Raw genomic sequence first — 54,840 nt, forward strand, 5'->3', positions numbered from 1 at the left:
ACGCCGGAACTCGGGAGGGTGAGGTGCGGGCACGAAGGACATCCTTCCTGATGATCAAGGGTGACCTCAGGCCAAGTGTCCGGAGAACAGGGGGAAGCTCACTATGACGCTCATCGGTCACGCCTCGACACCAGGTACCCAGGGTCTGCCGCGAAGTCCGGTGTGACAGGCGTGTCGTGATCGTGAAGTAAGTGAGGTCTCCGGTAGAGGGTTCATCAACGTAGAACCTGAACACCAGAGACCTCGTGGCCACCCCAGCGGTGACGAGGCGGCTTGACCTGACCGATGAGCAGTAGGCGCGGCTGGAACCGCTGTTACCTGCCCACGCGATCGGGTCGGCCGTCGGCGTGGACGAAACGGCAGCGGCATAAACCTTCGTTCGTCACCTGTAATCCGTAGTTCGAAGATCAGCCACGTTCCTCGGTGAGCCAGGGTGAGGAACGAACCCTGGATCGTCGATCGCCCCCGAGCACGTACGGCGGCCGGCCATGCAGTGGCGATCGTAGGGCTGTATCTGTGCGGCGGCGTGGCAACCCCGGTCGGAGCGTTCGGTTTGTACGGCGGGGCGGTGTGCGGTGGCCGGCCCGGTGTCCCGCCGCCGTTCGGGACCGGCCCCCAGGCCGCACGCCCGGACGGCGGGCGGGCGGAGAGCCGGGGGTACGGCGGCGCGCCGCGCCGCCGCTTGATCTCCCATGAGTGCAACTCGGCAGCTTGAGCCTGCGGCGTCCTCAGCGGTCTGATGCGAAATATCAGGCCCAGATGATCGAGGGCCTGGCCGTGATACGCCTTTCGCCGTTCAAGCTGTTCGCCGTATCGCTGAAGGCGCGTGGACGGTGCTGGCCGCGACCGGCCGAAGAGCCGCAGCGCGGCCAGCGACCGCCCGACACGCGGCGTGCCGCCGCAGGCGGCACGCCCTTGACCTTGTGGAGAAGTTTGTCGCCGCGACTACTTGCGGTGGCCAGAACTTCCCTGGGCATCACCCATGATCAGCTCGCCGATCCGGACCAACCGAGCGACGTACGTTCGGCCTTCACGACGTCGTAGACGCGGAAGGAGCGCCCGCAGATCACGAGCGGTCTCCTTCACAGCTCGAAGCTGATCAGCGTCCAACACGCCCCGACGGCTTCCGACGTAGCTGGCCAGAGGGCCTGCCATGCAGAAGTCCAGATACGCGACCGGTAGCTCGTAGATGTCCACACCGCGCAGGTCGTCGGGGAACGGCAGGTCTGCGTGCTCCGCCCAGAGCACACAGACCTCGTCGAAGACCGCCTTGTTCACTCGCCGGCAGGCGCGATGCCCACCGGGCAAGCGACCCCGGTCCCTCCAATCCCGCAGTAGCCGTTTTTGTTGCGGTGGAGGTACTGCTGGTGGTAGTCCTCGGCGTAGTAGAAAGGTGGGGCTTGGGTGACTTCGGTGGTTATGGTGCCGTAGCCGGCCTGGGTGAGGACCTGCTGGTACGCCTCCCGCGACGCCTCCGCCGCCTTCTCCTGCTCCGGCGAGTGGTGATAGATCGCCGACCGGTACTGCGTGCCGCTGTCGTTGCCCTGGCGCATGCCCTGGGTCGGGTCATGGGCCTCCCAGAAGACCTTCAGCAGCTCCTCGTACGACACCTGAGCCGGGTCGAACACGACCCGTACGACCTCGGTGTGCCCGGTGAGGCCGCTGCAGACCTCCTCGTACGTCGGGTTGGGGGTGTACCCGCCCTGGTACCCGACGGCGGTCGTCACGACCCCGTGCGTCTGCCAGAACTTGCGCTCGGCCCCCCAGAAGCAGCCCAGGCCGAAGTCGGCCACCTCCAGGCCCGAGGGGTACGGCGGGGCGAGCGGCGCGTCCAGGACGGCGTGCCGCGCGGGTACGGGCATCGCCTCCGAGCGGCCCGGCAGAGCGTCCTCGGGACGGACCATCGATGTCTTGTTACCGCCGAACAGCCAGCCCATCGTGCCACCTCCATCAGGTGTCTCTACCTTACGCAGCGCCGCGGGCGGCGGCGTGGCGTGGGTAGCGGGATTACGCCTACACAACGCCCGAACACTTAAGGATGACTAAACATTCCCGTATAGTGACACACATTTGTATTTAAGCTAGTAAGGCCCGAAAATAAGGTTCATGCCTGACCTACGGCGCGGTGTACTGTTCGGGATCGCCGCCTACACCATGTGGGGGCTGTTCCCCCTGTACTGGCCGCTGCTCAAACCGTCCGGAGCCGTGGAGATCCTGGCCCATCGGATGGTCTGGTCACTGATGGCCGTCGTCGCGGTGCTCGCCGTACGGCGGCATTGGAGCTGGTTCCGTGAGCTGCTCCGGCAGCCGCGCAAGCTCGCCCTGCTCACCGTCGCCGCCCTCGTCATCACCGTCAACTGGGGCACCTACATCTACGGGGTCAACAGCGGCCACGTCGTCGAGAGCGCGCTCGGATACTTCATCAACCCCCTGGTCAGCGTGCTGTTCGGGGTGCTGGTGCTGCGGGAGCGGCTGCGTCCGCTGCAGTGGGTGGCCGTGGGGTTCGCGGCGCTGGCGGTGATCGTGCTGACCGTCGACTACGGACGGCTGCCGTGGATCGCGCTGACGCTGGCCGTGAGCTTCGGCGTCTACGGCCTGGCCAAGAAGCAGGCGAACGTGGCGGCCACCGAGAGCCTGGCCGTCGAGACGCTGGTCCTGCTGGTGCCGGCGTTCGGGTATCTGGTCTACCTGCAGTTCGCGGGGCAGGCGACGTTCGGGCAGCAGGGCGTCGGGCACTCGCTGCTGCTGGTGGGGGCCGGGATCATCACGGCCGTGCCGCTCATCTGCTTCGGCGCGGCGGCGATCCGGGTGCCGCTGAGCACCGTCGGGGTGCTGCAGTACATCGCCCCGATCCTGCAGTTCGTGGTGGGGGTGACGATCGCCGGGGAGGTCATGCCGCCCAGCCGGTGGATCGGGTTCTCGATCGTGTGGCTGGCCCTGGCGATCTTCACGTACGACAGCTTCCGGGCGGCGCGGACGGCCGCCCGGGTCAGGCGATCAGCCCGAACGCTCGACCACGTAGTCGCAGAGCGCTAGGAAGGCCGCCCTGGCCGGGATGTCGGGCAGGGCGGAGAGGTCCACGCGGGCCCGGTCCACCCACGCCGTCAGCTCGGCGCGGGCCCGCGCCATCGCGGGATGGGCGCGCAGCAGGGTCAGGGCCTCCTCGACGTCCTCCTCGGCCACCGGGCCCGACAGCAGCTCGGTCATGCGGGACTGCTCGCCGCTGGTGAGCGCGTAGAGGACCGGGAGGGTACGGACGCCCTCGCGCAGGTCGGTGCCGGGCGTCTTGCCCGACTGGGCGCCCGAGGAGGCGACGTCGAGCAGGTCGTCACCGAGCTGCCAGGCCACGCCGACGGCCTCACAGGCGCGGCTGAGGCGCTCCTCGACGTCGGCGGGTGCGCCGGACAGCAGTGCGCCGAAACGGCCGGAGGCGGCGATGAGCGAGCCCGTCTTGTCGGACAGGACGCTCAGGTAGTGGCCCACCGGGTCCTCGCCGTCGCGCGGGCCGACCGTCTCGCGGATCTGCCCCTGGACGAGGCGGGAGAACGTCTGGGCCTGGATGCGGATCATCTCGGGACCGAGGTCGGCCAGGAGGTCCGAGGCCTGGGCGAACAGATAGTCGCCGGTGAGGATCGCCACGGTGTTGTCCCACCGGGCGTTGGCCGAGGGCGAGCCCCGGCGCACCGGGGCCTCGTCCATGACGTCGTCGTGGTACAGGGAGCCCAGGTGGGTCAGCTCGATCACCACCGCGCCGGGCACGACACCCGGCGCGGATGGGTCGCCGAACTGGGCCGCGAGCAGCACCATCAGCGTACGGAACCGCTTGCCGCCCGCCTCGATGAGGTGCTTGGACGCCTCCGTGACGAAGGCGTCCTCGCTCTCCACCGACGAGCGCAGGAGCTTCTCGACCGCGGCCAATCCGGTGGCCACGTCCTGCGCCAACCGTTCGTCCTCAATGGGAAGGTCAACCACGGGAGGCGCAGACATACGGGATCCCCTTATCTAATGAACAGTGCCGAAGCGGCGTCGTTGGCGACACCGAGGATGGACTCCGGGTAGAGCCCCACTCCTACGGTAACCAGCAGGGAGACGGCGATGACGGCCACGGTCCCCATACTGGGCACCGCGATCGCCGGGCCGTCGGCCGCGGGCTCGCTGAAGAACATCAGCACGATCACGCGGACGTAGAAGAACGCGGCGATGGCCGAGGCCACCACGCCCACCACGACCAGGCCGGCCATCCAGCCGCCCATGGAGTCGCCGGGCTGCGTGCCGCTGCTGAGCGCGGCCGCGAACACGGCGTACTTGCCGAAGAAGCCGCTGGTCAGCGGGATTCCGGCGAAGGCGAGCAGGAAGAAGGCGAACACCCCGGCGAGGATCGGCGAACGCTTGCCGAGCCCGGCCCAGCGGGACAGGTGTCCCGCCTCGCCGCCCGGATCGCGTATCAGCGTGACCACCGCGAACGCGCCGACCGTGGTGATGCCGTAGACCGCCAGGTAGAACAGGATCGCCTTGAGCGACTGGGCGTTCTGCCCGGCCGCGCCGAACGTCGCCATCACGCCGACGAGCAGGAAGCCCGCGTGCGCGATGGAGGAGTAGGCCAGCATGCGCTTGATGTTGGTCTGCGTGATCGCCAGGATCGAACCGACGATCATCGTCAGGGCCGCGACGCCCCAGATGACCGGACGCCAGTTCCAGTCGAGGTTGCCCAGACCAACCCAGAACACCCGCAGCACGGCGCCGAAGGCCGCGACGAGCGTGCCCGAGGCCATGAGCGCGGTGATGGGGGTCGGGGCGCCCTGGTAGACGTCGGGCTTCCAGGACTGGAAGGGCGCGGCGCCGATCTTGAACAGCAGGCCGACGCCGAGCAGCGCGAGCCCGATCATGAGCAGCGGGTCGAGCAGCGCGCCCTTGGCCAGGGCGGCGTTGATCCCGGGCAGCGAGACGGTGCCCGCGTAGCCGTAGATCATGGCGATGCCGTACAGGAAGAACGCCGAGGAGAACGCGCCGAGCAGGAAGTACTTCATCGACGCCTCCTGCGACAGCAGGCGGCGACGGCGGGCCAGGCCGCACAGCAGGTACAGCGGGAGCGACATGACCTCAAGGGCCACGAACATCGTCAGCAGGTCGTGCGAGGCCGGGAAGAGCAGCATGCCGCCGACCGCGAACAACACCAGCGGGTAGACCTCGGTCTGCCCGGTGCCGTTGTCGGCCGCCTCGGCCTCCTCCTCGTCGGCGCTGCCCGGTACGGCCGCCGCCGAGGCCACGAAGTGGCCCTCGTCGTTGATCAGCAGCACGGACACGAACGACAGGACGATGATCACGCCCCAGATGAACAGCGCGGGACCGTCCACCGCGACCGCGCCCATGGCGACGGCCTGCGTCGGCACGCCGCGCATGACCTGCACGATCACGAGGGCGAACGCGCCGATCAGGCTGAGCAGCGTGAGCGGGACGTGGATGGACTTGCGCAGGTAGCGCGGCGCGAACGCCTCGACGAGCACGCCGATGCAGGCCGCGCCGAAGATGATCAGCAACGGCGCCAGCGTGCCGTACTCGATCGTCGGCGCTTGGATGACGTCGTTCACTGACCTGTCCCCTTCTCAGCGATGGTGGCAGTGGGCACCTGCACGTTGGTCAGCGTCTGCTGGACGGACGGGTTGATCACGTCGAGCAGCGGCTTGGGGAAGAAGCCGAACCCGATGATCAGTGCGACCAGCGGCGCGAGCACCCAGATCTCCCGGGCGTTCAGGTCCTTGAACGCCTTGACCGGCTCGGCGGTCGGGCCGTTCAGGGTGCGCTGCACCATCCACAGGATGTAGACGGCGGCGAGGATCACGGCCACCGCGGAGATGATCGCGGCCACCGTCAGCGCGCCGGAACCGTGCGCCACGCTGGAGTACGTGCCGATCATCACCATGAACTCGCTGACGAAGGACGACAGTCCCGGCAGCGAGAGACCGGCCAGACCGGCGACCAGGAAGAAGCCCGCGAGAACCGGGGCGACCTTCTGCACGCCTCCGTAGTCGGCGATGAACGGCGAGCCGCGGCGGGCGATGAGGAACCCGGCGGCGAGGAACAGCGCGCCCGTGGCGAAGCCGTGGTTGACCATGTAGAGGGCCGCGCCGGACTGGGCGACCGACGACATGGCGAACACGCCGAGCACGATGAAGCCGAAGTGCGAGATCGACGTGTAGGCGATGAGCCGCTTCATGTCGGTCTGGCCGATGGCCACGATCGCGCCGTAGATGATGCTGATGACCGCCAGGACGACGATCGGCATCGTGAACGCCTTGGCCGCGTCCGGGAACAGCTCCAGGCAGAAGCGCAGCATGCCGAACGTGCCGACCTTGTCGAGCACGCCCACGAGCAGCACGGCGGCGCCGGCCGGGGCCTGGGCGGCCGCGTCGGGCAGCCAGGTGTGCACCGGCCAGAGCGGCGCCTTGATGGCGAAGGCGATGAAGAAGCCGCCGAACAGCCACTTCTGCGTCGTCGGGTCCTTGATGGCCCCGACGAGCGGCTCGAACATGAACGTGCCCTTGTTCGCCAGCACGTACAGGCCGATGACCGCGACCAGCATGAGCAGGCCGCCGAAGAGCGAGTACAGCAGGAACTTGACGGCCGCGTAGGACCGCTGGGCGCCGCCGTACGACCCGATCATGAAGTACATCGGGATCAGCATGGCTTCGAAGAAGACGTAGAAGAGGAAGACGTCGGTCGCCGCGAAGACGCCGATCATCATCGTTTCCAGGACGAGCAGCAGCGAGAAGTACGTCTTGACCGACCGCTTGGGCGTGATCAGCGTGCCGTCGGAGGTCCGGACGCCGTCGGCGTCGTGCCAGGAGGCCAGGACGACGATCGGCACCAGCACGACCGACAGGGCGATCAGCACCAGGGCGACGCCGTCCACGCCGACCCCGAACTTCACGCCGAAGCTCGGGATCCAGTCGTACTCCGCCTTGAACTGGAAGCGCTCACCGCCGGGCTTGAACCCGGCGGCCATGACGCCCGTCAGCACCATCGTCAGCAGCGAGACCGCCAGCGTGACCTGCTTGGCCAGCTTGTCGCCGCCCTTGGGAAGCAGGGCCACCACGATGGCGCCCACTACGGGCACCGCCATGATTATCGGGAGCCAGGGTGACATCAGATGTTCCCAACGAGGAGCAGGGCGCCGGTCAGCAGGGCGGCACCGATCAGGATGGACAGCGCGTACGTTCGCGCGAAGCCCGTCTGGAGCCTGCGCAGGCGCCCCGAGCTCCCGCCGATGCCTGCCGCCAGACCGTTGACGAGCCCGTCGACGCCGCGGTTGTCGAAGAACACCGCGATGCGGGTCAGCCACTGGCCGGGGCGCATGAGCAGGGACTCGTTGATGGCGTCGCCGTACAGGTCACGGCGGGCGAACGTGGTGAGGAAGGAGCCGCGCGGCTGCACCGACGGCACCTCTGCCCGGCCGTACTTCATCCAGGCGATGACCACACCGACGGCGACGAGCGCGAGGGTGGCCAGACCGGGCGTGCTGGCGAACTGGAAGCTCGGCGCCTCCGCCTCGCCGCCCACGGCGGGTCGCAGGAAGTCGTACAGCCTGCCGCCCAGCACCAGGTAGGCACCGAGGCCCAGCGCGCCCAGCGACAGGATCATCAGCGGCACGGTCATGACCAGCGGCGACTCGTGCGGGTGCGCGTCGTCGGCCCAGCGCTTCTGGCCGAAGAAGGTCATGAAGACCATCCGCGACATGTAGAAGCCCGTGATGCCCGCGCCGAGCACGGCCAGCCAGCCCAGGATCGGCTGGTGGTGGACCGCGGTCTCGATGATGCCGTCCTTGGTGAAGTAACCGGACAGCAGCGGGAACCCGATGATCGCCAGGTAGCCGATGAAGAACGTGACGAAGGTGATCGGCATGAACTTGCGCAGGCCGCCGTACTTCCTCATGTTCACCTCGTCGTTCATGCCGTGCATGACCGAACCGGCGCCGAGGAACATGTCGGCCTTGAAGAAGCCGTGCGTGATCAGGTGGCCGATCGCGAAGGCGTAGCCCGCGGGGCCGAGGCCCGCGCCGAGCATCATGTAGCCGATCTGCGACATCGTCGAGCCGGCCAGGCCCTTCTTGATGTCGTCCTTCGCACAACCGATGATCGCACCGGCGAGCAGCGTGGCCGCGCCGACGATGGCGACGGCGAGCGCCGCCCCCGAGCCTTCGGGGAAGAAGAACGCGCCCGAGCGCACGACCAGGTAGACGCCGGCGGTGACCATGGTCGCCGCGTGGATCAGGGCCGAGACGGGCGTCGGGCCCTCCATGGCGTCGAGCAGCCAGGACTGCAGCGGGAGCTGCGCCGACTTGCCGCAGGCGCCGAGGAGCAGCAGCAGGCCGATGGCCAGCATCGTGCCGTCGGAGGCGCCACTGGCGCCGATCTTCGCGCCGAGGTCCTTGAAGGCCAGCGTGCCGAACGACGTCCAGATGATGAACATGCCGACCAGCAGGCCGAAGTCACCGACGCGGTTGACGACGAACGCCTTCTTCGCCGCGACCGCCGCGGACGGCTTGAACTGCCAGAACCCGATCAGCAGGTACGAGGCCAGGCCCACGCCCTCCCAGCCGATGAACAGGCCCACGTAGTTGTCGGACAGCACCAGCAGGAGCATCGCGGCGACGAACAGGTTCAGGTACGCGAAGAACCTGCGCCGGTGCTCGTCGTGCGACATGTACCCGATGGAGTAGATGTGGATCAGCGATCCGACACCCGTGATGAGCAGCGCGAAGCTGATCGACAGCGGGTCGATCAGCAGCCCCATGTCGACCATGCCGGGGATGAACTCGTAGAGGTGCACCGCCCGGCGGCGTTCCTCGTCCCCGAACCCGATGAGCTCGAAGAACGCCAGCACGGCCACCACGAACGAGGCCAGCGACATGGCCACGCCCAGCAGGTGACCCCAGCGGTTGGTGAACCTGTTGAACACCAGCAGGATGAACGCCCCCACGAGCGGAAGAGCGATCATCAGCCAGGCGTTCCCGATCACACCGCCGACATGAGGGGTGATCTGAGCGATTTCAGATTGCATCAGTCACCTCTTAGTACTTCAGCAGGTTGACGTCGTCGACGGACGCGGACCTGCGGGTTCGGAAGATCGTCACGATGATGGCCAGGCCGACGACGACCTCGGCCGCGGCCACCACCATCACGAAGAACGCGATGATCTGGCCCTCCAGGTTGCCGTTCTGCCTGGCGAAGGTGACGAACGCGAGGTTGCAGGCGTTGAGCATGAGCTCGACGCACATGAACACCACGATCGCGTTGCGCCTGATCAGTACGCCCAGCGCGCCGATCGCGAACAGCACACCCGACAGGATCAGGTAGTGGGTCGTCACTTGGTCACCTCGTTGGTCGTCTCCTCGGCGGCGTCATCCTCGGCCGTGTGCTTGATGGCCTCGGCGAGCTTCGCGTCCTCGGGGAGGTGGCCGTGCTCGACGTCGTAGCGGGCGATGTAGCGGTTGACCGACGACGGCGCGACCGAACCGTCGGGCAGCAGCGCCGGCATGTCGATGGCGTTGCTCCTGGCGTACGTGCCGGGGCCGGGCAGGGCCGAGGGGTTGTCGCTCAGGAACCTGGCGCGCGAGAGGTCCTTCTGCGTGACCTTCTCGGTGACCCTCTCGCGGTGGGCGAGGACCATCGCGCCCAGGGCGGCGGTGATCAGCAGGGCCGAGGTGACCTCGAACGCGAAGACGTACTTGGTGAACAGCAGCAGCGCGATCGAGCGGATGTAACCGCCCTGCGCCGTGGCCTGAGCCAGGCCCGCCTCACCGGCGAAGATCGCGTTGCCCACCGCCAGGATGATCAGGACGGCGAAGCCGAGGGCCGCGAGGGCACCCCAGAAGCGCTGACCCTTCAGCGTCTCCACGAAGGAGTCGGAAGAGTCGACGCCCACCAGCATGAGCACGAACAGGAACAGCATCATGATGGCGCCGGTGTAGACGATGATCTGCACCGCGGCGAGGAAGGGCGCGTCCTGGACGGCGTACAGCACCGCGAGGCTCAGCATCACGGTGCCGAGCATCAGCGCTGAGTAGACGGCCTTCCTGTTGAAGACCATGCCGAGCGCCGCGCCGACGGATACGACGGCGAGAACCCAGAATGTGATGGTCTCACCCATTGGTTCGTCCCAGCCGGTAGTAGTCCTCTTCGGTCTCACCGAGACGCATCGGGTGGGGCGGCTGCTCCATGCCCTGCGTCAGGGGTGCGAGGAGCATCTCCTTGGTGAAGATGAGGCTCTCGCGGCTGCTGTCGGCGAGCTCGTACTCGTTGGTCATGGTGAGCGCGCGGGTCGGGCAGGCCTCGATGCACAGGCCGCACAGGATGCACCGCAGATAGTTGATCTGGTACGTGCGCCCGTACCGCTCACCCGGCGAGAAACGTTCCTCGTCGGTGTTGTCCGCGCCCTCGACGTAGATCGCGTCCGCCGGACACGCCCACGCGCACAGCTCACACCCGACGCACTTCTCCAGCCCGTCCGGCCAGCGGTTGAGCTGGTGACGACCATGGAAGCGAGGAGCCGTCGGCTTCTTGACCTCCGGGTAGTTCGTCGTGACGGGCTTCTTGAACATCGTGTGGAAGGTGACCCCGAAGCCCTTGACGGGGTTCAGCCAATCAGTTAGTCCCACTGGGAATCTCCTTGTGCTGCACCCCGTGGTAGTGCGGCAGATCGAGCGGCGGCACAGGGAAGCCGCCGGCCGTCGGCTCGTCGGACAGTTGCTCGAACTCGGCCTCCACCTCGGCCTTGCGCGCCTCCTTGCGCCGCTGGTTGACGGTGTCGAACCGCATCCAGATGGCCAGCGCGCCGACCACGATGACCGCGCCGATCACGATGCCGACCGTCTTGTTGCCCTCGTTGACGACCACGTTGCGAGCCGCGGCGACGAGCAGGATCCAGGCCAGGTTCACCGGGATCAGCACCTTCCAGCCCAGGGACATGAGCTGGTCGTAGCGCACGCGCGGCAGCGAGGCACGCACCCACACGATGAAGCTGAAGGTCAGCACGAACTTGATGAAGAACCACAACACCGGCCACCAGCCCGTGTTGGCGCCGTCCCACATGGAGATCGGCCACGGCGCCCGCCAGCCGCCCAGGAACAGGGTGACCGCGATGCCCGAGGCGGTGAAGGTGTGCAGGTACTCGCCCATCATGATGAGGGCGAACTTCAGGGACGAGGAGTACTCGGTCTGGAAGCCGCCGACCAGCTCGCCCTCGCCCTCGGGCAGGTCGAACGGGATACGGGCGGCCTCGCCGAACATGCAGATCACGTAGATCACGAACGACGGGATCAGCAGGAAGACGAACCAGCCCTGCTCACCCTGCGCCTTGACGATCTCGGACGTGGACAGCGTCCCGGCGAACAGGAAGATCGCCACGAACGACAGGCCCATCGCGATCTCGTACGAGACCACCTGCGCCGCCGACCGCAGACCACCCAGCAGCGCGTACGGCGAGCGCGACGACCAGCCGGCCAGCACCACGCCGTAGACCGAGATGGCGCCCATGGCCAGCATGAACAGCACCGCCACCGGCAGGTCGACCATCTGCAGTGGCGTCTGGACGCCGAACAGGTTGACCATCGGCCCGAACGGCACGATCGAGAAGGCCAGGAACGCCGGCACGACCATGATCACGGGGGCCAGTAGGTAGAGCACCTTGTCCACGGTCCGCGGGAAGATGTCCTCCTTCAGACCCATCTTGATGCCGTCGGCCACGGACTGCAGCAGACCGAACTTGCCGGCCCGGTTGGGGCCGTAGCGGTGCTGCATCCGCGAGATCAGCTTGCGCTCGTACCAGACGCCGAACAGGATGCCCAGCATCAGGAAGAGGAACAGCATCACGGCCTTGATGATGGTGATCCACAGCGGGTCCTTGCCGAAGTCGGCAAGGGTGGGATCGGCCGCGAGAACGTGGGTCATGAGGCGCTCCCGATCGTGACGATGTCGCCGGCCAGCGCGCGCAGGTCGCGCGTGACCGAGCAGCCGCCGGAGTTCGCCGGCACCCAGACCACCCGGTCGGGCAGGTCCGCGACGCGGACCGGCAGCGTGACCGCGTTGGGGCCGGGGCCGCCGACGACGAGCTTGTCGCCGTCGATGACGCCGATCTCGGCCGCCGTGTTCGCCGACACCAGCGCCTCGGTGGCGCGGGCGGTGCCGGCCAGGTACGGCTCGCCGTCCTGGAGCCTGCCCTCGTCGAGCAGCAGGTGCCAGGTCGCCAGCAGCGCCTCGCCGGCCGCCGGGGCGACCTGGGCGCGGGTGGCGGTGCTCGGGGCGGCGACGCGGGCGCCACGCCAGGCGCCGAGGCTGCCCAGCTCGCGCCGGACGGCCTTGGCGTCCGGCAGGCCGAAGTGCACGTCCATGCGGTCGGCGAGGTTGCCGATGACGGCCAGGTCGCTCTGGATGCCGGGCACGCGCAGCGGCGCCTCGAACGAGCGGCCCCTGCCCTCCCAGTTGACGAACGTGCCGCTCTTCTCCTGCACCGCCGCGACCGGCAGCACCACGTCGGCGCGGTCGGTGACGGCGCTGGCGCGGATCTCCAGGCTGACGATGAACGGCGTGTTCTCCAGCGCCTCCAGCGCGGCGGCGGGGTCGGCCAGGTCGTACGGGTCGACGCCGGCCACGACCAGCGCGTCGATCTCACCGGTACGGGCGGCGGCGAGGATGCCGTCGGTGTCGCGGCCGGGCACGGCGGGCAGCGAGCCCACGTTCCACACCCTGGCGACCTCGGCCCTGGCGGCCTCGTCGTCCACGGGACGGCCGATCGGCAGCAGGTTGGGCAGCGCGCCGGCTTCGAGCGCGCCGCGCTCACCGGCCCTGCGCGGCACCCAGGCCAGCCGGACGCCGGACCCGGCGCCGAGGCGGACGAGGGCCGACAGCGCGCCTGGCACGGTGGCCAGCCGCTCGCCGGCGAGCACGATCGTGCCCTCGGCCAGCGTGCCGACCAGCTCGCCGATCGCGTCGGCCTCGGTGCCGGGCGCGGCCGTGATGAGCGTGCCGCCCATCTTGGCCAGGCCGGCGGAGGCGAACGGCGCGATCGCGGTGACCTTCAGGCCCTTCTTCTGCCACGCCTTGCGCAGGCGCAGGAAGACGATCGGCGACTCCTCCTCGGGCTCGAACCCGACGAGCAGCACGGCCGGGGCGTTCTCAAGGTCGGCGTAGCTGATCTCGATGCCCTTGCCGGCGACCGCGTGCGCGAGGAACTGCGCCTCCTCGGCGGAGTGCGGGCGGGCGCGGAAATCGATGTCGTTGCTGCCCAGGGCGACCCGGGCGAACTTGCTGTAGGCGTAGGCGTCCTCGACCGTCACCCGGCCGCCGACCAGTACGCCGGTCTTGCCGCGGGCGGCGGCCAGGCCCTTGGCCGCGACCTCCAGCGCCTCCGGCCACGAGGCGGGCACGAGCACGCCTTCCTCGTTGCGCACCAGAGGCGTCTTGAGCCGGTCGGGCTGGGTGGCGTAGGAGAAGGCCCAGCGGCCCTTGTCGCAGTTCCACTCCTCGTTCACCTGCGGGTCGTTGCCCGCCAGGCGGCGGGTGACCCGGCCGCGCCGGTGGTCGGTGCGCAGGGAACAGCCCGACGCGCAGTGCTCGCACGCGCTCGGCGTGGACACCAGGTCGAACGGCCGCGCCCGGAACCGGTAGGCCGCGCCGGTCAGCGCGCCGACCGGGCAGATCTGCACCGTGTTGCCAGAGAAGTAGGAGTTGAACGGCTTGCCGTCGGCGACCCGTACCTGCTCCTTGGCGCCGCGCTCGAAGAACTCGATGAGCGGGTCGCCGGCGATCTGGTCGGAGAAGCGGATGCACCGGGCGCACTGGACGCAGCGCTCACGGTCGAGCAGCACCTGCGTGGACAGCGGCAGCGGCTTGGGGAACGTACGCTTCTGCTCCTGGAACCGCGACTCGCCCTGGCCGTTCGACATGGCCTGGTTCTGCAGGGGGCACTCGCCGCCCTTGTCGCAGACCGGGCAGTCGAGCGGGTGGTTCATCAGCAGCAGCTCCATGGCCCCGCGCTGCGCCTTCTCGGCGACCGGCGAGGTGAGCTGGGTCTGCACGACCATGCCCTCGGCGACCTCGATCGCGCAGGACGGCTGCGGCTTGGGGAAGCCGCGGCCGTTGCCCGCGTCGGGGATGTCGACCAGGCACTGGCGGCAGTTGGCCGCCGGGTCGAGCAGCGGGTGGTCGCAGAACCGGGGGATCTGGATGCCCAGCAGCTCGGCGGCCCTGATGATCAGGGTGCCCTTGGGGACACTGACCTGGAACCCGTCGATGGTGAGGGTAACCAGGGTGATTTCTGTTTCTACGACGGTCACTGCTCACCCCAGAGAGTGGACTTCTTCGGGTCGAACGGGCAGCCGCCGATCTCGAAGTGCTTGAGGTACTCCTCGCGGAAGTACTTCACCGAGGAGTGGATCGGGCTGGTCGCGCCGTCGCCGAGGGCGCAGAACGAGCGGCCGAGGATGTTGTCCGCGATGTCGGTGATCGTGGACAGGTCCTCCTCGGAACCCTGGCCCTTCTCCAGGCGCTTGAGCACCTGCTTGAGCCAGTACGTGCCCTCGCGGCACGGCGTGCACTTGCCGCACGACTCGTGGGCGTAGAACTCGGTCCAGCGCAGCACCGTGCGGACCACGCAGGTGGTCTCGTCGAAGATCTGCAGCGCGCGGGTGCCGAGCATGGAGCCCTTGGCGCCGACGGCCTCGAAGTCGAGCGGCACGTCGAGGTGCTCGTCGGTGAAGATCGGCGTGGAGGAGCCGCCCGGGGTCCAGAACTTGAGCTGGTGCCCCTCGCGGATGCCGCCGGCCATGTCGAGCAGCTCGCGCAGGGTGATGCCGAGCGGGGCCTCGTACTGGCCGGGCCTGGTGACGTGGCCGCTGAGGGAGAAGATGCCGAAGCCCTTGGACTTCTCGGTGCCCATCGAGGCGAACCAGTCGGCGCCGTTGCTGATGATCGAGGGAACACTGGCGATCGACTCTACGTTGTTCACGACAGTCGGCGAGGCATAGAGGCCCGCCACGGCCGGGAACGGGGGCTTGAGTCGCGGTTGACCCCTGAAGCCCTCCAGCGAGTCGAGCAGCGCCGTCTCCTCGCCGCAGATGTACGCGCCCGCGCCGCTGTGCACGACGAGTTCCAGGTCGTAGCCCGACCCGAAGACGTCCTTGCCCAGGAAGCCCTTCTCGTACGCCTCGCGCACGGCCGCGTGCAGCCGCCGGATGACGTGCAGCACCTCGCCGCGCACGTAGATGAAGGCGTAGTTGGCCCTGATCGCGAACGCGGTGATGATGACGCCCTCGACCAGCGAGTGCGGGTTGGCCATCATCAGCGGGATGTCCTTGCAGGTGCCCGGCTCCGACTCGTCGGCGTTGACGACGAGGTAGTGGGGCTTGCCGTCACCCTGAGGGATGAAGCCCCACTTCATGCCGGTGGGGAAGCCGGCGCCGCCGCGGCCGCGCAGGCCGGAGTCCTTGACCGCCTGGATGACGGCGTCGGGGTCCATGCCCAGCGCCTTCCTGGCCGCCTGGTAGTCACCGCCGTAGCCGTCGAGGGTGAAGGAGTCGGCCTGGTCCCAGTTGGCCGTCAGGACCGGGGTCAGTGTGGTGCTCATGCCTCGGGGGCCTTCCATCCGTTGGCCTTGGCCACCTTCAGGCCCTCGAGCGAGGGGCCGGCGGCCGACGGGCCGTCGCCCGCCTGGTCGTCGGGCAGGCCCGCGAGCACGCGCGAGGCCTCCTTGAAGGTGCAGAGCTTCTTCGGTCCGCGCGTCGGCCGCACGTCCTTGCCGTCACGCAGGTCGTCGACGAGCTGCTTGGCCGAGGCGGGCGTCTGGTTGTCGAAGAACTCCCAGTTGACCATCATGACCGGGGCGAAGTCGCAGGCCGCGTTGCACTCAAGGCGCTCCAGCGAGATCTTGCCGTCGCCGGTGGTCTCCTCGTGGCCGACGCCGACGTGCTCGGACAGCTCGTCCCAGATCTCGTCGCCGCCCATGACGGCGCACAGCGCGTTGATGCAGACGCCCACGTGGTAGTCGCCGGCCGGCTTGCGCTTGTACATCGTGTAGAAGGTCGCGACGCCGGTGACCTCGGCCTTGCTCAGGCCCAGCATCTCGGCGCAGAACTCCTTGCCGTCGTCGGAGACGTAGCCGTCTGCCGACTGCACGAGGTGGAGCAGCGGCAACAGGGCGGACCGCGTCTTGGGGTAGCGGCCGATGATCTCCTTGGCGTCCTGTTCGAGACGCTCCCGGACTTCCGGTGAATAAGTCACCGGTCCACACCTCCCATGACGGGGTCGATAGAAGCCACCGCGGCGATCACGTCGGCGACCTGGCCGCCCTCCGCCATCGCGGGGAAGCCCTGCAGGTTGCAGAAGGAAGGCTCGCGGAAGTGCACGCGGTACGGGCGGGTGCCCCCGTCGCTGACGACGTGCGCGCCGAGCTCGCCCTTGGGCGACTCGATGCTCGCGTACGCCTGCCCGGCCGGGACCCGGAAGCCCTCGGTCACCAGCTTGAAGTGGTGGATCAGGGCCTCCATCGAGCTGCCCATGATGTGCGCGATGTGGTCGGGCGAGTTGCCGAAGCCGTCAGGGCCGAGCGCGAGCTGCGCGGGCCAGCCGATCTTCTTGTCCTCGATCATCACCGGGTCACCCTTGAGCGGGCCGGCGATGCGGTCGAGAGCCTGCTCGATGATCTTGAGCGACTCCTCCATCTCCCGCATGCGCACGAGGTAACGCGAGTAGACGTCGCAACCGCGCTCGGTGGCGACCTCGAACTCGTACGTCTCGTAGCCGCTGTAGGGCTGCGACTTGCGCAGGTCCCAGGGCAGGCCGGCGGCGCGCAGGATCGGGCCGGTGATGCCCAGCGCCATGCAGCCGGTCAGGTCGAGGTAGCCGACGTCCCTGGTGCGGCGCACGTAGACGGGGTTCTCGTCGAGCAGCTTGCGGATGTCCTTGATCCGCTTGGGCATCTCCTTGAGGAACTCGCCCACCTTGTCGACCGCGCCCGCGGGCAGGTCGACGCTCACGCCGCCCGGCCTGACGTAGGCGTGGTTCATGCGCAGACCCGTGATGTACTCGAACAGGTCCATGATCATTTCACGGTCGCGGTAGCCGAAGAGGAACGGCGTGGTCGCGCCCAGCTCCATGCCGAACGTGCCCATCGCGACCAGGTGCGAGGCGATGCGGTTGAGCTCCATCATCATCACGCGGATGGCCTGCGCCCGCTCGGGCACGCGGTCGGTGATGCCGAGCAGCTTCTCCACGCCCATGCAGTACGCGGTCTCGTTGAAGATCGGCGAGAGGTAGTCCATGCGCGTCACGAACGTGGTCCCCTGGGTCCACGTCCGGAACTCCATGTTCTTCTCGATGCCGGTGTGCAGGTAGCCGATGACGCTGCGCGCCTCGGTGACCGTCTCACCGTCGAGCGTCAGGACCAGCCGGAGCACGCCGTGCGTGGACGGGTGCTGCGGGCCCATGTTGACGACCAGGCGCTCTTCCTCGGTGTCGCGGGCTTCGCCGACGACCTCGTCCCAGTCTCCGCCGGTGACCGAGTAGACCTTGCCCTCTGTCGCCTCGTCATAGCCGGTGCTCATGAGTAAGACCTCCTCTGGTCCGGCGAGGGGATGGTGGCGCCCCGGTACTCGACCGGGATGCCGCCGAGCGGGTAGTCCTTGCGCTGCGGGTGGCCGTCCCAGTCATCCGGCATCATGATCCGGGTGAGTGCCGGATGGCCGTCGAAGACGATTCCGAAGAAGTCGTACGTCTCCCGCTCATGCCAGTCATGACCAGGGTAAACGCCCACAGTCGATGGAATGTGCGGGTCGGTGTCCGGTGCGCTCACCTCCAGGCGTACACGCCTGTTGTGGGTGATCGAGCACAGGTGGTAGACGGCGCGCAGCTCCTCGCCCTTCAGGTGCGGGTAGTGCACCCCGGAGACGCCGAGCGACAACTCGAAACGCAGGGCCGGGTCGTCGCGCAGCTTCTGGCAGACCTCCACCAGCCGCTCCCGGCGGACGTGCAGGGTCAGCTCGCCGCGGTCGACGACGACGCGCTCGATGGCGTCGTCGAGGCCGAGGGTGTCGACGAGCTCGTCGAAGTAGCCGCCGTACGGGCGGGGCGTGGCCAGCTGCGGCGCCCGGCGGACGACGAGGCCGCCGTAGCCGGAGGTGTCACCGGTGTCGTGCGCGCCGAACATGCCGTGACGGGCGACGGGCGCCTCGGGGACGGCCGGGACCGAGGCGGCCTCGGGGGCCTCCCCGCTCTCCGGGCTTCCGGGAAGGTGGTCGGGCGAGGTCACTTTCCGCTCCCCTGGTCGATCAGCGGCAGCGTGCGCAGCGCCCGCAGTTCGAGGTCCTCGATCTGCTTGGCGCGGTGGGCGCCGAACTTCATGTTCTGGATCTTGTCGTGCAGCTTCACGATCGCGTCGATCAGCATCTCCGGCCGCGGCGGGCAGCCCGGCAGGTAGATGTCGACCGGCACGACGTGGTCGACGCCCTGGACGATGGCGTAGTTGTTGAACATGCCGCCGCTGGAGGCGCACACGCCCATGGAGATGACCCACTTGGGCTCGGCCATCTGGTCGTAGATCTGCCGCAGGACGGGCGCCATCTTCTGCGACACTCGACCGGCGACGATCATGAGGTCGGCCTGGCGGGGAGACGCCGAAGCGCGCTCCATGCCGAAGCGCGCCAGGTCGTAGTGGGGGCCACCGGTGGCCATCAGCTCGATGGCGCAACACGCGAGACCGAACGTGGCCGGCCACACGGAGCTCTTACGCGCCCATCCGGCGGCCGCTTCGACCGTGCTGAGGATGAACCCGCTGGGGAGTTTCTCTTCAAGTCCCATTTTCAGTCCCAGTCCAGACCCTTGCGGCGCCACACGTACGCGTAGGCGACGAGCACGGTGACGATGAACAGCAGCATCTCGACCAGCGCGAACAGCCCGAGGCCGGACGCGATGGTGTCGCCCGCGTCGTTCTTCAGCGGCGCGAAGGAGACCGCCCACGGGTAGAGGAAGATGATCTCGATGTCGAACACGATGAAGAGCATCGCGGTGATCATGTATTTGAGCGGGAACCGTCCGCCACCGACCGGCTGGGGCGTCGGCTCGATGCCGCATTCATAGGCGTCAAGCTTGGCGCGGTTCCAGCGCTTGGGGCCGGTGAAGGGAGCGATGGCGACCGAGAAGATCGCGAAGCCCCCCGCGAGAACGGCGAGCACCAGGATGGGCACGTAAAGGTCCATCGCTACGCCTCCTCTGGAGTCGCCGCGCGCGCGGGCGCGCAGCTTGATGTGTCTGTCGTGGGAATCATGCTGGTGGGGCGACCTTCGAGAGTGCGTTGATGATCATGTCGGACGCATCGCCTCGCCGGTCGGTGAGATTACCAAGGAGTTTGAGCGCGAAGCGCATCAGCCTCGGGTGAGGCAGGCCGTGCCTGGTCCCGAAGCGCATCACACCCGGTTTCCCAATCGCCTCGACGAACAACCTCCCTAGGGTGAAGTAGCCGCCGTAGGCGTCCTTCATCACTTGGGGGTAGGTCCTCAGGATTCGCTCCCGCTGGGCGGCGGTGGTGTCCCTGAGGGCCTTCGCGATGATCTCGGCGGCGATCTCGCCGGTCTCCATGGCGTAGGCGATGCCCTCGCCGTTGAACGGGTTGATTGACCCGCCGGAGTCACCCACGAGGATAAGACCCCGCGTGTAGTGCGGCTGCCTGTTGAAGGCCATCGGGAGAGCGGCGCCGCGGATGGGGGCCGTCATGTTCTCCTCGGTGAAGCCCCAGTCGGCCGGCATGGCCTTGCACCAGCGCTTCAACAGGTCGCGGTAGTCGATGTTGCCGAACTGGGCGCTGGTGTTGAGCAGCCCGAGCCCGACGTTGGCGGTGCCGTCGCCGACGCCGAACACCCAGCCGTAGCCGGGCAGCAGCGTGTCGCCGTCCCACAGCTCCAGCCAGGTCTCCAGGTAGTCGTCGTCGTGGCGGGGGCTCTCGAAGTAGGTGCGGACGGCCACGCCCATGGGCCGGTCCTCCCGCTTGTGCAGGCCCATGCCGATCGCGAGGCGGGTGCTGTTGCCGTCGGCCGCCACGACCACCCGGCTGCGGTACGTCGCGCCGTCCTTGGTCCGTACGCCCACGATGTGGCCGCTGCGGTCGTCGAGCACCGGCCCGGTCACGGTGACGCCCTCCATGAGGCGTACGCCGTTCTTGACCGCGTTGGCCGCGACGATCTGGTCGAAGTCCTGGCGGGTGCGTACGAGCCCGAAGTCGGGGAAGCGCTCCAGCTGCGGCCAGTCGAGCTCGAAGCGGTGTCCGCCGCCGACGACGCGCAGACCCTTGTTCCTGATCCAGCCGGGTGCGTCGATGTCGACACCCATGTTGAGCAACTGCTTGACGGCACGCGGCGTCAGGCCGTCGCCGCAGACCTTCTCGCGGGGGAACCTGGTCTTCTCCAGGAGCAGCACGTCGAGACCGGCCTGAGCGAGGTAAAAGGCGGTTGCGGAACCGGCGGGACCGGCGCCGACGACGATGACGTCGGCGTCAGCCTGTATGGCTGGTGGCACGGTCACTGGACTGTCCTGTCCTGTCCTACACGATCGAAGGCCTCGGGGTCTTGCGCCTTCGTTCCTTTGTGAACCCCTTCACAAACTTGTCGGCCCGCAGTCTACTGCTTTTCCTGTACATAGTGGCAGTCGGGGTACGGTTCCCGGACACAAGAAGGCCCTCCGTCGTCAACGAAGGGCTTGGCACTGGAGCGTCAGACTTCGAACTCGGCGTTGCGCACTCCACCGATGAACGCCCGCCACTCCCCGGGCGTGAACGTGAGGACCGGACCACGGGGATCTTTGGAGTCGCGCAACAACACGTCACCGGTCGCGCTCCGGGCAAACTCTACGCACTCGCCGGCGGCCGCGCTGAGACTGCTCTTGCGCCATCCGTCCGGCGAGACAGTGAGGCCGCTCATCGGACGGACTACCTCCCCAGTCTCATTGGTCTCGACCAATGACGGTAGCCAACTGAAGATCGGCCAGGCCTTCAAGACACGCCGCGATAACCATGTCATTACAATTGATCTGCCAACGAGGTGATGAAATCGCGTGATTCCTCCTCGTCCATGGCGGCGTCCTCCAGCAGGTCGAACACGAGCGAATACTGGAAGGCCGTCTCCTCGTCCTCGGTGAGGGTGAACGACGGGAAGTTCTCGTAGTAGACGACCTCCCCCGAGACGCTGCCGAGCACGGGCATCGCGGGGAAGCTGAGCAACATGAAGTTGGTGATGTCAGTGGGGTGCGGCCGGTCCAGCCTGAGCACCCGGACGGTGATGTTCGGCAGGTCGCCCAGCTCGGCCAGGTGGAGGAGCTGGTCGCGCATCAGCTTGGCGTCCCCGTCGCCGAAGCGCCGGCGCAGCACGGCCTCGTCGAGCACGGCCGAGTAGCGCAGCGGCGGCTCCTTGCGCAGCAGGTGCTGGCGGCGCATCCTGGCCCGGATCCGGCGTTCGATCTTGCCCGGCGGCACCAGTTCGACCGCGCGGTGGAGCAGGCCGATCCGGGTGGCGTACTCGCGGGTCTGGAGCAGGCCGGGGAGCGAGAAGGTGTGCCAGGCCCTGACCCGGCTGGCGCCGTCCTCCAGGCCGAACAGTTCCAGCACGGGCTCGGTCACGACGTCGGAGTAGGACTCCCACCAGCCCTTGGCGCCGTCGTTGCCGGCCAGCGCGAGCAGCAGGTCGCCGCGCTCGCCGTCGATCCCGTAGTGGCGCAGCAGCTCGGCCACGTCCTTGGCGGACGGCGCCACCTGGCCGTTCTCCATCCTGGAGATCTTGGACGTCGACCAGCGGAGCGACCTGGCCACCTGTACGCCGTTGAGCCCCGCGTCCTCGCGTAACCGGCGCAGCTCGGCGGCGAGCTTCCGGCGACGGAGTGTGGGATTGATTTCTCCGATCATCCGGGCTCCTTCCGAAAATTCGAGGACATATGCCCGGAATGCACGATGGGCAATCCTCGCCGGGAAGACCTGGTTTCGTCCCGGAAAAAGTCCCTGCGGTCATCCCAGCGGGAATTGCACAGGGTCTCCCCCCGACACATCCTCACAGTAGTCCGCGAAGCCCGAAACGAGCAGAAAGGCGGAAGGCGAATCCTGGAACTTTCGCCGCCCGTCCACGGTCGAGGCACTCAGGCGGGCTTGAAGCCCCTGTGTACGGCGACGATGCCCAGCGACAGGTTGCGCCAGGCGACCCGCTCCCAGCCGGCGTCGAGGATCGTCCGGGCCAGCGTCGGCTGGTCGGGCCAGTCCCTGATCGACTCCGCGAGGTAGTCGTAGGAGTCGTCGTTGGAGCCGAACACCTTGGCCACCTTGGGCAGGGCCTTCATCAGGTATTCGCGGTAGACCAGGTCGAACGGCGCGAACGTCACGTGCGAGAACTCCAGGATCACCAGCCGCCCGCCGGGCCTGGTCACCCGGAGCATCTCGCGCAGCGCCAGCCCGGTGTCCTGCACGTTGCGCAGCGCCACGGAGATCGTCACCGCGTCGAAGGCGTCGTCGGCGAACGGCAGCCGCATCGCGTCACCGGCCACGAACGGGATGCCGGCCCCGGTCAGCGAATTGCCGCCGTGGCGTCGCACGCCCGTGCGCAACATGCCGAGGGAGAAGTCGGAGGCGATCGCGCGGGCGCCGAGGGCGGTGAAGCTGTCGGTGGAGGTGCCGGTGCCCGCCCCGAGGTCGAGCACGACCTCGCCGGGACCCGCGTCGACGGCCGCGGCCACGGCCTTGCGCCAGAGCCTGACCTGCCACAGCGAGGCCACGTCGTTGACCAGGTCGTAGCGCCGGGCGGTGCGATCGAACATCGCGGCGACCTCGTCCGGCTGCTTGTCCAACTGAGCGCGCGTCATGCGGACAAGAGTACCCACGCGATCTGCGGTGGCGGCGCCGGGCATTACGGCCTTTGACCAGCTATGACGGAACAGGCCCGGACCGGCGGGCAGGCTCGCGGAGAGCCAGACCCTTACGGCAATCAACACAAAGTAACGGCACCGCTACCGAACGTCTGCTAGTTGTTGGTGAATGCTTGCCCGTGTCGCCCTTGCGGCGATCATCGCCTCGGCCCCCGTCGCCCACCCCCGCGTGGTCTCGGCCGACCCGGTCGACAACACCCCCCACGTCCTCGACGGCATCGTCAACGCCATCGCGCTGGTCGGCGGCACCGTCGTCGTCGGCGGCTCGTTCAGCGAGGTCGGCGATGCCGCGCGGACGTACACGCTGCGCCGCGCCAACCTGTTCGCCTACGACCTGGCGACCGGCCGCATCCTGCGCGACTTCGCGCCGTCCGTCGCCGGGCCGGTCTACGTGCTGGCCGCCGGCGACCACGACACGGTCTACGTGGGCGGCGCCTTCCCAGGTGTCGACAACACCCGTGCCCGCGCGCTGGCCCGGATCGGCGTCCCCGACGGGCGGCTGGTCGGCGGCTTCTCTCCCGGCATCGAGGGCGGCATGGTCACGTCCCTGGTCAGGAACGGTCCCAAGCTCTACGCCGGCGGCGACTTCATCCGGCCGCGGGTCGCCCTGGCCGGGCTGGACGCCACGACGGGGGCGGCCGACCGGGGGTTCGCCGTCACGCCGGGCGAGCCGCTGACGGCCCGGGTGAAGGTGCAGTCCCTCGCCTGGTCGGGCGGGCGGCTGGCGGTCGACGGCTCGTTCACCACGCTCGACGGGAAGTCCAGGCCGCAGCTCGGGCTGATCGACGTCAGCGGGCCGGTGGCGAGGGTCGCCGACTGGCGCACCGCGACGTACGAGCCGCGCTGCGCGCAGGCGTTCCCCTCCTATGTGCGCGGGCTGGACTTCGCCCCCGACGGCCGCTCGTTCGTGGTCGTCACGACCGGCGGCCCCAAGGGCCGCATGTGCGACACGGCCGCCCGGTTCGAGACGTACGCGAGGGGGGTGGACGTCCGGCCCACCTGGGTCAACGCCACCGGCGGCGACTCGCTCTACGCGGTCGCGGTGACCGGCTCAGCGGTCTACGTCGGCGGTCACCAGCGATGGCTGAACAACCCGCAGGGTCGCGACTCCGCCGGCCCGGGGGCGGTGCCCCGGGAGGGCATCGGCGCCATTCATCCGATCACGGGAAAGGCGCTCGCCTGGAATCCCGGCCGCGAGCGCGGCATCGGCGTGAAGGCATTTCTGGCGCACAAGACAGGTCTACTTGTCGGTAGTGACACAACGCGACTCGGACGGGAGTACCATGCCCGGATTGGCATGTTCCCCCTGCCCTAGTCGTCCTCCGGCTTCGGTCGGCCGATCCTGTCGCTGAGGCGTGAGCTGACGGCGTCACGCTGCCGAGACAGCAGCACGTAGCTGGCCACGCCGCTGATCACGAAAGCGGCTGCGAGCAGGATCAGTGGGTTTTGCAGGCCGACGAGGTAGAGAACACCCAGGGTCACGACAAACAGGCCGATCCGCGACGCGGTGTAAACGAGAACAGGATGCACAGGTTCGAGGTTACTCGTCCCTGCGTAGCGGTCGCTCTTCGCATCGGACGCGAGCGCTGCTACTGTTCCCAGTTAGGGTGTTTCGTAAAGAAACACCCACGAGAGCCCCAAAGAGGCTCTATCATATAACAATCGGGCAGTCAGCTGATAACAACCCGTGATCTTTGTAGAAAACCACGGATAAATCAGGCTTCGCTCGACACACTGGTTACCTGTCCGCCCGCTGGCAGGAAGCGGGATGCGAGGGGGAGAGATTGGTGGAGAGTAGCAGCGAGCGTCTGCTGACCCCAGGAGAGGTTGCCGCCCTCTTCCGGGTAGACCCAAAGACGGTTACGCGCTGGGCAGCGGCAGGCCGCATCAGCAGTATCCGCACCCCCGGAGGGCACCGGCGCTTCCGCGAGTCGGAAGTGCACGCCCTTCTTCGAGGCGAGGACGTTCTCACGGCCGACAGGCCAGCAGGTGAGTCCCCGCGCGTCTGACGTTCCGTCTAGTCGGTGATCCTGCGATCCGCCAGGATCACCGCTGGCGGGACCTCATGCCGCCGCACCATGCGTCTCACCGTGCGTGAGGCGACAGCACACGCGTGCTTCCCGGCTCACACCTCCGGACGGCAGGCTCGGGGCGGCGCCAACCGCCGACCGTGGCTGGCGCCTGTCCTCCTCAAGCGTCCTCTTGGCTGGCCTTGAACGCCAGGAACTCGCGTTCCAGATCGTCGTTCTCCTCTTCCCAGCGACGACGGCGCTCGGCCGCCTCCTCCTCGGTCAGCGACTCGGGCAGCCATTTGTCGTAGTCGGGATCGCCGGGCTGCACGTCCACGTACGCGTTGCCGATCAGACGCCCGTCTTCGCTGGTCAGGCTCTGCGGCACGCGCAGGGTCCCGTCAGCGAGCCGGATGACGTACATGGCTGATCACCTAGATTCCGTAGCGCCGGTTGAAGAAGAGCATGACGTCGAGCGCCATCCGCGTGTCACCGCCGAGCATGTCCACCAGGGCGGGGCGCTGGCGGGCGGCGATGGCGGCGAAGGCGTCGGCGAAGAACTCCTTGCGGCCCAGGCCGTTGCCCTGGCGGTGGAAGGTCGAGGCCAGCTTGGGGAACGCGTTCTCGTAGAGCCGGACGAACTCCGGCGAGTCCGACACCCATTCGCCGTGGAAGGAGTCGAGGTCGTCGATAGCGTGGCCGACCTCGTGCATCATCACGTCCGGCGTGGGCGAGGGCCGGTCGCCGACCACGATCTTGCGGTCGCCGTACGCGCCGGCGCAGATGTCCCAGGTGGCGCGGCCCGACGGGAGCGGGGCGCCGCGTAAGTAGCCCATGTCGTCGAGGTCGGGTACGCCGCCGCTGCCGACGTAGATGCCTTCGAGGCCGGTGGCCAGCAGTTCCTTGAGCCGGTCGGGCAGCCGGGCCAGGCTCTCCACCGCGCGTACGGCGTCCTTGGAGGGCGGGCCGTGCCGGGCGTCCCACTGGCGGTGGAGCACCTTCTCCAGCTTGCCGCAGTGGCGCAGGCCGTCGCCGATGGAGGGGGCCTCCGGCCTGTTGGGCTGGGCCCTGGGTGGCGTGTCGTCGAGCTCGAAGTCGTACCAGGTGTAGCGGGGGCGTTCGGCGACGGCGGCGGGCAGGCGTTCCCCGCGCTCGCGCAGCGAGACGCCGTCCCACGTCACCTCGCGCCGCTGGGGGCCGCCGGGGCGGGCGAACGGTTCGGGCCGCCGCTCACCAAGCCGTTCCCCGCGCCGCTCCGCGCCGTTGAGCGGCCCGCTCGGGACCTCGGGGCGGCTCTCCCTCGGCCGGGACCAGAAGGAACGGTCCGCGTCCGGAGGAGCCTCGTCACGCCGCGAGAACAGGTACGACCCGCGCCGCCACCAACGCCCGCGCCGATGTCGGCCCTTGTCGTGAGAAAAGGCCATCGCACCCCTTCACGCCGCGTCTACGCCGAACCGGGTTCCACGGTACGACGCCGATCTTCCCGAGTCATCCGAAACGGGACATCGCCCGGCACGATCACGTCGCGAATGGCTTACAGTTCGGGTCATGGCAGGTGTTCTGATCGGCCTGGCGTTGCTGGCCTTCTGGCTCTTCTCGCTCTTCGACGTCATCACCGCACCGGAAGAAGAGGTCCGGAACGTACCAAAGGCCCTGTGGGTCCTCATCGTGGTGCTGATCCCGCTGCTCGGCGGCCTGATCTGGATGCTGCGCGGCCGGCCGAAGGTCGTACGCGACCCGTGGCCGGTGCCTCCGGGCCCGGGCATGCCGAAGGGCCCGGACGACGACCCCGACTTCCTGAGAGATCTCGACCGGCGGATGCGCGGCGAGGACTAACCGCTGACGTCGGCGTAGCTGTGCAGGCCGGAGATGAAGATGTTGACGCCGATCAGGTTGAACATCAGACACCCGAACGCCAGCAGCTGCACGATCATGGCGGCCCTGCCCCGCCAGCCGACCGTCACCCTGGCGTGCAGGTAGGCCGCGTACGCCACCCAGGTGATGAACGACCAGACCTCCTTGGGGTCCCAGCCCCAGTAGCGGCCCCAGGCCCGGTCGGCCCAGAGCGCGCCGGCGATGACCGCGAACGTCCACAGCGGGAAGGACAACACGATCGCGCGGTGGGCCACCCGCTCCAGGTCGTCGCGGCTCGGCAGGCGCGAGAGCCCGTCGCCGCGCACCAGGAAGAGCACGCCCGACACTCCGGCCAGCGTGAACAGCCCGCTGGCCAGGATCGCGGCGCTGACGTGGATCGCGATCCAGTACGAGTTCAGCGCCGGCACCACGGGCCCGGCCGCCGTGTAGAGCACCTTGACCGCGAACCCGAGCCCGAGAGTGGCCGCGACCATGACGAACGCGCCCAGGAAACGCACGTTCTGGCGCACCTGGGTGAACAGGAACGCGGTCACGGCGGCGAAGCAGATGGCCACCACGAACTCGTACATGTTGCCCCAGGGCCACCGGTCGACGGCGAGGCCGCGGGTGATGATGGCGCCCAGGTTGCCGACCCAGCCGATCCAGGCCAGCACGAGCGCGATCCGGCCCGCGAGGGCCGCGACACCTCCCTTGACCGGCTCGGGGACGGCGACGGCCTCTTCGGGCTCGACGTCGCCGCCCGAGGGAGCTCCGGCCATGACGGGCTGCCGGGCGGCCCGTTTCACGGCGGCCTTGCCCAGAACGGCCCTGCCGAAGGCCAGCTCCATCGCGAAGCCCACCATGGCGATGATGTAGAGCAGGACGGTGGCGACGACGAAATTGTCGCTCAACCCGGCGAGTTGCTCAGCGGACATCCTGTTCTCCTGCTGATAGAGCCTTGACGATGTCGGCGAACTCCTCGGTGAAGCCCGCCGCGGAGCCCTCGGTACGGGTCAGGCCGCCCACGTCGACCCGGCCTTCCTTGACCCGCACCCAGACACGGCGGCGGCGGATCGTCAGCGACAGCGCGATGGCGATGACCGCGACCGCGGCCGCGACCAGCGCGGGCACACGCCCGGGGTCGTAGGCGGTCTGGAGGGTGATCCATTCCTTGACCCCGGTGAACTCCAGCTTCCCGGCCCCGCCGGGCAACTCGACCGACCCGCCCACCGAGATCGGCTTGGCCGAGAACGATCCTCGGACCACCGGGACGATCTTGTCCTTGAGCTCGCTCGGGATGATCTCGTAGACCGACTGCGGCTTGCCCGAGCGCATGCCGAGGTCGCCCGCGTAGCCGCCGATGAGCTGCACCTGCGGCTGGAGCTCGGCGGGGAAGGCCGAGGCGTAGGTGCCGTCGGTGAGCGGCACGCTGGTCGGCAGGAAGCGCAGCAGGAACCCGAGCTGGGACGGCTGCGCGTCGGGCACCTTGACGGCGCACGACGAGGTCAGCGTGGCCTTCTGGTCGATCAGGCAGGCCACGGCCCCCTCGTAGGCGACCTGTCCCTTGCCGTCGGTGACCTTGAAGATCGGCGCGTAGCCGTGGCCGAGCAGGTACGTCTGCGTGCCGTCGACCTCCAGCGGCTCGTTGACCTTGAGCTCGTAGTCGCGGCCCGGCGCGCCCGGCTCGTCGTGCACCTTCAGGAAGGCGGAGTAGTCGAGCTCCTGGCCCTTCTTGTCGCCCGCGACCTGGTAGGTGACCTTGAAGTCGGACAACTCGAAGGAGAACGGCTGGAGCGACTCGGCCGAGACCCGGCTGCCGGGGATGAACCTGTCGTAGGCGGCCACCGTGTTGGCGAAGCCGTCGCCCTCGACGACCAGGACGTTGCCGCGGTAGCCGTACAGCGAGCCGAAGCCGACCGCGAGCAGGATGCCGAGCAGCGCGATGTGGAAGAACAGGTTGCCGGTCTCGCGCAGGTAGCCCTTCTCGGCGGCCACCCAGCCGTCGCCGGTGACCACGCGGAAGCGCAGCTTGCGCAGCCGCCTGGCGGCCTCCTCCGTGGTCAGGTCGCCGTCGAAGGAGTCGGAGTGAGGCAGGCGGGACAGGTTCTTGGGGGCGGCCGGCGGCTTGCGGCGCAGCTCGCGCAGGTAGGTCGTGGTGCGCGGGATGATGCAGCCGACGAGCGAGGCGAACAGCAGCAGGTAGACCGCGGCGAACCAGACCGAGGTGAAGACCTCGAAGAGCTGGAAGCGCTCGTACCACTCGGCCAGGGACGGGCTCTGCTGGTAGATCAGCGCCACTTTGTCGGGCTCGACGCCGCGCTGGGGGATCAGCGAGCCCGGGATCGAGCCGAGCGCGAGCAGGAAGAGCAGGATGAGCGCGGTCTTCATCGAGGTGAGGGTGCGCCAGCCCCATCTGACCCAGCCGACCGGCCCCAGCCGGATCTGCTTGGGCTCGTGGTTCTCGCGTACCAGCTCGTCGACGCTCATCAGATCACCGGCTCGAATCCGCCGATGAGCCCCTGCATGGCCGCGATCATGGCTCCCCAGAGCCCGGTCACGAGCAGCAGCCCGACGGCCACCATCATTCCCCCGCCGATCCTGGTGATCAGCCGGCTGTGCTTGCGTACGGCCCGGAACGTGCGCAGGGCCTTGCTGTAGGCCAGGGCGGCGGCCACGAAGGGCAGGCCGAGACCGAGCGCGTACGCGACGGCGAGCAGCGCGCCGCGCGAGGCGCTGCCCTCGTTGAGCCCGAGTGTGAGCACGACGGCCAGCGTGGGGCCGATGCACGGCGTCCAGCCGAGCCCGAACACCACGCCGAGCAGCGGCGCGCCGGCCAGGCCCGCGGCCGGCAGCTTGTGGATGCGCACGTCGCGCATCAGGCCGGGCAGCACGCCCAGGAAGGCCAGCCCGAGCAGGATGGTCAGGACGCCCAGCACCCGCGTGATGATCTCCGCGTTGCCGATCATGACCGACCCGAGCCCGCCGAACAGCGCGCCGCCGAGCACGAACACCAGCGCGAACCCGGCCACGAACAACACCGTGCCGAGCACCAGCCGCCCCCGCTTGGGATCGGCGCTCATGCCCGTCACGTACGACAGATAACCCGGAACCAGCGGCAACACGCACGGCGACAGGAACGACACCACCCCGGCCAGCACCGCGATCGGCACCGCGAGCAGCAGCGAGCCCGAGGCGACGACGTCACTCATCGCGCACCTTGGTCACCGTGTCCATCAGGTCGGTGTACTTGACCGCGCCGAGCGCCCGGGCCGCGACGCGCCCCTGCCGGTCGATGATCAGCGTGGACGGGATCGCCGCGGGCGGCACGGTGCCCTGGAAGGACAGCGCGACCTTGCCCGGCTGGTCGAAGATGTGGGAGTAGCCCGTCTGCTCGGTGCGCTCGAAGGCGATGGCGTCGGCCTTGCGGTCCTTGAAGTCGATGCCGATGAACTGCACGTCGCCCTTGGTCTTGCCGGCGACCTCCTTCAGCACCGGCGCCTCGGCCCGGCACGGGCCGCACCACGACGCCCAGAAGTTGAGCACCACGACCTTGCCCTTGTGGGCGGCCAGCGAGGCGGTGCCGCCGTCGAGCGTGGGGCCCTCCACCGGCGGGGCCGGTTTACGGTCGGCGGCCTCGAAGATCTGGATCTTGCCGTCGCCCGCGACGAACCGGGTGTCACCGACCTGTGGTTGCCCGCTCTGGTTGCCCGCGCAACCCGCGGCCAGCGCGGCCAGAAGAACGAGGGAGATGGACGTCGCGCGCACGGAGGAAAGATCTCCTTGTACTACAACCGGTAGAGCTTGCAACTCTACCGGCGGGGCCGGATGGCCCCGACATCAGGCCCCGGGTATGGAAGGCCCCGAACTGAGCGATCCGGCCGGTTCGCTGTAGCCGACGCTGACCAGGCGATCGCCCTCGAAGGTGAACGTGGTGAGGCTGGCCAGCGCGCACTGCCTGCGGCGCGGGTCGTGCCACAACCGGCGGCCCTCGGCGGCCATCCTGATGGTCCAGATGGGGAGCTGGTGGCTGACCAGCACGGTCTCGTGCCCGCGCGCGCCCGCCCTGGCGTCGTCGATCACCGACTTCATGCGCGCCACGATCGCCGGGTACGCCTCCCCCCACGACGGGCGCAGCGGGTTCCAGAAATAGCGGTAGTTGCGCGGATTGCGGAGGATGGCCAGCCCCTGGCCGACCTGGCGGCCCTGCAGCATGTTCGCCGCTTCGAGCAGACGGTCGTCCTTGATCACGTCGAGGCCGAGCTTGTCGGCGAGCGGGGCCGCGGTCTCCAGCGCGCGTTCGAGCGGCGAGCTGTGGAGGGCGACGATGTCGCGGCCCTCGACGGCCTTCGCGACCGTCTCGGCCATGAGCCTGCCGGTGTCGGACAGGTGGTAGCCGGGCAGCCTGCCGTACAGGACGCCTCCGGGGTTGTGCACCTCACCGTGGCGCAAAAGGTGGACGACGGTCGTTTCAGCCATGGTGTCGCACAGCCTATCCGCTTCGCTGCCGGGCATAGTCAGGGCCCGCCTGGTCCGGCATTTCGCGTAAAGGTAAAGTCGAACTGACTGCGCCTAGGGTTCCGCGTCCGGCTCGCCTCCCCCACCCCACAACCAGAGCCGGAGGACAGGTCCGAGCGGCGCCGCGGCCTGCCGGGCCGTACAGCTGACGGGACAAAAGCCTGGAGGCTCCTCTCCGCTCTGTCTGGAAGGAGTCGCCCGGATGAGTCCTTGGGCGCTGGCCCTCATCCTCGTCGCCGCCGTCGCGCACGCCACCTGGAACCTGCTGAGCAAGAAGGCGTCCCAGGCCGACGGCATCGTCTTCCTCTGGCTGATCGGGGTCGTGGCCACAGTGGTGTGGAGCCCGCTGTTCGCCGGGTTCCTGGTGGTCACCGGCACCCGCCTGACGTGGGGCGACCTCGCCGTGATCAGTGGCAGCACGGCGCTGCACCTGGGCTACTTCGTCCTGCTCCAGCGCGGGTACGGCACCGGCGACCTGTCGCTCGTCTACCCCGTCGCCCGCGGTACGGGACCGATGCTGGCCAGCCTGGTCGCCGTGTTGTTCCTGGGCGAGCATCCGGCGCCGGCCGGCGTGGCCGGGATCGTGCTCGTCGGGGTCGGGGTGTTCATGATGAGCGGCGGCGCGGCCGGGAGCGGCGACCTGCGGGGGCTGCTGTCCGGGCTGGTCGTAGGGCTGTTCATCGCCGGCTACACGGTGTGGGACTCGCAGGTGGTCAGCGCGTTCGCGGTGGCGCCGATCATGCTCAACTACCTCGGGGAGGTCGGCCGGGCGCTGGCGCTCACGCCGTTCGTCGTCGGGCGCAGGCGGCGGCTGATCGGGGCCGTGTGGCGGGAGCACCGGTCGCGGGTGGTGGGCGCGGCGTTCCTGATCTTCCTGTCGTACCTGCTGGTGCTGGTCGCGTTCACGATGGCGCCGGTGAGCGTGGTGGCGCCGGCGCGGGAGGTGAGCGTGCTGATCGCGGTGGTGCTCGGCGGGCGGCTGCTGGCCGAGGGCGACCTGCGGCGCAGGCTGCTGGCGGCGGGCGTGATCCTCGGCGGCGTGGTGGCGATCGCGCTCAGTTGAGCCCTATCGGCGGCTCGGTGGCGATCGGGATCAGTTGAGCGCCCAGGCGTTCTCCTTCTGGCGGCTGACGCCGAGCAGGGCCTCGACCGTGGCCCTGATCGCGGGACGGCGGGCGGCGTCGGTCCGCCACACCGCGTAGAGGCGGCGCGACTGGCGCGGCGCGATCGGGATCAGCCGCACCCCGTCGGGCACGCAGTCACGGCCCAGGCGCGGCACGATCGCGCAGCCGAGCCCGGCGGCGACCAGCGCGAGCTGGGTCGGGTACTCGTCGGCCATGCAGGCGATCTCCGGCTCCAGCGAGGCGTTGCGCAGCGTGAACACCAGCCAGTCGTGGCAGACGGTGCCGGGCGAGGAGCTGATCCACCGCTCGCCGTGCAGTTCGGCCAGCCCCAGCTCTCTGCGTCCGGCCAGCGGGTGGTCGGCCGGGATCGCGATGTCGGCCACGTCGTCGAGCAACGTGGCCCTGGACAGGCCCTCGGGCATGGCCATGGGCCGGTTGAGCCAGTCCTGGATGACGCCCAGGTCCAGCTCGCCCCTGGACACCTCGCGCAGCACCCGTTCGGGCTCCCGTTCGAAGAGCTGGACGTGCAGGTCGGGGTGGCGTTTCTTGAGGGAGACGATCGCGCCGGGCATCAGGCCGCGGGTGGCGGTGGCGAACGAGGCGATGTTCAGCCGGCCGACGACCTCGCCGCGCAGTGCCTCGAAGTCCGCCTCCGCGGTCTCGACCAGGGCGAGGATGCGTTCGGCGTGCTCGGCGAGCAGGCCGGCGGCGTCGGTCAGCCGTACGCCGCGGCCGCTGCGTTCCATGAGCCGGGCGCCGGTCTCCCGTTCCAGCTTGGCGATCTGCTGGCTGACGGCCGAGGGCGTGACCATGAGGGCGTCGGCCGCCGCCCCGACGGACCCGTAGACGTGCACGGCGTGAAGTGCCTTGAGCCGGTTCAGGTCCAACATGTAAGCCAGACTAAAGGGTTTAGCGTAGAAAGTCTCGCTTGTCCCTGTATCTGAAGCAGATGAAAATATATGCATGCGAATCATTAAGAGCAGGAAGCCCGAGACCCGTTCCACCTCGTACCTGAAGGTGCTGGCCGAGCAGGCCCGCGAGCAGCGCAACCGGTACCAGAAGACCCGCTCTGCGTGAGCCCCCGCCACCTCGCCCTCGCCGTCGGCCTCGCGGCCGTGTGGGGCTTCAACTTCGTCGTCATGCAGGTCGGCCTGAAGTACTTCCCTCCCCTGCTCTACGCGGGGATCAGGTTCACCCTGGCGGCGTTCCCCGCCCTGCTGCTCGCGGGGCGGCCCGGAGTCCCGTGGCGCTGGGTCGCCGGGGTGGCGGCCACCCTCGGAGTGGGCCAGTTCGGCCTGTTGCTCGTGGGCATGCGAGCGGGCATGCCGGCCGGGCTGACCTCCCTCGTCCTGCAGATGCAGGCGTTGTTCACCGTGCTGTTCGCGGTGACGCTGCTCGGTGAGCGGCTCACCGCCCGCCGCGTCCTGGGTCTGGCGGTCGCCTTCAGCGGCCTGGCCCTGGTCGCGTTCGACTTCGGGGTGTCGGGGCCGCTGGGCGCCTTCGCCCTGTGCGTGGCCGCCGCGGCCGCCTGGGGACTCGGCAACGTGGTGCAGCGCAGGGCCGCGCCGCCGGACTCGCTGCGGTTCATGGTCTGGGTGAGCGCCTTCTCCGCGCCGCCGCTGTTGCTGCTGTCGCTGCTGCTCGAAGGGCCGCCCGTGCTGGCCGCGCCCGCCGAGGGGTGGTTGTCGCTGGCCTACGTGGCCTTCGTCTCGACGCTCGGCGGGTTCGGCGTGTGGGGCTGGCTGCTGCGCCGGTACGACGCCTCGACCGTGGCGCCGTACACGCTGCTCGTGCCGGTGTTCGGCATGTCGTCGGCCGCCCTCGTGACCGGCGAGTCGCTCGCCTGGACCGAGATCCTGGCCGCGGCCCTCATCGTCTCCGGCGTGCTCTACGCCGGTTCCAGGCCGCGCCGGGCTACGACACCGCCGCTGCCGCCTTCGCCGCTGCCGGCAGGGCGTCGGCGATCCGGTTGAGCGCCTCGTCGTCGTGGGAGGCCGACAGGAACCACGCCTCGTACGCCGACGGCGGCAGATAGACCCCCTGGTCGAGCATCGCGTGGAAGAACGCGGTGAACGCCGCGGTGTTCTGGCTCCTCGCCTGGTCGAAGTCGCGCACCTCCGCGTCGGCGAAGAAGATCGAGAACAGGCTGCCCGCCCGCTGCAACCGGTGGGGCACGCCCGCCTTCGCCAGTGCCTCGGCCGCCGCGTCACCCACCGCGAGCGCGGCGGCGTCGACGCGCGCGTAGGCGTCGGCGTCGAGGGCGCGCAGGGTGGCCAGGCCGGCGGCGCACGCCAGCGGATTGCCGGACAGGGTGCCCGCCTGGTAGACCGGGCCCTCCGGGGCCAGGTAGGCCATCACGTCGGCCCGGCCGCCGAACGCCGCGGCCGGCAGGCCGCCGCCCATGACCTTGCCGAACGTCATGAGGTCGGCGTCGACCGGGTCGAGGCCGTACCAGCCGGCGGGTGAGACGCGGAAGCCGGTCAGCACCTCGTCGACGATGAGCAGCGCGCCGTTGGCCGTGCACAACTCGCGCAGGCGGGCGTTGAAGCCGTCGAGCGGCGGGACGACGCCCATGTTGGCCGGGCACGCCTCGGTGATCACGCAGGCCACGTCGGCCGCGGCGAACGCCTCCGCCACCGCCTGGATGTCGTTGTACGGCAACACGATCGTGTCGGCGGCCGACGCCCCGGTCACCCCCGGCGTGTCCGGCAGCCCGAACGTCACCACACCCGACCCGGCCGAGGCCAGCAGGGCGTCGACGTGCCCGTGGTAGCAGCCGGCGAACTTGATCACCTTGGACCGCCCGGTGAAGCCGCGCGCCAGGCGTACCGCGCTCATCGTCGCCTCGGTGCCGGAGCTGACCAGGCGCACCTTCTCGACCGGCGCCATCCGGGAGACGATCTCCTCGGCCAGCTCGACCTCGCCGGGCGTGGCCGTGCCGTAGGAGAAACCGTGGGCGACCGCGCCGGTGACGGCCTCGACGACCGCGGGCGCACGGTGGCCGAGGATCATCGGCCCCCAGGAGCAGACCAGGTCGACGTAGCGGTTGCCGTCGACGTCGGTGATGTAGGGCCCCTGGCCCGAGGCCATGAAACGCGGAGTGCCGCCCACCGCGCCGAACGCGCGCACGGGCGAGTTGACGCCGCCGGGCACCACCTCTCGGGCGCGGGCGAACAGGTCCTCGGAGTTCTGTGTACGGCTCACCCGACCCAGGTTAGCCCCGGTCACCCGTGCCCTCGCAGCAGGGCGTGGTCAGTCGGCCAGCCATTCCAGGATGCGCAGCGGGTCGGGCAGCGGACGGCCGTCCGGCGGCCGGAGCCAGGAGACCTGCTGGCCCGAGGGCAGCGTCGAGGGCGGCGCAAGCACGTAGCTGTCGCGGCAGTGCCAGCGCAGGCCCGGTGTGTCGTCGATGGTGGCCGGGTCGCAGTCGAGCTGGCAGGACCACCATTCGTCCTCGTCCTCGGGGTTGCCGCGGGTGGCCACATAAAACAAGACCCGGTCGCCTTGAGCGGCGACCGGGCCTGAGTGGGCTCCTGCGGCGTCAATCCTCGTGAGGGCGGACAGGCCGGAGGCGAGCGGTACGTCGAACACGTCGAACACGCGTCCGGTGGGCAAAATCACGTTGGCCTCGGGCTCGCTCTCCCACCAGCGGGTCAGCAGCGCCATGTCCGTCGTGGCCTGCATGTGCCAGGCGGGCGAGAGCGGATGGGCACCGGGATCGGGACAGCCGATCCGGTCGCACGAACACGCGCGGGGCCCCTGACGCAGCGGAAAGGCACCCGGTACGACGGGCCAGCCCAGCGAGGCGTACTCCAGCACAGAATCGATGCGCGTCGGGCGCGACCGCTTTTTGGTACGCCGAGCCAGTGGTACCCCCACCATGGTGTCTCCCGTCGAAGTCCAGCGCCTGAGGAGGTCCCGGCTCCGGGCCGTTCGCACACGCGGGACACACCAGCACTTGTTATCGCACTCTAACGCACAGGCCACAGGAGTTGACGGGAAACCCCTTGGTTAGAGCCCTCGTGCCACTTCCGTGGCCCAGTAGGTGAGGATCAGGTCGGCGCCGGCGCGCTTGATGGCGACCAGCGATTCCATGATCACCCGGTCGCGGTCGATCCAGCCGTTGGCCGCGGCGGCCTCGACCATCGCGTACTCGCCGCTCACCTGGTACGCCGCCACCGGAACGTCCACGGCGTCGCGTACGCGGGTGATGACGTCGAGGTAGGCCAGCGCCGGCTTGACCATGACGGCGTCGGCGCCCTCGGCCAGGTCGAGCCTGACCTCGCGCAGCGCCTCCTCCGGCAGACCGGCCGGATCCTGCTGGTAGGTGCTGCGGTCGCCGAACTGCGGCGCGCACTCGGCCGCGTCGCGGAACGGGCCGTAGAAGGCGGAGGCGTACTTGACGGAGTAGGCGAGGATCGGGATGTCGCCGAAACCGGCGCCGTCGAGCGCGGCGCGGATGGCGCCGACCTGGCCGTCCATCATGCCGCTCGGCGCGATCATCTGCGCGCCGGCGGTGGCCTGGGCCACCGCGACCGAGGCGTAGCGCTCCAGCGTGGCGTCGTTGTCGACGTCGCCGGACGGGGTGAGGATCCCGCAGTGACCGTTGTCGGTGAACTCGTCGAGGCAGGTGTCGGCGATGACCACGAGGGCGTCGCCTACCTCGGCGTTCACCTCGCGCAGCGCGACCTGGAGGATGCCGTCGGGGTCGTCGGCCGCCGATCCGGCGGCGTCCTTCACCGCCGGGACGCCGAACAGGATCAGCCCGCCCACGCCCGCCTCGGCCGCGTCGTGCGCGGCCTTGCGCAGCGAGTCGCGGGTGTGCTGGAACACGCCCGGCATGGAGGCCACCGGCCGCGGCTCGTCGATGCCCTCCTTGACGAACATCGGCAGGATCAGGTCCGCGGCGTGCAGCCGGGTGTCCGACACCATCCGCCGCAGCGCCGGGCTGCGGCGCAGGCGCCGGGGACGAGCGATGGGGTACTGGGCGCTCACTTGGCTCTCCTCCTGGCGCCACGGCGGTTCTGGGAGGGCTTGCGCGGGCTGTCACCCGCGGCCACGGCCGCCTGACGCTGCTTGGCACCGAACTCGGCCAGCGCTGCGGCCAAGGCGGATGCGGATGGCTTGTCGGACATGACGTCGACCCGGAGCCCGAACTCCTCGGCCGTCTTGGCCGTCTGCGGCCCGATCACCGCGATCACGGTGACGTTGTGGGGCTTGCCGGCGATGCCCACGAGGTTGCGCACGGTGGAGGACGAGGTGAACAGCACGGCGTCGAACCCGCCGCCCTTGATCGCCTCGCGGATGGGCGCGGGCGGCGGCGCGGCGCGCACCGTCCGGTACGCCGTCACGTCGTCGCACTCCCAGCCCAGCTCGGTCAGCCCGGCCACCAGCGTGTCGGTCGAGATGTCGGCCCGCGGCAGCAGCACCCGGTTGATCGGGTCGAGCATCGAGTCGTACGGCGGCCACTCGGCCACCAGCCCCTCGGAGGACTGCTCGCCCGAGGGCAGCAGGTCGGGCTTGACGCCGAACTCGACCAGGGCCTGCGAGGTGGCCTCGCCCACGGCGGCCACCTTGAGGCCGGCGAAGGCCCGCGCGTCGAGGCCGTACTCCTCGAACTTCTCGCGTACGGCCTTGACGGCGTTGGCGCTGGTGAAGGCCACCCATTCGTAGCGGCCGGTGACCAGGCCCTTGATGGCGCGGTCCATCTGCTGCGGCGTGCGCGGCGGCTCGACCGAGATGGTCGGGACCTCCTCGGGCACCGCGCCGTAGGCCGTGAGCTGCTCGGACAGGCTGCGCGACTGCTCCTTGGTACGGGGAACCAGCACCCGCCAGCCGAACAGCGGCTTGGTCTCGAACCACGACAGCCTGTCGCGCTGCCCGACGGCCTCGCCGACCACGATCAGCGCGGGCTCGGTGAAACCGGCGTGCTTCAGGTCGGCCTGGAGCCGGCCGAGCGAGGACACGACGGTGTACTGCTCGGTGGTCGTACCGCCGCTGCTCACCGCGACCGGCGTGGTGTCGGGCTTGCCGCCCGCGATCAGCGCCTTGCCGATGGCGACGGCCTCGGTGATGCCGTTGTAGATCACCAGCGTGCCGCGGGTGGCGGCGTGGGACGTCCAGTCCTGCTCCTGCGCGGCGTCGACGACGCGGAACTCGGGCACGGCGGTGGCCGCCGGGATGCCGGCGTAGGTGAGCACCGCGGTCGCGGGCGGTACGCCCGGCACGATCTCGAAGTCCACCTCCGCCGCCACGCAGGCCGCGACCTCGTCGTCGATCGAGGAGAACAACATGGGGTCGCCCGCGCACAGGCGCACCACGAGCTGCCCGGCCTTGGCCCGCTGGACGTAGTCGCCCTCGGCGACCTCGACGCCCTCGCGGCAGTACTTGAGCAGCGGGCCGAACTGCTCGTCGTCGAGCACGACGGCGTCCGCCTTGCCGAGAAGTTCGGCGGCGCGGAGCGTCAGCAGGTTGGGGTCACCGGGACCCGCCCCCACGAAGGCGACGAAACCGGAGGTTGGACTATCGGAGCTCAATGGGACTGCTCCCCCATCAATCTGTCGGCCCCTTCGGCGATCATCTCGGCCGCCAGGAGGCGGCCCAGCTGTGCAGCCTCCGAAGGAGAGCCGGCGGCGGACTTGCGGACCGCTTCGCGGCCGTCGACGGAGACGACCACGGCGGTCAGGTTCAGAGTGTGCCCGTCATCGGCGGCGAAAGCACCCACCGGAGCGGCGCAGCCGGCCTCAAGAGCGGACAGAACGGCACGTTCGGCGGTCACCGCGCTGCGGGTCCGCGGGTCGTCGAGCACGCCGAGGAGCTCGACCAGGTCGGTACGCCCGGCCAGGCACTCCACGGCGAGGGCGCCCTGGCCGGGGGCCGGCAGCAGCTCCTCGACCTCGAAGATCTGGGCGATCTCACCGCTGCGGCCGAGCCTGGTCAGCCCGGCGGTGGCCAGCACGACCGCGTCGAGCTCGCCGGCGGCGATCTTGCCGATGCGCGTGTCGGCGTTGCCGCGGATCGGGACGTACTCGAGGTCGGGACGGAGTGCGCTCAGCATGGCGACGCGGCGCGGCGAACCCGTGCCGACCCTGGCCCCGGGGGGCAGGTCGGCGAACTTGTGCGGCCCGACCAGCGCGTCGCGGTGGTCGTGGCGCTCGGGGAGCGCGGCCAGCGTGAAGCGCGGATCCTGCTTGGTCGGCAGATCCTTCAGCGAGTGGACGGCGAAGTCGATCTCGCCCTCGACGAGCTTGTCGCGCAGCGCGCTGACGAACACGCCCGTGCCGCCGAGCTGCGCCAGGTGCGCCTTCGTGACGTCGCCGAAGGTCGTCACGCCCACCAGCTCGACCGTACGCCCGGTGCGCTCGGTGCAGGCGTCGGCCACCATCTGGGACTGCGTGGTCGCCAGGGTGCTGCGGCGGGTGCCCAACCGCAGGTTCACAGCTCCACCTCCCTCACGGCCGCGGGCATCTTCGGATCCAGATTGAACAACTCACGCAGGGCTTCCGCATAATGATCGCCCCCTGGACCTGCGGCGAGCTGCTTGACACGCACAGTCGGCTCGTGAAGCAGTTTGTCTACGACCCTCTGCACGGTCATGGCGACTTCGTCCCTGGCCTTGTCGTCGAGATCGGGCATACGCATCATCAGGCGGCCGAGCTCGGACTCGACCACACCCGCCGCCTTGCTGCGCAACGCCACCACCGTCGGGGTGACGCGGGCTGCGCGCGCGGCGTCGAGGTAGGCGTTGAGCTCCTCGGCGACGAGCGCGCGTACGGACTCGACGGCGTCGCCGCCGCGCGAGCCGATGCCGGACTCCTGGATCGTCTCCAGGTCGACCAGCGTGACACCGGGCACCTGGCGCACGGCCGGGTCGATGTCGTGCGGCAGCGCCAGGTCCAGCAGGAACGCGGGCCCGCCCAGCATATCCGGGGTGATGACGTGCCGCCCCGCGCCGGTGCAGGTGATCACGATGTTGGCTCCGGCCAGTTCCTCGCGTACGGCGGAGAACCCGACCGCGCGCCCGCCGACGGACGCGGCCAGCCGCGCCCCCCGCTCGTACGTGCGGTTGGCCACGACGATGTCGGTGACCCCGGCGCGCTGGAGCGTGATGGCGGCCAGCGAGCTCATCGAGCCCGCGCCCACCACCAGCGCCCGCCGCCCGGCCAGCTCGCCGGCCAGCGCGAGGCCCGCCGAGACGAGCGAGGCGCCGGCCTGGTCGATGCCGGTGTCGGTGTGGGCGCGCTTGCCGACGCGCAGCGCCTGCTGCGTCAGCTCGTTGAGGGTCGCGCCGACCGTGCCGTGCTTCTGGGCGAGCTTGAGCGCCTGGCGGACCTGGCCCAGGATCTGGCCCTCGCCGACGACCATGGAGTCGAGGCCGCACACCATCGAGAACAGGTGCTCGACGGCCCGCTCCTCGTAGTGCAGGTAGAGATGCGGGGTCAGCTCGTCGACCGGCACGCCGGAGTGAACGGCCAGCAGCCCGCTGATCGAGGTGACCGCGGCGTGGAAGCGGTCGACCGTGACGTAGATCTCGACCCTGTTGCAGGTCGAGATCACCATGGCCTCCGCGACGCTGGCGTCCTGCTGCACGTCGTGCAGCAGCTTGACGAGTGCGTCACCGGTCACCGAGACACGTTCTAGAAGAGCCACCGGAGCGGTCCGGTGGCTGAGTCCGATCGCCAGAACACTCATTGACCGTCCACCGCCATGAGTGGCCCCCCAGCTTTGCGTTGCTCGTGGAACGCGAGAATCTGCAGTTCGATTGAAAGGTCGACCTTCCGGACGTCGACCGTGTCCGGAACGGAGAGGACGACTGGGGCGAAGTTCAGGATGCTGGTCACGCCCACGGCGACAACACGATCGCACACTTCCTGTGCCGCTGCCGCCGGTGTCGCCAGAACCACGATCGAGACTCCACGCCGCTTGATGACGGCTTCCAGTTCGTCGATGTGCTCAACATTCAACCCCGCTATGGTGTCGCCCACGACTTCGGGGTCGGCATCCACGAGGGCGGCCACGCGGAAGCCCCTGGAGACGAAACCGCCGTAGTTGGCGAGGGCGCGGCCGAGGTTGCCGACTCCGACGATCGCGACCGCCCAGTCCTGGGTCAGGCCGAGTTCGCGGGAGATCTGGTAGACGAGGTACTCCACCTCGTAGCCTACGCCGCGGGTGCCGTACGAGCCGAGGTGCGAAAGGTCCTTGCGGAGCTTGGCCGAGTTCACGCCGGCGGCCACGGCCAGGTCCTCCGAGCTCACGGTCGCGATGCCGCGCTCCGCCATCCCGTGCAGCGCCCGCAGGTACAACGGAAGCCTGGCGACCGTCGCCTCGGGGATGCCGCGGTCACGGGACTGGGACGGGCTCTTCACGTGCCGGAGCTCCAGGGAACGGGCGGCTTGGGGGCCGCGTGAACGGATTAGAACCGTCTTTCAGGTTAATCCCTTTGTGAACCGATGCACAAAGTAGGGGGCGCTACCGTGGGGGGTATGCATCGCATCACCTTGCTCGGCAAGCCCGGCTGCCACCTCTGCGACGACGCCCGTACGGTCATCGCCCGGGTGGCCGGAGAGCTGGGGGTGCCTTGGGAGGAGGTCAGCATCGACTCCTCCGAGGAGCTCAAGGAGAAGTACTGGGAGATGATCCCGGTGACGCTGATCGACGGCGTGCAGCACGACTTCTGGCGGGTCGACGAGACCCGCCTGCGCGCCGCGCTGGCCTCCTAGAACATCACCGTGGGCAGGGGCACCACCTTCGCGGCGTTGACGTTGAGCTCGATGACGTTGGTGGCAAGGACCATCGCCTGACGCTCGTTGAGGAAACGTTCGACGTGCGGCTGGCGCTGGTGGTCGCGGTAGGCCACCTCGTCCCGGTAGAGCTCGTAGACGATGCGCTGCAGGGGGGCCGACTTGACGGCGTGACAGGCGTAGACGAGCGTGTCGGGCTCGCCGCGGCGTACGGCCTCGACCGTGGCCTCGGCCAGGCGGTCGAACGCCTCGCCCGCGCCGTCCATGATCGTGAAGACGGTGAGCAGGCCGTAGATGTTGGGTGAGGGCCTGCCGCCGGCCTGCTGCGGCTGGGACGGGCTGAACAGCTCGGCGCCCGGGTAGGCCACGCCGGTGCCGGGCATCGAGTAGTCGGGCCGCTGGGGCGCGGCCTCCATGCGCGGGGAGGTGTCCATGCGCGGGGGCGGGGCGCCGTTCATGATGTAGCCGGTCGCGGGGCCGGACTCGGGCGGGCCCGTCATGCGGGCGGCGTAGTCGACCTGCTGGTCGCCCGCCCGGTACTCGGCCACCAGATCGCCCAGGCCGGGCGAGCGGCGCGGCGGCGCCACGGGAGGCGGCTCGGCGGCCGGTACGGGCTCAGGCGCGGCCCTGCGCCCCGGCCGGCGCTCCCGGTCCTCCTCCGGCGCCTCCATCTCGTCCTCGTCGTCGTCCTCGTACGGCGCCAGCGGGCGCAGCACGGTGTACCAGATCGCCGCCGCGGCCACCGCGAGCAGCGCCGTGGTGAACAGCGGCGGCACCGCGAACCGCATGGCGCCCACCAGGGCGACGCTCGACGGCGCGATGACGAGGACCGCGTGCAGGTTGTCGGTGTCGTACTCGTCGCCGCTGCGCCACTTCAGCGCGGCCACCACCACGCACGCCAGCAGGACGAGCACGTCGATCGCGTGCACGCCGATCAGCAGGTAGTCGGGGATGAGCCCCCAGAGCGCCGACCCGGACGGCAGCGTCTTGCCCAGGTCGGTGGACCTGAGCGGGTCGAAGAAGAGGATCGCGCCGGAGACGATGGTGAGCGCGATGCCGAACAACCATGCGAGGAACCTCGGCGGCGCCTTGTCCGCCAGGAGCTGGATCAGGCCCACGGCCAGCCAGAGCGGCGCGAGCAGCGATCCGGTCACCTGGTAGATCCGGAACGTGACCGGCCCGAAGCCCAGGAAGTGGCCGATGCCGATCACGACCAGCGACAGGCACAGCGCCCCTGCTGAAACGGTCCAGGCGATCAACCACCCCTCCGGCTCGTCGCGCAGGCGCCGGATCAGGGCGCCGGTCGCGACGGCGGCGAGGAGCGCACCGGCAAGAGCTATGACAGCAACGAGGATCTCCATGGTGACTCCAATGCTGCCGGACGATGCCTCCCGGCCGGTAGCCGAAGAGAAAACAGGCGCTCCACGAGGGGCTTCGCCGCAGGCTGTGGGGTATGCGCCTATACGGTATAGGGCGATTACTCGTAGCCATGCCAGCAGGCTGCGGATTGTGAAAATTCGAGTTGATTTCTAGAGTATTCGAGCACGCCGCACCCCTTACCCCTAGGGATACCGGATGCCTGATTCGTGGCCGTTCGCCGGGCTGCTTGCTCCAGCGGTCGCTGGACCTGCCCGGACGGGCGAGCTTGCCGTGCGCGAAGAAGTGCCGGACGACATCCGTACGCTGGTGCTGCACGCCAAGAACGGATGTACGGACTCCTTTGGCACGCTCTATGACCGTTATGTGGATCTGGTCTACCGCTACATCTACTTCCGCGTCGGCTCCCACCAGCTCGCCGAGGACCTCACGAGCGAGACCTTCCTGCGCGCCCTGCGCCGGATCGGCGACTTCACCTGGCAGGGCCGCGACTTCGGCGCCTGGCTCGTCACCATCGCCCGGAACCTGGTCGCCGACCACTTCAAGTCCGGCCGCTACCGATTGGAGGTCCCGACGGGAGAGCTGATCGACGTTCCACTCGAAGGCTCGCACATCCCCGAGAACGCGGTGGTCACGGCCATCATCAACGACCGGGTGCTGCGCGCCGTCCGCGATCTCAATCCCGACCAGCAGGAATGCGTGGTGCTGCGCTTCCTGCACGGCCTCTCGCTCGCGGAAACCGCGTTGATCATGGGGAAGAAGAGTGGAGCGATCAAAGCGCTGCAGTTTCGGGCCATTCGAACGCTCGCCAGGGCGCTCAAGCACGACCTGGCGTAACCTCCCCCATCCGCACCTCGTTAGGCCAGTTGTCACGTGTGGATCCCTCAGGGAGCTGTCATGAGTAGGGCACGCAGGCGGCGAGAGCTCGTCATCGAGCGTCTCACGGAGCTGCGGAGCCTGCCCATGGGCCGCGGCCCCGAGCCGGCCTTCCGCGAGCGCCTGCGCGAGGACCTCGTCTCCGGCCGCCTGCTGCTGGAGGCCCCCGACGAGCAGGAGAGCACGCCGCGGCACGCCCGGCCCGCCGTACGCCGCCCACGCCGTCCGCTGCTGTCCCAGCTCGCCACGCTCGGGCTGGCGGGGGCCATGATGATCTCGGCCTTCGCCACCTACCGGGCGGTCCCGGGCGACACGCTGTACCCGCTCAAGCGGGCCGCGGAGAGCACGCTCGTGCACCTGAGCACCGACGACGCCGAACGCGGCGAGCGCGAGCTGGCCTCGGCCGAGACACGCGCCAAGGAGGTCGCCAGCCTGCTGGGCTCGTCCACGGACAGCCCGCTGGTCAGCGAGACGCTCAAGGACATGGAGGACTCCACCCGCTCCGGCATCAGCCGGCTGACCCGTACGCAGCCCCGCTCCTCGAAGATCAAGAAGTTCGCCCAGAAGCAGCGGGACGTGGTCGAGCCGATGTTGGAACAGCTCAACGAGGCCCAGAAGGGACAGGCCGCCGGCTACCTCGACTACATCGAAGGGCTCGTGGCACCGGGCTAGGTAAGCTGAGGCGCATGTGGCGGCTAATGCGACGACGACACGAGGTTGAGGCCGAGGCCGCCGGCGAGGCCGCGGCGCGGGCGGCGGTCACCGTCGCGCCGGTCGAGCCGGATCCGGAGGCGGCGGCCTTCTTCGACGTCGACAACACCATGATGCGCGGCGCGTCCATCTACCACTTCGCCAGGGGCCTGGCCACGCGCGGCATGTTCACCACGTCCGACCTGCTGAAGTTCGCCGTGGGCCAGGCCGTGTTCCGGCTGCGCGGCAACGAGAACCCCGAGCACATCGCGGTGGCCAGGGAGACCGCGCTCGCCTTCGTCGCGGGCGCCAAGGTCGACGACGTCGTACGCCTCGGCGAGGAGATCTACGACGAGGTGATGGCCGACCGCATCTGGGGCGGCACGCGCGCGCTCGCGCAGAGCCACCTCGACGCCGGCCAGCGGGTCTGGCTCGTCACCGCCACGCCCGTCGAGCTGGCCCGGGTCATCGCCCAGCGGCTCGGCCTCACCGGCGCGCTCGGCACGGTCGCCGAGACCGCCGACGGCGTCTACACCGGCCACCTGGTGGGCGACCTGCTCCACGGCCCGGCCAAGGCCGAGGCGGTGCGCGCGCTGGCCCGTCGCGAGGGGCTCGACCTGACCCGCTGCACGGCCTACAGCGACTCCGCCAACGACCTGCCGATGTTGTCGCTGGTCGGGCAGGCGGTGGCGATCAACCCCGACAGCGAGCTGCGCGAGCACGCCAGGAAACACGACTGGCCGATCAAGGACTTCCGTACCGGCCGCAAGGCCACGATGACGGCCCTGCCGATCGCGGCCGGGGTCGGCGCGATCGCGGGCGGCGTCGCCGCGGGCATCGCCCTGCGCAGGCACTACCGCTCCCAATGAGCCCTGCGCCCGCGCCACCGGGTCACGGTACGGCGCGGCGGAGCAGACCGAGCAGTTCGCGGTTGACCGTCTCCGGGCGTTCCAGGCCGATCATGTGACCGGCTCCCGGGATCACCACGAGCCGGGCCCCCGGCAGCGCCCCGGCGATCCTGCGGGCGTGCGCCACCGGCGTGAGCCGGTCGCGCGCCCCCACCAGCACCACCGTCTCCACCTCGCGCAACGCCTCCAGCGCGGCGAGCTTGTCGTGGGCCATCATGCCGTGGAAGAAGCCGGCCATCACCTCGGCCGGCGTGGCGGCGACCATCGCGTTGACGAAGCGCACGTGGTCCGCCCGCGCCCCCGGCCCGAACGCGGTGAAGCGGGTGACCGGCCGGTTGACCCACGCCCTGAGCGCACGGGTGACCGGCCGGTTGACCCACGCCCTGAGCGCACGGGTGACCGGCCGGTTGACCCACGCCCTGAGCGCACGGGTGACCGGCCGGTTGGCCCGCACACTGGGCGCCCTGCTCCGGTCCGCCGGCGCCGCCCGGGCCCTCAGCCGGTCCAGCACCAGCGGCGTGACCCTGGGCACGGCCCGCCCGAGCGCCCCCGGCAACCCGAAGGTGCCCTCCGCCAGCCGCCCCGCCGACGTGCCGAGCAGCGCGACGCCCGCGATCCTCGTGCCGAACAGCTCGGGCCTGGACGCGGCCAGCGCCATCACCGTCATGCCGCCCATCGAATGGCCGGCGAGCACCACGGGCAGGCCGGGCGGCACGGCGGCCTCGATGACGGCGTGCAGGTCCGCGCCGAGCCGGTCGATCGTGCACGCGGAGTACGGCCCGGCGGTGGAGGCCCCGTGGCCGCGCTGGTCATAGGCGACCACCAGGGCCTCCCCGCTCAGGGCGGCCCGCTGGTAGTGCCAGGAATGCCGGTTGAGCACCCATCCGTGCGCGAGGACGACGGCGTGCCGCACCGGTGTGGACGGCTCCTCGACGTCCACGGCCAGTCGCACGCCGTCGTCGGTCTCGACGGCCAGGGAGGCGGCATGGGAGGCGGCATGGTGGCCACCCAGGCGCTCGACGGACTGCGCCCCGCCCGCAGCCCCGCCCTCAGTCCCGCGCCCGGCGACCCGTGTCCGGCGCCTGGCCGATCCGGCGGCGGCCCCGGCGAGCAGGCCGAGCGCGAACGCCTGACGACTTGAGCCCATGCCGCCGACTATAGGACGATTCGTCCAATAGTGCTATCGCAGGCGTTCGAACAACTTCCGGGCCTCCGGCTGCTTCCAGGTGAGCCGGTTCGGATCCTCCCGGGCCGGCTGCCACGGCACGGTGACCAACGACACCCGCGTCTTGGACATGCCGACGGCCAGCTCGACCATCGACTCCAGACTGAGGTCCGTCTTGACCGACGCGCTGACCGCGCGGAGGAAGCCGCGTACCTTGACCGGGTCGGCGGCGACGCTCTTCGCCTTCTTCAGCATGGCCATCAGCAGGATCTGCTGCCGCTTGATCCGCTGGACGTCCGAACCGTCGCCGTAGCGGCGCAGGCGCGCGTAGCCGAGGGCGCTCTCGCCGTTGAGCATGCTCTTGCCCGCGGGCAGCTTCAGCTTCGACGCCTCGTCGTTCACGGGCGTCCTGAGCGTGATCTCCACGCCGCCGAGCGCGTCCACCATGCCCTTGAAGCCGGTGAAGTCGACCTCGACCGTGTGGTCGATGCGGACGTCGGTCAGCTTCTCCAGCGTCTTCCGCAGGCAGGCCGCTCCCCCGGTGTTGTACGCCGAGTTGATCATGTCCTTCCTGGCCGGCGACGACCCGCAAGATGGGATCTCCACGAGCGAGTCGCGCGGCACGCTGACCCCGACGACCTGGCCGCGGTCGGCCGGGACGTGCACGAGCAAGATGGTGTCGGACCGCTTGCCGCCCTTGTCGGCGCTCCTGGCCGTGGCGGGGCCGTACCGGGCGTTCCCGGGGCCGCCGCGGGTGTCCGAGCCGATCACCAGGATGTTGCGGGCGCCGCTCATGTCGACCGGCCGGGCGCCCGCCGACGGCGCGGCAACGGTGTTGCCGTTGACCAGCAGGGTCGGTACGGCGACGGCCGCGGCCGTGCCCACGGCGACCAGGCCGGCCATCCACCAGCCCGTCCACCTGCGGCGCGGGCGGTCCCGCAGCAGGCGTTCGCGCTGACGGACGAGCGTCGCGGGCGGCTCGTGCTCCAGCGCCCCGCCGAGGTCGCGGAGCATCCTCAGGTCGTCCATGGTCACTCCTCCTCCAGCATGGGGTTGGTGTCGCCGAGCGCGGCCCGCACCTTCCGCCTGCCCCTGTTGAGGCGGGAGCGCACGGTTCCGATCGGGATGCCGAGCGCCTGGGCGACCTCTTCGTACGTGAGGTCGCCCCAGGCGATCAGCAGCAGGACGTCCCGGTCCTTGGCGGGCAGCGCGGCCAGGGCGCCCGCCAGCCGGGGACGGGCTGCCTGCGCGGTGACCCCGGCCGCGACGCGGTCGGCGGGCGACTCCACGTCATGGTCGACGGGGGCACGCAGGAGCGCCCGGTAACGCGCCGCCTCCTTGCGGTGGTGGCGGGAGATGAGCTTGGTGAGAATGCCGAAGAGCCACGGCCTGGCGTCAGGGTAGGCCAGGTCGTAGCTCTTCCTACGGGAGAAGGCGACGAGGAACGTCTCGCCCACGAGGTCCTCGGCGGGCTCGGGGCCGAGGCGTTTGGAGACGTACCTGTAGAGCATGGCGGAGTAGCGGTCGAACAGCACGGCGAACGCCTCCGGATCCGTCCAGGAGGCGTTCACCAGCTCCGAGTCCGCGCCCCTGGTGGCGGGTTGCGTGATCATCTCCGCCCTTCTGTGGGGAATCGGTCACGGATGTCTTGCCACAACCCGCCGGGAGGGTTCAGATCTCCTTGAGGAAGCCTCCGTCAACGGCGATGTCGGCGCCGGTCGTGCTGCCGGAGCGCGGCGAGACCAGCAGGGCGACCATGTCGGCGATCTCCTGCGGGTCGACCAAGCGGCCGGTGGCCAGCTTCATCATGCCGGGCGCGACCTGGGCGATGACGTCCGCCTTCGACGCCCCGGCCATCCCGGCGATGACGTCGGCGGCGCCGCCGTCCTTGGTCCACCAGTCGGTGAGCACCGGGCCGGGCGAGATCGTGTTCACCCGGACGCCCTGCGGGCCGTACTCCTCGGAGACGGCCTTGCTCACGTGGTTCATGGCGGCCTTGGCGGCGCCGTAGTCGACGTTCATGGCGCCGGGCTGGCGGGCCGAGCCGGAGGAGATGTTCACGATCGAGCCGCCGCCGCGTCCCAGCATGACGGGCACCGCCGCGCGGATCATCCGTACGGCCGCGAACAGGTTGAACTCGAACATGGCCTGCCAGTCGTCGTCGCCAGGGGCCATGAACCCGACCCTCGGCAGCGTCACCCCGGGCGGCGGGCCGCCGGCGTTGTTGACCAGGATGTCCACCCCGCCGAACTCCTCGACGGCGCGGGCGATCACCCGCTCGGGCGCCTGCGGGTCCATCAGGTCGACCGCGACGTGCGTCACCTTGGCGTCCGGCGCGGTACGCGAGGCCGCCACGACGTGCGCCCCCTCCTCCGCCAGGGTGCGCGCGACGGCCAGGCCGATGCCCTTGGACGCGCCGGTGACGACCGCCACGCGGCCGGAAAGCTGGAGATCCATCGAAGAGGTTCCTCTCGGGTGTTCAGTGATGACACCCGGAGAACACCGGACCCGCCCACCCGGTTGCACTCACAGGAACGGCGGGAACGCCGGCCCCCTGCGCAGCCGCAACTCGTTGAGCATCTGCTGGATGACCTCGCGCACGTGGTCGGTCAGGTTGAACACCAGCATGGGGTCGTCGGCCGCCGAGGGCTCGTACTCGTCGGTGCGGATCGGCTCGCCGAACTCGATCATCCACTTGGACGGCAGCGGCACCAGCCCGAGCGGCCCGAGCAGCGGGAAGAACGGCGTGATCGGCAGGTAGGGGACACCGAGGATGCGGGCCAGGAACTTCAGGTCGCCGATCTTCGGATAGATCTCCTCGGCCCCGACGATGGCCGTGGGCACGATCGGCACACCCGCGCGGATCGCGGAGGCCACGAACCCGCCCCGGCCGAACCTCTGGAGCTTGTAGCGCTCGGAGAACGGCTTGCCGACGCCCTTGAACCCCTCGGGGAACACGCCGACCAGCTCGCCCTTGCGCAGCAGCCGGTCTGCGTCCTCGGGGCAGGCCAGCGTGTGGCCGGTCTTGCGGGACAGGTGGCCGAGCAGCGGGAGCTGGTAGACCAGGTCGGCCCCGAGCAGGCGGACGGCCCGGCCCGCCTCGTCGTGCAGCGCGACCTGCATCATGAGCGCGTCGATCGGCAGGGTGCCCGAGTGGTTGGCCACCACCAGCGCGCCGCCGTCGGCGGGCACGTTCTTCAGCTCGGCCGTCTCCACCCTGAACCAGCGGTGGTAGAGCGGCCTGATCAGCTCAAGGAGCACCTTGTCGGTCAGCTCGGGGTCGTAGCCGAACTCGTCGACCTCGTAGTCGCCGGTGATGCGCCGGCGGACGAAGGCCAGCAGCCGGGCCAGCGGGTCGGGCTCCTCGTACGAGGGCGCGGCGCTGATGGGGATCACCCGGCCCTCCTCTTCGTACGGGACGCTCATGGACGCGTACCTCCGAGAGGGTGCATACCCCGCGCGCGCAGGAAGTCGTCGAAGGCCGCCGCGGTGGTGAACTTGGGTTTCCAGCCGAGCTCGGCCTCCAGCCTGCCGGTGTCGACGACCCGGCCGTGGCTCATCAGCCGCAGTTGCTCGGGCGAGTACTCGACGAGACCGGCGCGGCGCACGGTGTTGCCGAGCGCGCGGAAGACCGGCGAGAACAGCGGCAGCGACGCCCGACCGGCCCGGCGCGCGCACTGCGAGAGCAGCAACACGCCTGCCCCGGCCACGTTGAACGTGCCGGGGTGGTCTTCGGTCGCCATCCTGCGCAACACCTCGACCGCGTCGTCCTCGTGGACGAACTGCAGCCGCGGGTCGAAGCCGAACACGGTCGGCAGGACGGGCTGGATGAAGTATCGGGTGAGCGGCGAGTCGACGCCCGGACCCATGAAGTTGGCGAAGCGCAGCAGCGACACCGTCACGTCGGGCCGGCGGCGCGCGAAACCACGCACGTAGCCCTCGACCTCGGCCGCGTCCTTGGCGTAGCCGTGGCTGGGGCCCTCGTGCGCCTCCAGGTCCTCGGTGAACACCGCGGGATCGCGCGCGGACGAGCCGTAGACGGCGGTGGTGGAGCGCACCACCACGCGCCGCACGGTCGCCGACCGCTGGCAGGCACCGAGCAGTTGCATGGTGCCTATGACGTTGTGCTCCTTCATGGCAGCCCTGCCGTCGCCCTTGGACGGAGCGCTGACCAGGCTCATGTGCACAACGGTGTCGATGTCCGCGGCCGCGATCACCTCGGCGATGTCGGGGCTGCGCAGATCGACCCGGACGAACTCCGTCCGGCCCAGAGTGATGCCGCCGTCCCGCGTCAACGAGGGGGGCGGCACGGTGTCCACTCCAATGACGCGGCTGATCTCCGGGTCAGCCGCGAGGACGCTCGCCAGCCGGGCGCCTATGTGGCGCGAGACCCCGGTGACAAGCACGGTGTGGGTCATCAGCGCCTCGCAGCTGCGTCGGTTACTTCTTGTTGCGCCGCTGGATGCGCGTCTTCTTGAGCAGCTTGCGGTGCTTCTTCTTGGCCATCCGCTTGCGGCGCTTCTTGATCACAGAGCCCACGGGACCCCCAGGTACTGATAGCAAGTCTGAATCGATGTGCGAGCGCACACCGGGTGACAGACTACCGGCGATCCGAGGTAGATCGCCCCTTGGGGGGTGAGAGCCCGGCCGTTTGGTGCGCCGGCCGGGCATCTCCCGCGACTGAATTCACGGCGCGTTCGGGCGCGCCGCTACTTCAACCTGCCTCGATGTAGGCCTCCCGCAGATAGTCGTGGACCGCCTGCTCGGGCACTCTGAACGACCGGCCTACTCGGATGGCCGGCAGCTCACCTGAGTGGACGAGCCGGTACACCGTCATCTTGGACACCCTCATGACCGTCGCCACTTCAGCCACGGTCAGGAACTTCACCTCGCTGAGAGGTCTTTCGCCTGCACCCATCGGACGCCTCTTCCGCACGTGTTTCCGGGTTATCCCCACTGGTGCCATTGCTCACGCACGTGTACTGCCGTCAGCGTAAGTCGGGACTCCGGGTGCGCAAACCCCCTATTTTCTCAGTCCGCGGAGCCACCTGTCAGCCGAACCAACGAAATCGCTGGTTAGCAGCCGGGCTGAGCACCTCGCCTGGACGTTGGAACTGTCCAAGTTGCCACACATAAGAGTCGCCCAAGCCCAGTCAAAAGTTGGCAATGGGACAGCGAGCCCCTTGGAATGCAGGCGCGAAAAGACGGTATGCGGAGGGCCGTATTCGACTCAAAGGGCTCGTGAGACCAGAGTGACCAAACGCTCGGTGAGCGGAGCGTAATAGCGGGGTAGCACATTGTCGTCCAGTGGCACGACCACGTCGATCTTTCCTTCGGCCTCGCCGAGGAAGAGCCCGGGGTCGTTGCTGTCGGCGAAGGCCACCGTCGGCACGCCGGCCTCGCCCGCCGCTCCCGCCCAGCCGTGGTCGGCGACCACGAGGTCGGGCAGGCCGCCGTCGGCCTCGTCGAGCTCGTCGAGCATGTGCCGCATCGGGGCCGGGTCGTGGGTGTGCACGAAACCGCCGCGGTCGTCGAGCATGGCGACGTCCTGGAGGTAGCGGACGCGGCGCGGGCGGCCGAAGCCCGATCCGGCGTACGTCCAGCCCTCGGCCGGGGTGAGCAGGGTCGCGCCGCGCTCGACGGCGAACCTGGCCAGCGGCAGGTGCACGGCGAGCAGTCCGGTCGGGTGCCCGGTGGCGAACAACACACGCGGGGCCGGCCGCGACAACACGGCCGCGACGCGCTCGGCCATGGCGTCGATCGCGTCGATGGTCAGGTCGGGGTCGATGGTGTCCTGGCCCCGGCGGTGGCCGGGATCGGCGACCACGCCCGCCGCCTTGGCCATCAGGTCGAGGACGTCCCGGTACGACCACGGCTGCTCGAACGTCAGGCCGAGCATGTAGTGGGGGTCGCGGTTGGCCAGCGAGCTGTAGTGGTCGAGGTTGTTCTCGCGGGAGGTCGCGACGTCACCGGCGATGCGGGTCTGGATCAGGTGTCGGCGGAGTTCGTCACGGCTCAGCACAGGTCTTCCTCATCAGGGGCGTGGAGGACGGCAAGCGTCGTCAGGGCATGGGATCGAGGCCGTGGAGGGGGAACACCGCGTTCCGGGTCGCCATGATCGCACGGTCGATGGGATCCGCTGGGTCATAACCGCCGGAGATGTCGCGAAATTCCGGATTGCGGCCGTCGGTCATGGTCAGCGGGGGCGCCTCGCCCGTACGTTCCCTGACGTACTGGCGCCAGCCTTCGGGGGTGGGCGTGGCCGGGTCGACCGGATGGCCGGAGAGCTCGGCGATGAGGTGCGTCCAGATGCGCGGCACGACCTGGACCAGCTCGTAACCGCCGCCGCCGGTCGCGATCCACCGGCCGCCCGCCGTCTCGTGCGCGAGCTCGTGCAGGGCGGCGTACGCGGTGCGCTGGCCGTCGATGCTGAGCATCAGGTTGGCGAGCGGGTCGAGCGCGTGGCTGTCGCAGCCGTGCTGGGTGACCAGGATCTCCGGGTCGAACTCGCGCAGCAGCGGCGGCACGACCGCGTGGAAGGCGCGCAGCCAGCCGGAGTCGCCGCAGCCGGCCGGCAGCGCCACGTTGACGGCCGTGCCCTCGGCGCCGGTCTCGTGCGGGAAGCCGGTGCCGGGGAACAACGTGCGCGGGCTCTCGTGCAGGCTGATCGTCAGCACGCGGGGGTCGTCGTAGAAGACTGCCTGCACGCCGTCGCCGTGGTGCACGTCGACGTCCACGTACGCCACCCGCCGGGCCCCCTGCTCCAGCAGCCACGCGATGGCCAGGGCGGGGTCGTTGTAGACGCAGAAACCGCTGGCCGCGGCCGGCATGGCGTGGTGGAGCCCGCCCGCGACGTTGACCGCGTGCTCGGCCGCGCCCTCCCAGACCGCGCGCGCCGCCGCCAGGGACGCCCCGGCGATCAGCGCGGACGCCTCGTGCACGCCCTTGAACGCGGGATTGTCGGTGGTGCCGAGCCCGGCCCGCAGGTCGGGCGCCCCGGCGACCGAGACGCCCTTGACCGCCTCGATGTAGCCGCGGTCGTGTACCAAGGCCAGCTCGTCGTCGCCGGCGGGCGCGCAGCCGGTCAGCTCGACCTCGTCGAGCACGCCGAGCGCGCGGGCGAGCGCGATGGTCAGCTCGACCCTGATGGGCGCCAGTGGGTGACTTGGGCCGAAATTGTAGGAGGTGAGAGCGTCGTCCCAGATGACCCGTGCCGTTCGGCTCATGCCCCGCCCTCCGCGCGCTCCCTCACCTTGCGCCGACGTTACCGCAGCGCCCTCGTCCGGCTGTAGCCCGGGTGATCGACACGGCCGCCTCGGCCATTTCAGAATTTTCGTGACTTAGTGTTTTAGCGTGCGCTTGGCGCGACCCCTTCGCAGACTCTGGCATTTCTTCCGACGCCCCCGGGTTTTCGACACCACGATCGTCGTCGTGCTCGCCCTGTTCTCGGTCTTCGGAATGGTCGTGACGTTCCTCCAGACCGGGGTCTCCGAGGCGCTGGGCTCGGCGCATTTCCTGCTGACCAGCGTGATGCTGCTGGCCCGCAGGAGCCGGCCGCTGCTCGTGGCCGGGGCCGTCACGGTGCTCGACGTGGCCGGCATCGCGGCCGGCCTTGTGACATCGGCCACCCTCCCGGAGGCCA

At 69.5% G+C, this 54,840-nt stretch carries 59 protein-coding genes (1 of these 59 only partly in view); 12 read left to right on the forward strand and 47 right to left on the reverse strand.

The annotated features are described in order from the left end of the window. The first annotated feature begins 759 nt into the window (after window positions 1-759). A complete protein-coding gene (locus IEZ27_RS10150; protein WP_189646980.1) occupies window positions 760-1,044 on the forward strand; it encodes a hypothetical protein in 285 nt (94 codons plus the stop codon). Between the two features lie 230 nt (window positions 1,045-1,274). Here the strand turns inward: IEZ27_RS10150 and msrA are convergent, their stop codons facing one another. Continuing rightward, the gene (msrA, locus tag IEZ27_RS10155; protein ID WP_189646981.1) at window positions 1,275-1,937 is read right to left on the reverse strand and encodes a peptide-methionine (S)-S-oxide reductase MsrA; all 663 of its coding nucleotides are present in this window, start codon (window positions 1,935-1,937) and stop codon (window positions 1,275-1,277) included. A 169-nt stretch (window positions 1,938-2,106) separates the two neighbouring features. Between msrA and rarD the strand changes: the two genes are divergently transcribed. Next, window positions 2,107-3,036, forward strand: coding sequence for an EamA family transporter RarD (rarD, locus tag IEZ27_RS10160; protein WP_189646982.1), 930 nt, complete (start codon window positions 2,107-2,109; stop codon window positions 3,034-3,036). On the opposite strand, the gene IEZ27_RS10165 is transcribed toward rarD, so the two are convergent. The 19 genes from IEZ27_RS10165 to IEZ27_RS10255 all read right to left on the reverse strand — a co-directional run bounded on the left by IEZ27_RS10165 (window position 2,998) and on the right by IEZ27_RS10255 (window position 22,877). After that, complete coding sequence (locus tag IEZ27_RS10165) at window positions 2,998-3,987, reverse strand: polyprenyl synthetase family protein (RefSeq protein ID WP_189646983.1); 990 nt, start codon at window positions 3,985-3,987, stop codon at window positions 2,998-3,000. The two genes, rarD and IEZ27_RS10165, sit on opposite strands and share 39 nt — an antisense overlap. Before the next feature lie 11 nt (window positions 3,988-3,998). Next, window positions 3,999-5,588 (reverse strand): NADH-quinone oxidoreductase subunit NuoN, encoded by a 1,590-nt coding sequence (nuoN, locus tag IEZ27_RS10170; RefSeq protein ID WP_189646984.1) that lies wholly within the window; start codon window positions 5,586-5,588, stop codon window positions 3,999-4,001. Next, window positions 5,585-7,144: an NADH-quinone oxidoreductase subunit M gene (locus tag IEZ27_RS10175; protein WP_189646985.1), complete on the reverse strand. Its 1,560-nt coding sequence runs from the start codon at window positions 7,142-7,144 to the stop codon at window positions 5,585-5,587. Before IEZ27_RS10175 ends, nuoN begins: the two co-directional genes overlap by 4 nt. Further along, the gene (gene nuoL / locus IEZ27_RS10180; RefSeq protein WP_189646986.1) at window positions 7,144-9,057 is read right to left on the reverse strand and encodes an NADH-quinone oxidoreductase subunit L; all 1,914 of its coding nucleotides are present in this window, start codon (window positions 9,055-9,057) and stop codon (window positions 7,144-7,146) included. Before nuoL ends, IEZ27_RS10175 begins: the two co-directional genes overlap by 1 nt. Before the next feature lie 10 nt (window positions 9,058-9,067). Further along, a complete protein-coding gene (nuoK, locus tag IEZ27_RS10185) occupies window positions 9,068-9,364 on the reverse strand; it encodes an NADH-quinone oxidoreductase subunit NuoK (RefSeq protein WP_125643825.1) in 297 nt (98 codons plus the stop codon). After that, complete coding sequence (locus tag IEZ27_RS10190; protein WP_189646987.1) at window positions 9,361-10,146, reverse strand: NADH-quinone oxidoreductase subunit J; 786 nt, start codon at window positions 10,144-10,146, stop codon at window positions 9,361-9,363. The genes nuoK and IEZ27_RS10190 overlap by 4 nt, the downstream gene beginning before the upstream one ends. Then, entirely contained in the window at window positions 10,139-10,654 is a 516-nt protein-coding gene (nuoI, locus tag IEZ27_RS10195; RefSeq protein ID WP_189646988.1) for an NADH-quinone oxidoreductase subunit NuoI, read from the reverse strand. Before nuoI ends, IEZ27_RS10190 begins: the two co-directional genes overlap by 8 nt. Beyond that, on the reverse strand, window positions 10,641-11,945 hold the full coding sequence (nuoH, locus tag IEZ27_RS10200) for an NADH-quinone oxidoreductase subunit NuoH (RefSeq protein ID WP_189646989.1): 1,305 nt from the start codon (window positions 11,943-11,945) through the stop codon (window positions 10,641-10,643). Before nuoH ends, nuoI begins: the two co-directional genes overlap by 14 nt. Then, window positions 11,942-14,329 (reverse strand): NADH-quinone oxidoreductase subunit G, encoded by a 2,388-nt coding sequence (locus tag IEZ27_RS10205; RefSeq protein ID WP_189646990.1) that lies wholly within the window; start codon window positions 14,327-14,329, stop codon window positions 11,942-11,944. The genes nuoH and IEZ27_RS10205 overlap by 4 nt, the downstream gene beginning before the upstream one ends. Next, window positions 14,326-15,618, reverse strand: a complete 1,293-nt coding sequence (gene nuoF, locus IEZ27_RS10210; RefSeq protein ID WP_189646991.1) for an NADH-quinone oxidoreductase subunit NuoF — start codon at window positions 15,616-15,618, stop codon at window positions 14,326-14,328. The genes IEZ27_RS10205 and nuoF overlap by 4 nt, the downstream gene beginning before the upstream one ends. Beyond that, the gene (gene nuoE / locus IEZ27_RS10215; protein ID WP_189646992.1) at window positions 15,615-16,271 is read right to left on the reverse strand and encodes an NADH-quinone oxidoreductase subunit NuoE; all 657 of its coding nucleotides are present in this window, start codon (window positions 16,269-16,271) and stop codon (window positions 15,615-15,617) included. The genes nuoF and nuoE overlap by 4 nt, the downstream gene beginning before the upstream one ends. Further along, window positions 16,268-17,593 (reverse strand): NADH-quinone oxidoreductase subunit D, encoded by a 1,326-nt coding sequence (locus IEZ27_RS10220; RefSeq protein WP_125643838.1) that lies wholly within the window; start codon window positions 17,591-17,593, stop codon window positions 16,268-16,270. Before IEZ27_RS10220 ends, nuoE begins: the two co-directional genes overlap by 4 nt. Next, on the reverse strand, window positions 17,590-18,297 hold the full coding sequence (locus tag IEZ27_RS10225; RefSeq protein WP_189646993.1) for an NADH-quinone oxidoreductase subunit C: 708 nt from the start codon (window positions 18,295-18,297) through the stop codon (window positions 17,590-17,592). The genes IEZ27_RS10220 and IEZ27_RS10225 overlap by 4 nt, the downstream gene beginning before the upstream one ends. Beyond that, window positions 18,294-18,845: a NuoB/complex I 20 kDa subunit family protein gene (locus IEZ27_RS10230; RefSeq protein WP_189646994.1), complete on the reverse strand. Its 552-nt coding sequence runs from the start codon at window positions 18,843-18,845 to the stop codon at window positions 18,294-18,296. The genes IEZ27_RS10225 and IEZ27_RS10230 overlap by 4 nt, the downstream gene beginning before the upstream one ends. A 2-nt stretch (window positions 18,846-18,847) precedes the next feature. Further along, window positions 18,848-19,243, reverse strand: a complete 396-nt coding sequence (locus IEZ27_RS10235; protein ID WP_125643844.1) for an NADH-quinone oxidoreductase subunit A — start codon at window positions 19,241-19,243, stop codon at window positions 18,848-18,850. Between the two features lie 64 nt (window positions 19,244-19,307). Further along, entirely contained in the window at window positions 19,308-20,561 is a 1,254-nt protein-coding gene (locus IEZ27_RS10240) for a geranylgeranyl reductase family protein (RefSeq protein WP_125643846.1), read from the reverse strand. A gap of 188 nt (window positions 20,562-20,749) precedes the next feature. Further along, window positions 20,750-21,055, reverse strand: coding sequence for a DUF397 domain-containing protein (locus tag IEZ27_RS10245; protein WP_308427267.1), 306 nt, complete (start codon window positions 21,053-21,055; stop codon window positions 20,750-20,752). Continuing rightward, window positions 21,055-21,933 (reverse strand): helix-turn-helix domain-containing protein, encoded by an 879-nt coding sequence (locus tag IEZ27_RS10250; RefSeq protein ID WP_189646995.1) that lies wholly within the window; start codon window positions 21,931-21,933, stop codon window positions 21,055-21,057. Before IEZ27_RS10250 ends, IEZ27_RS10245 begins: the two co-directional genes overlap by 1 nt. A 227-nt stretch (window positions 21,934-22,160) precedes the next feature. After that, a complete protein-coding gene (locus IEZ27_RS10255) occupies window positions 22,161-22,877 on the reverse strand; it encodes a demethylmenaquinone methyltransferase (protein ID WP_189646996.1) in 717 nt (238 codons plus the stop codon). A gap of 172 nt (window positions 22,878-23,049) precedes the next feature. Here IEZ27_RS10255 and IEZ27_RS10260 point away from each other — a divergent pair, with 172 nt between their 5' ends. Then, window positions 23,050-24,255: a hypothetical protein gene (locus IEZ27_RS10260; RefSeq protein ID WP_189646997.1), complete on the forward strand. Its 1,206-nt coding sequence runs from the start codon at window positions 23,050-23,052 to the stop codon at window positions 24,253-24,255. Here IEZ27_RS10260 and IEZ27_RS10265 read toward each other — a convergent pair. Then, entirely contained in the window at window positions 24,252-24,470 is a 219-nt protein-coding gene (locus tag IEZ27_RS10265) for a DUF4229 domain-containing protein (RefSeq protein ID WP_125643856.1), read from the reverse strand. The two genes, IEZ27_RS10260 and IEZ27_RS10265, sit on opposite strands and share 4 nt — an antisense overlap. A gap of 257 nt (window positions 24,471-24,727) precedes the next feature. On the opposite strand from IEZ27_RS10265, the gene IEZ27_RS10270 reads away from it, so the two are divergent. After that, window positions 24,728-24,949, forward strand: coding sequence for a BldC family transcriptional regulator (locus IEZ27_RS10270; protein ID WP_026214226.1), 222 nt, complete (start codon window positions 24,728-24,730; stop codon window positions 24,947-24,949). Between the two features lie 181 nt (window positions 24,950-25,130). Here IEZ27_RS10270 and IEZ27_RS10275 read toward each other — a convergent pair whose 3' ends face one another. After that, on the reverse strand, window positions 25,131-25,373 hold the full coding sequence (locus IEZ27_RS10275; RefSeq protein WP_125643857.1) for a hypothetical protein: 243 nt from the start codon (window positions 25,371-25,373) through the stop codon (window positions 25,131-25,133). A 10-nt stretch (window positions 25,374-25,383) separates the two neighbouring features. Continuing rightward, on the reverse strand, window positions 25,384-26,373 hold the full coding sequence (locus IEZ27_RS10280; protein ID WP_189646998.1) for a hypothetical protein: 990 nt from the start codon (window positions 26,371-26,373) through the stop codon (window positions 25,384-25,386). A 124-nt stretch (window positions 26,374-26,497) separates the two neighbouring features. Here IEZ27_RS10280 and IEZ27_RS10285 point away from each other — a divergent pair, with 124 nt between their 5' ends. Beyond that, on the forward strand, window positions 26,498-26,785 hold the full coding sequence (locus IEZ27_RS10285; RefSeq protein WP_125643861.1) for a PLD nuclease N-terminal domain-containing protein: 288 nt from the start codon (window positions 26,498-26,500) through the stop codon (window positions 26,783-26,785). On the opposite strand, the gene ccsA is transcribed toward IEZ27_RS10285, so the two are convergent. From ccsA to IEZ27_RS10310, 5 genes are all read right to left on the reverse strand, one after another. Next, window positions 26,782-27,738: a cytochrome c biogenesis protein CcsA gene (gene ccsA, locus IEZ27_RS10290; RefSeq protein ID WP_189646999.1), complete on the reverse strand. Its 957-nt coding sequence runs from the start codon at window positions 27,736-27,738 to the stop codon at window positions 26,782-26,784. The two genes, IEZ27_RS10285 and ccsA, sit on opposite strands and share 4 nt — an antisense overlap. Next, window positions 27,728-29,290: a cytochrome c biogenesis protein ResB gene (gene resB, locus IEZ27_RS10295; protein WP_189647000.1), complete on the reverse strand. Its 1,563-nt coding sequence runs from the start codon at window positions 29,288-29,290 to the stop codon at window positions 27,728-27,730. Before resB ends, ccsA begins: the two co-directional genes overlap by 11 nt. After that, window positions 29,290-30,012: a cytochrome c biogenesis CcdA family protein gene (locus IEZ27_RS10300; RefSeq protein ID WP_189647001.1), complete on the reverse strand. Its 723-nt coding sequence runs from the start codon at window positions 30,010-30,012 to the stop codon at window positions 29,290-29,292. The genes resB and IEZ27_RS10300 overlap by 1 nt, the downstream gene beginning before the upstream one ends. Next, a complete protein-coding gene (locus tag IEZ27_RS10305; RefSeq protein ID WP_125643869.1) occupies window positions 30,005-30,568 on the reverse strand; it encodes a TlpA family protein disulfide reductase in 564 nt (187 codons plus the stop codon). The genes IEZ27_RS10300 and IEZ27_RS10305 overlap by 8 nt, the downstream gene beginning before the upstream one ends. Before the next feature lie 72 nt (window positions 30,569-30,640). Next, entirely contained in the window at window positions 30,641-31,279 is a 639-nt protein-coding gene (locus IEZ27_RS10310; protein WP_189647002.1) for a histidine phosphatase family protein, read from the reverse strand. Window positions 31,280-31,520: 241 nt separating this feature from the next. On the opposite strand from IEZ27_RS10310, the gene IEZ27_RS10315 reads away from it, so the two are divergent. Continuing rightward, a complete protein-coding gene (locus IEZ27_RS10315; RefSeq protein ID WP_125643873.1) occupies window positions 31,521-32,381 on the forward strand; it encodes a DMT family transporter in 861 nt (286 codons plus the stop codon). Between the two features lie 30 nt (window positions 32,382-32,411). On the opposite strand, the gene IEZ27_RS10320 is transcribed toward IEZ27_RS10315, so the two are convergent. Then, window positions 32,412-33,332, reverse strand: a complete 921-nt coding sequence (locus tag IEZ27_RS10320; protein ID WP_189647003.1) for a LysR family transcriptional regulator — start codon at window positions 33,330-33,332, stop codon at window positions 32,412-32,414. Between the two features lie 183 nt (window positions 33,333-33,515). Here IEZ27_RS10320 and IEZ27_RS10325 point away from each other — a divergent pair, with 183 nt between their 5' ends. Next, a complete protein-coding gene (locus IEZ27_RS10325) occupies window positions 33,516-34,415 on the forward strand; it encodes an EamA family transporter (RefSeq protein ID WP_189647004.1) in 900 nt (299 codons plus the stop codon). On the opposite strand, the gene hemL is transcribed toward IEZ27_RS10325, so the two are convergent. From hemL to IEZ27_RS10360, 7 genes are all read right to left on the reverse strand, one after another. Beyond that, window positions 34,357-35,646, reverse strand: coding sequence for a glutamate-1-semialdehyde 2,1-aminomutase (gene hemL / locus IEZ27_RS10330; RefSeq protein WP_189647005.1), 1,290 nt, complete (start codon window positions 35,644-35,646; stop codon window positions 34,357-34,359). The genes IEZ27_RS10325 and hemL overlap by 59 nt on opposite strands. A 48-nt stretch (window positions 35,647-35,694) precedes the next feature. Beyond that, window positions 35,695-36,324 carry a bifunctional DNA primase/polymerase gene (locus IEZ27_RS10335; RefSeq protein ID WP_189647006.1) on the reverse strand — a complete coding sequence of 210 codons (630 nt, stop codon included), beginning with the start codon at window positions 36,322-36,324 and terminating at the stop codon, window positions 35,695-35,697. A 129-nt stretch (window positions 36,325-36,453) separates the two neighbouring features. Beyond that, window positions 36,454-37,437 (reverse strand): porphobilinogen synthase, encoded by a 984-nt coding sequence (hemB, locus tag IEZ27_RS10340; RefSeq protein ID WP_189647007.1) that lies wholly within the window; start codon window positions 37,435-37,437, stop codon window positions 36,454-36,456. Then, on the reverse strand, window positions 37,434-38,939 hold the full coding sequence (locus tag IEZ27_RS10345; protein ID WP_125643885.1) for a bifunctional uroporphyrinogen-III C-methyltransferase/uroporphyrinogen-III synthase: 1,506 nt from the start codon (window positions 38,937-38,939) through the stop codon (window positions 37,434-37,436). Before IEZ27_RS10345 ends, hemB begins: the two co-directional genes overlap by 4 nt. A gap of 35 nt (window positions 38,940-38,974) precedes the next feature. Then, window positions 38,975-39,880: a hydroxymethylbilane synthase gene (gene hemC / locus IEZ27_RS10350; RefSeq protein ID WP_125643887.1), complete on the reverse strand. Its 906-nt coding sequence runs from the start codon at window positions 39,878-39,880 to the stop codon at window positions 38,975-38,977. Further along, window positions 39,877-41,133 (reverse strand): glutamyl-tRNA reductase, encoded by a 1,257-nt coding sequence (locus IEZ27_RS10355; protein ID WP_189647008.1) that lies wholly within the window; start codon window positions 41,131-41,133, stop codon window positions 39,877-39,879. The genes hemC and IEZ27_RS10355 overlap by 4 nt, the downstream gene beginning before the upstream one ends. Beyond that, on the reverse strand, window positions 41,130-41,807 hold the full coding sequence (locus IEZ27_RS10360; RefSeq protein ID WP_185845099.1) for a redox-sensing transcriptional repressor Rex: 678 nt from the start codon (window positions 41,805-41,807) through the stop codon (window positions 41,130-41,132). Before IEZ27_RS10360 ends, IEZ27_RS10355 begins: the two co-directional genes overlap by 4 nt. 117 nt (window positions 41,808-41,924) lie before the next feature. Between IEZ27_RS10360 and IEZ27_RS10365 the strand changes: the two genes are divergently transcribed. Continuing rightward, a complete protein-coding gene (locus tag IEZ27_RS10365) occupies window positions 41,925-42,161 on the forward strand; it encodes a glutaredoxin family protein (protein ID WP_189647009.1) in 237 nt (78 codons plus the stop codon). Here IEZ27_RS10365 and IEZ27_RS10370 read toward each other — a convergent pair. Then, the gene (locus tag IEZ27_RS10370) at window positions 42,158-43,543 is read right to left on the reverse strand and encodes a putative quinol monooxygenase (RefSeq protein ID WP_189647010.1); all 1,386 of its coding nucleotides are present in this window, start codon (window positions 43,541-43,543) and stop codon (window positions 42,158-42,160) included. The genes IEZ27_RS10365 and IEZ27_RS10370 overlap by 4 nt on opposite strands. Before the next feature lie 214 nt (window positions 43,544-43,757). Here IEZ27_RS10370 and IEZ27_RS10375 point away from each other — a divergent pair, with 214 nt between their 5' ends. From IEZ27_RS10375 to IEZ27_RS10385, 3 genes are read left to right on the forward strand one after another with little or no spacing between them, the layout of a single operon-like run. Then, window positions 43,758-44,396, forward strand: coding sequence for a sigma-70 family RNA polymerase sigma factor (locus tag IEZ27_RS10375; protein ID WP_125643897.1), 639 nt, complete (start codon window positions 43,758-43,760; stop codon window positions 44,394-44,396). 60 nt (window positions 44,397-44,456) lie between these two features. Continuing rightward, on the forward strand, window positions 44,457-45,107 hold the full coding sequence (locus IEZ27_RS10380) for a DUF5667 domain-containing protein (protein WP_189647011.1): 651 nt from the start codon (window positions 44,457-44,459) through the stop codon (window positions 45,105-45,107). A gap of 26 nt (window positions 45,108-45,133) precedes the next feature. After that, window positions 45,134-45,994 carry an HAD family hydrolase gene (locus IEZ27_RS10385; RefSeq protein ID WP_229823831.1) on the forward strand — a complete coding sequence of 287 codons (861 nt, stop codon included), beginning with the start codon at window positions 45,134-45,136 and terminating at the stop codon, window positions 45,992-45,994. A gap of 22 nt (window positions 45,995-46,016) precedes the next feature. Here IEZ27_RS10385 and IEZ27_RS10390 read toward each other — a convergent pair whose 3' ends face one another. The 10 genes from IEZ27_RS10390 to IEZ27_RS10435 all read right to left on the reverse strand — a co-directional run bounded on the left by IEZ27_RS10390 (window position 46,017) and on the right by IEZ27_RS10435 (window position 54,424). Beyond that, complete coding sequence (locus IEZ27_RS10390) at window positions 46,017-47,180, reverse strand: alpha/beta fold hydrolase (RefSeq protein WP_189647013.1); 1,164 nt, start codon at window positions 47,178-47,180, stop codon at window positions 46,017-46,019. A 33-nt stretch (window positions 47,181-47,213) separates the two neighbouring features. Then, on the reverse strand, window positions 47,214-48,227 hold the full coding sequence (locus IEZ27_RS10395; RefSeq protein ID WP_189647014.1) for an LCP family protein: 1,014 nt from the start codon (window positions 48,225-48,227) through the stop codon (window positions 47,214-47,216). A gap of 2 nt (window positions 48,228-48,229) precedes the next feature. Then, window positions 48,230-48,811 (reverse strand): RNA polymerase sigma factor, encoded by a 582-nt coding sequence (locus IEZ27_RS10400; RefSeq protein ID WP_189647015.1) that lies wholly within the window; start codon window positions 48,809-48,811, stop codon window positions 48,230-48,232. 58 nt (window positions 48,812-48,869) lie between these two features. Beyond that, complete coding sequence (locus IEZ27_RS10405) at window positions 48,870-49,655, reverse strand: SDR family NAD(P)-dependent oxidoreductase (RefSeq protein ID WP_125643909.1); 786 nt, start codon at window positions 49,653-49,655, stop codon at window positions 48,870-48,872. A 69-nt stretch (window positions 49,656-49,724) separates the two neighbouring features. Further along, window positions 49,725-50,624 (reverse strand): lysophospholipid acyltransferase family protein, encoded by a 900-nt coding sequence (locus IEZ27_RS10410; protein ID WP_189647016.1) that lies wholly within the window; start codon window positions 50,622-50,624, stop codon window positions 49,725-49,727. Then, window positions 50,621-51,616, reverse strand: a complete 996-nt coding sequence (locus tag IEZ27_RS10415) for an NAD-dependent epimerase/dehydratase family protein (RefSeq protein WP_189647017.1) — start codon at window positions 51,614-51,616, stop codon at window positions 50,621-50,623. Before IEZ27_RS10415 ends, IEZ27_RS10410 begins: the two co-directional genes overlap by 4 nt. Before the next feature lie 22 nt (window positions 51,617-51,638). Then, window positions 51,639-51,737 (reverse strand): 30S ribosomal protein bS22, encoded by a 99-nt coding sequence (locus tag IEZ27_RS10420; protein WP_018654693.1) that lies wholly within the window; start codon window positions 51,735-51,737, stop codon window positions 51,639-51,641. 175 nt (window positions 51,738-51,912) lie between these two features. Continuing rightward, on the reverse strand, window positions 51,913-52,116 hold the full coding sequence (locus IEZ27_RS10425; RefSeq protein WP_026214222.1) for a helix-turn-helix domain-containing protein: 204 nt from the start codon (window positions 52,114-52,116) through the stop codon (window positions 51,913-51,915). Window positions 52,117-52,428: 312 nt separating this feature from the next. Further along, a complete protein-coding gene (locus tag IEZ27_RS10430) occupies window positions 52,429-53,220 on the reverse strand; it encodes a phosphatase (protein ID WP_189647018.1) in 792 nt (263 codons plus the stop codon). A gap of 40 nt (window positions 53,221-53,260) precedes the next feature. Then, on the reverse strand, window positions 53,261-54,424 hold the full coding sequence (locus tag IEZ27_RS10435; RefSeq protein WP_189647019.1) for an acetoin utilization protein AcuC: 1,164 nt from the start codon (window positions 54,422-54,424) through the stop codon (window positions 53,261-53,263). A 205-nt stretch (window positions 54,425-54,629) separates the two neighbouring features. On the opposite strand from IEZ27_RS10435, the gene IEZ27_RS10440 reads away from it, so the two are divergent. Continuing rightward, window positions 54,630-54,840 carry the 5' end (the start) of a sensor histidine kinase gene (locus IEZ27_RS10440; RefSeq protein WP_189647020.1) on the forward strand. 839 nt of this gene lie beyond the right edge of the window, so only the first 211 of its 1,050 coding nucleotides appear in the window; it begins with the start codon at window positions 54,630-54,632; the stop codon falls past the right edge of the window.

Source organism: Nonomuraea spiralis (assembly GCF_014648435.1).
Taxonomy (GTDB): domain Bacteria; phylum Actinomycetota; class Actinomycetes; order Streptosporangiales; family Streptosporangiaceae; genus Nonomuraea; species Nonomuraea spiralis.

Bases quoted from the DNA above. Each gene is read 5' to 3' on its own strand.
- IEZ27_RS10150 (WP_189646980.1), top strand. From the start codon at position 760: ATGATCGAGGGCCTGGCCGTGATACGCCTTTCGCCGTTCAAGCTGTTC.
- msrA (WP_189646981.1), bottom strand. From the start codon at position 1,937: ATGGGCTGGCTGTTCGGCGGTAACAAGACATCGATGGTCCGTCCCGAG.
- rarD (WP_189646982.1), top strand. From the start codon at position 2,107: ATGCCTGACCTACGGCGCGGTGTACTGTTCGGGATCGCCGCCTACACC.
- IEZ27_RS10165 (WP_189646983.1), bottom strand. From the start codon at position 3,987: ATGTCTGCGCCTCCCGTGGTTGACCTTCCCATTGAGGACGAACGGTTG.
- IEZ27_RS10175 (WP_189646985.1), bottom strand. From the start codon at position 7,144: ATGTCACCCTGGCTCCCGATAATCATGGCGGTGCCCGTAGTGGGCGCC.
- nuoL (WP_189646986.1), bottom strand. From the start codon at position 9,057: ATGCAATCTGAAATCGCTCAGATCACCCCTCATGTCGGCGGTGTGATC.
- IEZ27_RS10190 (WP_189646987.1), bottom strand. From the start codon at position 10,146: ATGGGTGAGACCATCACATTCTGGGTTCTCGCCGTCGTATCCGTCGGC.
- nuoH (WP_189646989.1), bottom strand. From the start codon at position 11,945: ATGACCCACGTTCTCGCGGCCGATCCCACCCTTGCCGACTTCGGCAAG.
- nuoF (WP_189646991.1), bottom strand. From the start codon at position 15,618: ATGAGCACCACACTGACCCCGGTCCTGACGGCCAACTGGGACCAGGCC.
- IEZ27_RS10220 (WP_125643838.1), bottom strand. From the start codon at position 17,593: ATGAGCACCGGCTATGACGAGGCGACAGAGGGCAAGGTCTACTCGGTC.
- IEZ27_RS10230 (WP_189646994.1), bottom strand. From the start codon at position 18,845: ATGGGACTTGAAGAGAAACTCCCCAGCGGGTTCATCCTCAGCACGGTC.
- IEZ27_RS10235 (WP_125643844.1), bottom strand. From the start codon at position 19,243: ATGGACCTTTACGTGCCCATCCTGGTGCTCGCCGTTCTCGCGGGGGGC.
- IEZ27_RS10245 (WP_308427267.1), bottom strand. From the start codon at position 21,055: ATGACATGGTTATCGCGGCGTGTCTTGAAGGCCTGGCCGATCTTCAGT.
- IEZ27_RS10250 (WP_189646995.1), bottom strand. From the start codon at position 21,933: ATGATCGGAGAAATCAATCCCACACTCCGTCGCCGGAAGCTCGCCGCC.
- IEZ27_RS10255 (WP_189646996.1), bottom strand. From the start codon at position 22,877: ATGACGCGCGCTCAGTTGGACAAGCAGCCGGACGAGGTCGCCGCGATG.
- IEZ27_RS10260 (WP_189646997.1), top strand. From the start codon at position 23,050: ATGCTTGCCCGTGTCGCCCTTGCGGCGATCATCGCCTCGGCCCCCGTC.
- IEZ27_RS10275 (WP_125643857.1), bottom strand. From the start codon at position 25,373: ATGTACGTCATCCGGCTCGCTGACGGGACCCTGCGCGTGCCGCAGAGC.
- IEZ27_RS10280 (WP_189646998.1), bottom strand. From the start codon at position 26,373: ATGGCCTTTTCTCACGACAAGGGCCGACATCGGCGCGGGCGTTGGTGG.
- IEZ27_RS10285 (WP_125643861.1), top strand. From the start codon at position 26,498: ATGGCAGGTGTTCTGATCGGCCTGGCGTTGCTGGCCTTCTGGCTCTTC.
- ccsA (WP_189646999.1), bottom strand. From the start codon at position 27,738: ATGTCCGCTGAGCAACTCGCCGGGTTGAGCGACAATTTCGTCGTCGCC.
- resB (WP_189647000.1), bottom strand. From the start codon at position 29,290: ATGAGCGTCGACGAGCTGGTACGCGAGAACCACGAGCCCAAGCAGATC.
- IEZ27_RS10300 (WP_189647001.1), bottom strand. From the start codon at position 30,012: ATGAGTGACGTCGTCGCCTCGGGCTCGCTGCTGCTCGCGGTGCCGATC.
- IEZ27_RS10310 (WP_189647002.1), bottom strand. From the start codon at position 31,279: ATGGCTGAAACGACCGTCGTCCACCTTTTGCGCCACGGTGAGGTGCAC.
- IEZ27_RS10315 (WP_125643873.1), top strand. From the start codon at position 31,521: ATGAGTCCTTGGGCGCTGGCCCTCATCCTCGTCGCCGCCGTCGCGCAC.
- IEZ27_RS10320 (WP_189647003.1), bottom strand. From the start codon at position 33,332: ATGTTGGACCTGAACCGGCTCAAGGCACTTCACGCCGTGCACGTCTAC.
- IEZ27_RS10335 (WP_189647006.1), bottom strand. From the start codon at position 36,324: ATGGTGGGGGTACCACTGGCTCGGCGTACCAAAAAGCGGTCGCGCCCG.
- IEZ27_RS10355 (WP_189647008.1), bottom strand. From the start codon at position 41,133: ATGAGTGTTCTGGCGATCGGACTCAGCCACCGGACCGCTCCGGTGGCT.
- IEZ27_RS10365 (WP_189647009.1), top strand. From the start codon at position 41,925: ATGCATCGCATCACCTTGCTCGGCAAGCCCGGCTGCCACCTCTGCGAC.
- IEZ27_RS10370 (WP_189647010.1), bottom strand. From the start codon at position 43,543: ATGGAGATCCTCGTTGCTGTCATAGCTCTTGCCGGTGCGCTCCTCGCC.
- IEZ27_RS10375 (WP_125643897.1), top strand. From the start codon at position 43,758: ATGCCTGATTCGTGGCCGTTCGCCGGGCTGCTTGCTCCAGCGGTCGCT.
- IEZ27_RS10380 (WP_189647011.1), top strand. From the start codon at position 44,457: ATGAGTAGGGCACGCAGGCGGCGAGAGCTCGTCATCGAGCGTCTCACG.
- IEZ27_RS10385 (WP_229823831.1), top strand. From the start codon at position 45,134: ATGCGACGACGACACGAGGTTGAGGCCGAGGCCGCCGGCGAGGCCGCG.
- IEZ27_RS10390 (WP_189647013.1), bottom strand. From the start codon at position 47,180: ATGGGCTCAAGTCGTCAGGCGTTCGCGCTCGGCCTGCTCGCCGGGGCC.
- IEZ27_RS10395 (WP_189647014.1), bottom strand. From the start codon at position 48,227: ATGGACGACCTGAGGATGCTCCGCGACCTCGGCGGGGCGCTGGAGCAC.
- IEZ27_RS10400 (WP_189647015.1), bottom strand. From the start codon at position 48,811: ATGATCACGCAACCCGCCACCAGGGGCGCGGACTCGGAGCTGGTGAAC.
- IEZ27_RS10405 (WP_125643909.1), bottom strand. From the start codon at position 49,655: ATGGATCTCCAGCTTTCCGGCCGCGTGGCGGTCGTCACCGGCGCGTCC.
- IEZ27_RS10410 (WP_189647016.1), bottom strand. From the start codon at position 50,624: ATGAGCGTCCCGTACGAAGAGGAGGGCCGGGTGATCCCCATCAGCGCC.
- IEZ27_RS10415 (WP_189647017.1), bottom strand. From the start codon at position 51,616: ATGACCCACACCGTGCTTGTCACCGGGGTCTCGCGCCACATAGGCGCC.
- IEZ27_RS10425 (WP_026214222.1), bottom strand. From the start codon at position 52,116: ATGGGTGCAGGCGAAAGACCTCTCAGCGAGGTGAAGTTCCTGACCGTG.
- IEZ27_RS10435 (WP_189647019.1), bottom strand. From the start codon at position 54,424: ATGAGCCGAACGGCACGGGTCATCTGGGACGACGCTCTCACCTCCTAC.